Origin of the sequence: Roseateles sp. SL47, assembly GCF_026625885.1 — a bacterium.
In the GTDB taxonomy this organism is placed as follows: domain Bacteria; phylum Pseudomonadota; class Gammaproteobacteria; order Burkholderiales; family Burkholderiaceae_C; genus Roseateles.
In genome coordinates, this window is the sequence record NZ_CP113068.1 from 6,070,463 (window position 1) to 6,127,363 (window position 56,901).

At 65.4% G+C, this 56,901-nt stretch carries 52 protein-coding genes and 1 other RNA gene (2 of these 53 only partly in view); 9 read left to right on the forward strand and 44 right to left on the reverse strand.

Annotated elements, in window-relative coordinates:
* On the forward strand, positions 1 to 721 hold the 3' portion of the coding sequence (locus OU995_RS26260) for a coniferyl aldehyde dehydrogenase (protein WP_267833107.1). Its footprint begins 689 nt before the window's first position; only the last 721 of its 1,410 coding nucleotides appear in the window; its start codon lies beyond the left edge, outside the window; it ends in the stop codon at positions 719 to 721.
* A 10-nt stretch (positions 722 to 731) separates the two neighbouring features.
* On the opposite strand, the gene ruvC is transcribed toward OU995_RS26260, so the two are convergent.
* Genes ruvC through OU995_RS26275 form a run of 3 tightly spaced genes read right to left on the reverse strand, consistent with a single transcriptional unit; the run spans position 732 to position 2,893 of the window.
* Positions 732 to 1,280, reverse strand: coding sequence for a crossover junction endodeoxyribonuclease RuvC (gene ruvC, locus OU995_RS26265; RefSeq protein ID WP_267833108.1), 549 nt, complete (start codon positions 1,278 to 1,280; stop codon positions 732 to 734).
* Positions 1,281 to 1,286: 6 nt separating this feature from the next.
* A complete protein-coding gene (locus OU995_RS26270; RefSeq protein WP_267833109.1) occupies positions 1,287 to 2,267 on the reverse strand; it encodes a phosphatidate cytidylyltransferase in 981 nt (326 codons plus the stop codon).
* Entirely contained in the window at positions 2,264 to 2,893 is a 630-nt protein-coding gene (locus tag OU995_RS26275; RefSeq protein WP_267833110.1) for a lysophospholipid acyltransferase family protein, read from the reverse strand. The genes OU995_RS26270 and OU995_RS26275 overlap by 4 nt, the downstream gene beginning before the upstream one ends.
* Before the next feature lie 211 nt (positions 2,894 to 3,104).
* Between OU995_RS26275 and OU995_RS26280 the strand changes: the two genes are divergently transcribed.
* The 3 genes from OU995_RS26280 (at position 3,105) to OU995_RS26290 (ending at position 7,165) form a co-directional block, all read left to right on the forward strand.
* Positions 3,105 to 3,494: a hypothetical protein gene (locus tag OU995_RS26280; protein WP_267836391.1), complete on the forward strand. Its 390-nt coding sequence runs from the start codon at positions 3,105 to 3,107 to the stop codon at positions 3,492 to 3,494.
* Between the two features lie 148 nt (positions 3,495 to 3,642).
* The gene (locus OU995_RS26285; RefSeq protein WP_267833111.1) at positions 3,643 to 5,394 is read left to right on the forward strand and encodes an ABC transporter ATP-binding protein; all 1,752 of its coding nucleotides are present in this window, start codon (positions 3,643 to 3,645) and stop codon (positions 5,392 to 5,394) included.
* Complete coding sequence (locus OU995_RS26290; protein ID WP_267833112.1) at positions 5,381 to 7,165, forward strand: ABC transporter ATP-binding protein; 1,785 nt, start codon at positions 5,381 to 5,383, stop codon at positions 7,163 to 7,165. Before OU995_RS26285 ends, OU995_RS26290 begins: the two co-directional genes overlap by 14 nt.
* Positions 7,166 to 7,177: 12 nt before the next feature.
* Here the strand turns inward: OU995_RS26290 and OU995_RS26295 are convergent, their stop codons facing one another.
* The 20 genes from OU995_RS26295 to OU995_RS26390 form a co-directional block, all read right to left on the reverse strand.
* On the reverse strand, positions 7,178 to 7,426 hold the full coding sequence (locus OU995_RS26295; protein WP_267833113.1) for a hypothetical protein: 249 nt from the start codon (positions 7,424 to 7,426) through the stop codon (positions 7,178 to 7,180).
* A gap of 305 nt (positions 7,427 to 7,731) precedes the next feature.
* Entirely contained in the window at positions 7,732 to 7,917 is a 186-nt protein-coding gene (locus OU995_RS26300) for a hypothetical protein (RefSeq protein ID WP_267833114.1), read from the reverse strand.
* Between the two features lie 83 nt (positions 7,918 to 8,000).
* Positions 8,001 to 8,936: a UDP-3-O-acyl-N-acetylglucosamine deacetylase gene (gene lpxC, locus OU995_RS26305; RefSeq protein WP_267833115.1), complete on the reverse strand. Its 936-nt coding sequence runs from the start codon at positions 8,934 to 8,936 to the stop codon at positions 8,001 to 8,003.
* Positions 8,937 to 8,960: 24 nt separating this feature from the next.
* The gene (locus OU995_RS26310; protein ID WP_267836392.1) at positions 8,961 to 11,102 is read right to left on the reverse strand and encodes a sensor histidine kinase; all 2,142 of its coding nucleotides are present in this window, start codon (positions 11,100 to 11,102) and stop codon (positions 8,961 to 8,963) included.
* 379 nt (positions 11,103 to 11,481) lie between these two features.
* Positions 11,482 to 12,723, reverse strand: coding sequence for a cell division protein FtsZ (gene ftsZ, locus OU995_RS26315; protein ID WP_267833116.1), 1,242 nt, complete (start codon positions 12,721 to 12,723; stop codon positions 11,482 to 11,484).
* A gap of 119 nt (positions 12,724 to 12,842) precedes the next feature.
* Positions 12,843 to 14,072 carry a cell division protein FtsA gene (ftsA, locus tag OU995_RS26320; RefSeq protein WP_088454096.1) on the reverse strand — a complete coding sequence of 410 codons (1,230 nt, stop codon included), beginning with the start codon at positions 14,070 to 14,072 and terminating at the stop codon, positions 12,843 to 12,845.
* Positions 14,073 to 14,080: 8 nt separating this feature from the next.
* Complete coding sequence (locus OU995_RS26325) at positions 14,081 to 14,920, reverse strand: cell division protein FtsQ/DivIB (RefSeq protein ID WP_267833117.1); 840 nt, start codon at positions 14,918 to 14,920, stop codon at positions 14,081 to 14,083.
* A 22-nt stretch (positions 14,921 to 14,942) separates the two neighbouring features.
* Positions 14,943 to 15,929: a D-alanine--D-alanine ligase gene (locus tag OU995_RS26330; protein WP_267833118.1), complete on the reverse strand. Its 987-nt coding sequence runs from the start codon at positions 15,927 to 15,929 to the stop codon at positions 14,943 to 14,945.
* Positions 15,926 to 17,344 (reverse strand): UDP-N-acetylmuramate--L-alanine ligase, encoded by a 1,419-nt coding sequence (murC, locus tag OU995_RS26335; protein WP_267833119.1) that lies wholly within the window; start codon positions 17,342 to 17,344, stop codon positions 15,926 to 15,928. The genes OU995_RS26330 and murC overlap by 4 nt, the downstream gene beginning before the upstream one ends.
* Complete coding sequence (gene murG, locus OU995_RS26340; protein ID WP_267833120.1) at positions 17,341 to 18,432, reverse strand: undecaprenyldiphospho-muramoylpentapeptide beta-N-acetylglucosaminyltransferase; 1,092 nt, start codon at positions 18,430 to 18,432, stop codon at positions 17,341 to 17,343. Before murG ends, murC begins: the two co-directional genes overlap by 4 nt.
* Positions 18,429 to 19,721 carry a putative lipid II flippase FtsW gene (gene ftsW / locus OU995_RS26345; protein ID WP_267833121.1) on the reverse strand — a complete coding sequence of 431 codons (1,293 nt, stop codon included), beginning with the start codon at positions 19,719 to 19,721 and terminating at the stop codon, positions 18,429 to 18,431. The genes murG and ftsW overlap by 4 nt, the downstream gene beginning before the upstream one ends.
* Complete coding sequence (gene murD / locus OU995_RS26350) at positions 19,718 to 21,784, reverse strand: UDP-N-acetylmuramoyl-L-alanine--D-glutamate ligase (protein WP_267833122.1); 2,067 nt, start codon at positions 21,782 to 21,784, stop codon at positions 19,718 to 19,720. The genes ftsW and murD overlap by 4 nt, the downstream gene beginning before the upstream one ends.
* Before the next feature lie 20 nt (positions 21,785 to 21,804).
* Positions 21,805 to 22,983 carry a phospho-N-acetylmuramoyl-pentapeptide-transferase gene (gene mraY / locus OU995_RS26355; RefSeq protein WP_267833123.1) on the reverse strand — a complete coding sequence of 393 codons (1,179 nt, stop codon included), beginning with the start codon at positions 22,981 to 22,983 and terminating at the stop codon, positions 21,805 to 21,807.
* Positions 22,973 to 24,418, reverse strand: coding sequence for a UDP-N-acetylmuramoyl-tripeptide--D-alanyl-D-alanine ligase (locus OU995_RS26360; protein ID WP_267833124.1), 1,446 nt, complete (start codon positions 24,416 to 24,418; stop codon positions 22,973 to 22,975). Before OU995_RS26360 ends, mraY begins: the two co-directional genes overlap by 11 nt.
* On the reverse strand, positions 24,418 to 25,932 hold the full coding sequence (locus tag OU995_RS26365) for a UDP-N-acetylmuramoyl-L-alanyl-D-glutamate--2,6-diaminopimelate ligase (RefSeq protein WP_267833125.1): 1,515 nt from the start codon (positions 25,930 to 25,932) through the stop codon (positions 24,418 to 24,420). The genes OU995_RS26360 and OU995_RS26365 overlap by 1 nt, the downstream gene beginning before the upstream one ends.
* Before the next feature lie 12 nt (positions 25,933 to 25,944).
* On the reverse strand, positions 25,945 to 27,720 hold the full coding sequence (locus tag OU995_RS26370) for a peptidoglycan D,D-transpeptidase FtsI family protein (protein ID WP_267833126.1): 1,776 nt from the start codon (positions 27,718 to 27,720) through the stop codon (positions 25,945 to 25,947).
* Entirely contained in the window at positions 27,717 to 28,022 is a 306-nt protein-coding gene (gene ftsL / locus OU995_RS26375; RefSeq protein ID WP_267833127.1) for a cell division protein FtsL, read from the reverse strand. Before ftsL ends, OU995_RS26370 begins: the two co-directional genes overlap by 4 nt.
* A complete protein-coding gene (gene rsmH, locus OU995_RS26380) occupies positions 28,022 to 29,017 on the reverse strand; it encodes a 16S rRNA (cytosine(1402)-N(4))-methyltransferase RsmH (protein WP_267833128.1) in 996 nt (331 codons plus the stop codon). The genes ftsL and rsmH overlap by 1 nt, the downstream gene beginning before the upstream one ends.
* Positions 29,017 to 29,457, reverse strand: a complete 441-nt coding sequence (gene mraZ, locus OU995_RS26385; RefSeq protein ID WP_232310015.1) for a division/cell wall cluster transcriptional repressor MraZ — start codon at positions 29,455 to 29,457, stop codon at positions 29,017 to 29,019. The genes rsmH and mraZ overlap by 1 nt, the downstream gene beginning before the upstream one ends.
* 370 nt (positions 29,458 to 29,827) lie before the next feature.
* Entirely contained in the window at positions 29,828 to 30,865 is a 1,038-nt protein-coding gene (locus tag OU995_RS26390; RefSeq protein ID WP_420714906.1) for an MBL fold metallo-hydrolase, read from the reverse strand.
* A gap of 287 nt (positions 30,866 to 31,152) precedes the next feature.
* Here OU995_RS26390 and OU995_RS26395 point away from each other — a divergent pair, with 287 nt between their 5' ends.
* Entirely contained in the window at positions 31,153 to 31,854 is a 702-nt protein-coding gene (locus OU995_RS26395; RefSeq protein ID WP_267833130.1) for a TetR/AcrR family transcriptional regulator, read from the forward strand.
* 178 nt (positions 31,855 to 32,032) lie between these two features.
* Here the strand turns inward: OU995_RS26395 and OU995_RS26400 are convergent, their stop codons facing one another.
* Together OU995_RS26400 and OU995_RS26405 are read right to left on the reverse strand one after the other, a co-directional pair.
* Positions 32,033 to 33,013 carry a carbonic anhydrase gene (locus OU995_RS26400; protein ID WP_267833131.1) on the reverse strand — a complete coding sequence of 327 codons (981 nt, stop codon included), beginning with the start codon at positions 33,011 to 33,013 and terminating at the stop codon, positions 32,033 to 32,035.
* A 320-nt stretch (positions 33,014 to 33,333) separates the two neighbouring features.
* Positions 33,334 to 34,539 carry a multidrug effflux MFS transporter gene (locus tag OU995_RS26405; protein WP_267833132.1) on the reverse strand — a complete coding sequence of 402 codons (1,206 nt, stop codon included), beginning with the start codon at positions 34,537 to 34,539 and terminating at the stop codon, positions 33,334 to 33,336.
* Between the two features lie 188 nt (positions 34,540 to 34,727).
* Here OU995_RS26405 and OU995_RS26410 point away from each other — a divergent pair, with 188 nt between their 5' ends.
* The gene (locus OU995_RS26410; protein WP_267833133.1) at positions 34,728 to 35,687 is read left to right on the forward strand and encodes a Gfo/Idh/MocA family protein; all 960 of its coding nucleotides are present in this window, start codon (positions 34,728 to 34,730) and stop codon (positions 35,685 to 35,687) included.
* A gap of 24 nt (positions 35,688 to 35,711) precedes the next feature.
* Here OU995_RS26410 and OU995_RS26415 read toward each other — a convergent pair whose 3' ends face one another.
* The 5 genes from OU995_RS26415 to OU995_RS26435 form a co-directional block, all read right to left on the reverse strand.
* Positions 35,712 to 35,915, reverse strand: coding sequence for a hypothetical protein (locus OU995_RS26415; RefSeq protein WP_267833134.1), 204 nt, complete (start codon positions 35,913 to 35,915; stop codon positions 35,712 to 35,714).
* Between the two features lie 5 nt (positions 35,916 to 35,920).
* Positions 35,921 to 36,322, reverse strand: coding sequence for a hypothetical protein (locus tag OU995_RS26420; protein ID WP_267833135.1), 402 nt, complete (start codon positions 36,320 to 36,322; stop codon positions 35,921 to 35,923).
* A gap of 308 nt (positions 36,323 to 36,630) precedes the next feature.
* Positions 36,631 to 36,972 (reverse strand): hypothetical protein, encoded by a 342-nt coding sequence (locus OU995_RS26425; protein ID WP_267833136.1) that lies wholly within the window; start codon positions 36,970 to 36,972, stop codon positions 36,631 to 36,633.
* 167 nt (positions 36,973 to 37,139) lie between these two features.
* A complete protein-coding gene (cysK, locus tag OU995_RS26430; protein ID WP_267833137.1) occupies positions 37,140 to 38,060 on the reverse strand; it encodes a cysteine synthase A in 921 nt (306 codons plus the stop codon).
* 62 nt (positions 38,061 to 38,122) lie between these two features.
* Entirely contained in the window at positions 38,123 to 38,620 is a 498-nt protein-coding gene (locus OU995_RS26435) for a GNAT family N-acetyltransferase (protein WP_267833138.1), read from the reverse strand.
* A gap of 113 nt (positions 38,621 to 38,733) precedes the next feature.
* Here OU995_RS26435 and rnpB point away from each other — a divergent pair.
* An RNA gene (gene rnpB / locus OU995_RS26440) (RNase P RNA component class A) lies at positions 38,734 to 39,072 on the forward strand.
* 1 nt (position 39,073) lies between these two features.
* On the opposite strand, the gene OU995_RS26445 is transcribed toward rnpB, so the two are convergent.
* From OU995_RS26445 to OU995_RS26485, 9 genes are all read right to left on the reverse strand, one after another.
* Entirely contained in the window at positions 39,074 to 40,069 is a 996-nt protein-coding gene (locus tag OU995_RS26445) for an FHA domain-containing protein (RefSeq protein ID WP_267833139.1), read from the reverse strand.
* Positions 40,051 to 41,652 carry a S1 family peptidase gene (locus OU995_RS26450; protein WP_267833140.1) on the reverse strand — a complete coding sequence of 534 codons (1,602 nt, stop codon included), beginning with the start codon at positions 41,650 to 41,652 and terminating at the stop codon, positions 40,051 to 40,053. The genes OU995_RS26445 and OU995_RS26450 overlap by 19 nt, the downstream gene beginning before the upstream one ends.
* Before the next feature lie 12 nt (positions 41,653 to 41,664).
* A complete protein-coding gene (pyrC, locus tag OU995_RS26455; RefSeq protein ID WP_267833141.1) occupies positions 41,665 to 42,699 on the reverse strand; it encodes a dihydroorotase in 1,035 nt (344 codons plus the stop codon).
* Positions 42,700 to 42,834: 135 nt separating this feature from the next.
* Positions 42,835 to 43,569 (reverse strand): amino acid ABC transporter ATP-binding protein, encoded by a 735-nt coding sequence (locus OU995_RS26460; protein WP_267833142.1) that lies wholly within the window; start codon positions 43,567 to 43,569, stop codon positions 42,835 to 42,837.
* Positions 43,570 to 43,581: 12 nt separating this feature from the next.
* Positions 43,582 to 44,262, reverse strand: a complete 681-nt coding sequence (locus OU995_RS26465; protein ID WP_267833143.1) for an amino acid ABC transporter permease — start codon at positions 44,260 to 44,262, stop codon at positions 43,582 to 43,584.
* A gap of 1 nt (position 44,263) precedes the next feature.
* Entirely contained in the window at positions 44,264 to 45,001 is a 738-nt protein-coding gene (locus OU995_RS26470) for an amino acid ABC transporter permease (protein ID WP_267833144.1), read from the reverse strand.
* A gap of 161 nt (positions 45,002 to 45,162) precedes the next feature.
* Positions 45,163 to 46,056, reverse strand: coding sequence for an amino acid ABC transporter substrate-binding protein (locus tag OU995_RS26475; protein WP_267833145.1), 894 nt, complete (start codon positions 46,054 to 46,056; stop codon positions 45,163 to 45,165).
* A gap of 125 nt (positions 46,057 to 46,181) precedes the next feature.
* On the reverse strand, positions 46,182 to 47,111 hold the full coding sequence (locus OU995_RS26480; protein WP_267833146.1) for a LysR substrate-binding domain-containing protein: 930 nt from the start codon (positions 47,109 to 47,111) through the stop codon (positions 46,182 to 46,184).
* Between the two features lie 80 nt (positions 47,112 to 47,191).
* The gene (locus tag OU995_RS26485; RefSeq protein ID WP_267833147.1) at positions 47,192 to 49,027 is read right to left on the reverse strand and encodes an ABCB family ABC transporter ATP-binding protein/permease; all 1,836 of its coding nucleotides are present in this window, start codon (positions 49,025 to 49,027) and stop codon (positions 47,192 to 47,194) included.
* Positions 49,028 to 49,092: 65 nt separating this feature from the next.
* On the opposite strand from OU995_RS26485, the gene OU995_RS26490 reads away from it, so the two are divergent.
* Together OU995_RS26490 and OU995_RS26495 are read left to right on the forward strand one after the other, a co-directional pair.
* The gene (locus tag OU995_RS26490) at positions 49,093 to 49,521 is read left to right on the forward strand and encodes an acyl-CoA thioesterase (RefSeq protein WP_267833148.1); all 429 of its coding nucleotides are present in this window, start codon (positions 49,093 to 49,095) and stop codon (positions 49,519 to 49,521) included.
* A gap of 166 nt (positions 49,522 to 49,687) precedes the next feature.
* Positions 49,688 to 51,019 carry a dicarboxylate/amino acid:cation symporter gene (locus tag OU995_RS26495; protein ID WP_420714774.1) on the forward strand — a complete coding sequence of 444 codons (1,332 nt, stop codon included), beginning with the start codon at positions 49,688 to 49,690 and terminating at the stop codon, positions 51,017 to 51,019.
* A 191-nt stretch (positions 51,020 to 51,210) separates the two neighbouring features.
* Here the strand turns inward: OU995_RS26495 and OU995_RS26500 are convergent, their stop codons facing one another.
* The 5 genes from OU995_RS26500 to OU995_RS26520 all read right to left on the reverse strand — a co-directional run.
* Complete coding sequence (locus OU995_RS26500) at positions 51,211 to 51,972, reverse strand: enoyl-CoA hydratase (protein ID WP_267833149.1); 762 nt, start codon at positions 51,970 to 51,972, stop codon at positions 51,211 to 51,213.
* 488 nt (positions 51,973 to 52,460) lie between these two features.
* Positions 52,461 to 53,675 carry an acetyl-CoA C-acyltransferase gene (locus OU995_RS26505; RefSeq protein ID WP_267833150.1) on the reverse strand — a complete coding sequence of 405 codons (1,215 nt, stop codon included), beginning with the start codon at positions 53,673 to 53,675 and terminating at the stop codon, positions 52,461 to 52,463.
* 28 nt (positions 53,676 to 53,703) lie between these two features.
* Positions 53,704 to 56,100: a 3-hydroxyacyl-CoA dehydrogenase/enoyl-CoA hydratase family protein gene (locus tag OU995_RS26510; RefSeq protein WP_267833151.1), complete on the reverse strand. Its 2,397-nt coding sequence runs from the start codon at positions 56,098 to 56,100 to the stop codon at positions 53,704 to 53,706.
* 47 nt (positions 56,101 to 56,147) lie between these two features.
* Complete coding sequence (locus OU995_RS26515) at positions 56,148 to 56,600, reverse strand: DUF2147 domain-containing protein (RefSeq protein WP_267833152.1); 453 nt, start codon at positions 56,598 to 56,600, stop codon at positions 56,148 to 56,150.
* Positions 56,601 to 56,725: 125 nt separating this feature from the next.
* Positions 56,726 to 56,901: the final stretch of an acyl-CoA dehydrogenase C-terminal domain-containing protein gene (locus tag OU995_RS26520; RefSeq protein ID WP_267833153.1), read on the reverse strand. Its footprint extends 1,615 nt past the window's final position; the window shows 176 of its 1,791 coding nt (coding positions 1,616–1,791); the start codon falls outside the window, past its right edge — the gene reads right to left on this strand; the stop codon is at positions 56,726 to 56,728.

The window sequence follows — 56,901 nt, forward strand, 5'->3', positions numbered from 1 at the left end:
CATCGCCCAGGCCGCCGAACGCATCGCCTTCGGCAAGCTGCTCAATGCCGGCCAGACCTGCGTCGCGCCGGACTATGCGCTGGTGCCTCGTGAGCTGGTGGCACCGTTTGCTGACGCCCTGCTCGCAGCCATTCGCAAGCTGTATCCACGCATCGCAGGCAATCCGGACTACACCGCCATCGTCAGCCCGCGCCACCATGCGCGGCTGCTGGCGCTGGTGGAGCAGGCCCAGCAACAAGGCGCCACCATCCGCCGCAGCCATGACGAGCTGCCGACCGACCGCCGTATCGTGCCCACCCTGCTGCTGGACACCACCGCTGGCATGACGGTGATGCGCGAAGAGATCTTCGGCCCGCTGCTGCCCATCGTCCCCTATGACGCGCCGGCCGAGGCGGTGCGCCACATCAACGAGGGCGACCGCCCGCTGGCGCTGTATTGGTTCGGCAGCGATGACACCGCCCGCACCACCGTGCTGGAGCAGACCCATGCCGGCGGGGTGACCATCAACGACTGCCTCTGGCACCTGGGCCAGGAGGAGCAGCCCTTTGGCGGCGTGGGCGCATCCGGCATGGGCGCGTATCACGGCGTGTGGGGCTTCAACACCTTCAGCAAGCTCAAGCCGGTGTTCTATCAATCCGCGCTGGCAGGCACACGGCTCTTCTATCCGCCGTATGGGGCGACGTTTGATCGCCTGATGGCCCTGATGCGCAAGATCACCTGAGGGCCAGCGGTCAGTAGGTGCGCCCCTTGCGGAACTGCGCATGCTGGCGCCGTTCCAGCGTGGTGCTGCGGCTCATCGCCTCAAAAGACACCCGCGCATGCGCATGCATGATGGCCAGCCCCAGGGCATCGGCCGCATCCTTGCCGGGTTCACCTGGCAAGGACAGCAAACGCTGCACCATCAGCTGGATCTGCTCCTTCTTCGCATGGCCGTGGCCCACCACGGCCTTTTTCATCTGCAGCGCGGTGTATTCCGACACATGCAGATCGCAGGACACCAGCGCCGTCAGCGCCGCCCCGCGGGCCTGGCCCAGCAGCAGCGTGGATTGCGGATTCACGTTCACAAACACGATTTCCACCGCTGCACATTGCGGCTGGTAGCGGGACACCACCTCGCGCACCCCTTCATACAGGATCTTGATGCGCCCGGGCAGGTCGCCGGTGGCCACGCTGCTGGTCTTGATGGTGCCGCTGGCAACATAGGACAGGCGCGGCCCGTCCGCGTCGATGACGCCAAACCCTGTGGTCTGCAGGCCGGGGTCGATGCCGAGGATGCGCATGATGGGTCAGCTCAGGGTGCGGAAGTACCAGCGCACCGAATGGAAGAACACAGGCGCAGCAAAACACATCACGGCGATGCGGTCCAGCAGCCCGACCGCCCCGGTGATGGCGCTGCGGTTGCCCCAGGCGTTGATCCCCGCATCGCGCTTGAGCGCCTGCATCACGAACGAGCCGAAGCTGCCACAACCGGCCGCCACCAGCGCCGCGATGGCGGCCTGGCCGGCCTTGAACGGGGTGATCCAGTACAGCAGCGCCCCCACCAGCGCGGCGGTGAAGACACCGATCCACCAGGCCCGCATCGAAAACGACCGGCTGATGTGGCGTGCCACCGGCCGTGCCCGCATCTTGCCGGTGGCGACCTGCTGCGCAATCTGGCCGCAGGCCACCACCGCCACCAGGAAGAACAGCAGGAAGGCGCCTCGCCCTTCGTATTTCGGGATGTCCAGCAGCAGCAGCGCCGGTGCATGGGAGAGCCCATAGACGCACACCATGATGCCCCATTGGATCTTGGCATTGCGCTCCAGGAAACGCGCCGGGTCGTCCGCCAGCGCGCTGGCCACCGGAATCGCGAGGAACCCATAAACCGGGATCAGCACCGAGAACAGGTCGAAGTGACGGGTGCCGACCAGCACGTATTGCAGCGGCAGGATCACGAAGAAGGCGAGGATCAGCCCGCGATGGTCCGCGCGGCGGGTGTGCAAGAGCGTGATGAACTCGCGGAAGGCGAGGAAGGAGAACACGCCGAACAGCAGCGTCGCACCCACCGGACCGGACACCCAGGCGGCCCAGAACAGGCAGGCGCCCACCCACACCATGTTGAGCTCATGCCGGAACTTCGCCCGGCGCTGAAGCACGTCGTCCTGCTCCGGCCGTTCCCGCAGGGACCACAACAAGGAGCCGATGCTCACCAGGATCAGCATGCCAAACAGCACCACGAACAGCGCGGCCACCTGCTCGCTGGTGGTCAGCGTCTTGAGCCACCTCATTCCTTCCACCCTCCCGGCCGCTGGGCCATGATGGCGGTCCGCGCCCGCTCCAGAAAGGCGCGTTTGTCTTCACCGGGCTCCAGTTTCAAGGGGGCCCCGAAGGTCACCGTGCACAGGATGGGCACGGGCACCACTTCGCCCTTGGGCATGACGCGTTGCACGTTGTCAATCCAGGTGGGAATGAGTTCCACATCGGGGAACTGCTCGGCCAGATGGTAGAGACCCGCCTTGAACGGCTGCGGCGCTCCCTTGTTGGAGCGCGTGCCTTCAGGAAAGATCACCAGCGAGTCGCCGGATTGCAGCGCATCCACCAAGGGCTCCAGCGGATCTTCATCCGGCGTGGCGCGGGTGCGGCTCACATAGACGGCATTAAAAACGGCGGTGGTCAGCCAGGTGCGGAGCTTGCTGCCGGTCCAGTAGTCCCGGGCGGCAATCGGTCGGGTGCGAGCCCGCAGTTCCGATGGCAGCGAGGCCCAGATCAGCACCCAATCGAAGTGACTCTGGTGGTTGGCAAAGTAGATACGCTGGTCCGCAGTCGGCGGGCAGCCCTTCCAGTGGCCCTGGGCACCCGTGATCAGGCGCGCCAGCCAGGCCAGGAAGAGGCCGGTAATGTCGGCTAAGAACATGGGGGCATTATCGCCCGCCCGATCGACCTCACCCGGGGCCGGCATGCCGAATGCTGTACAGCTACCGAAAGGAAACCGATGGCTTGCCGCAGGCCCTCTCGCAGCGCGATGATCGGACCGCTTGTTCAGAAGTCCCCCCTTTCAGGTTGACTCGACCATCCAACAGGAGACAGACCCCATGAAAGCTTCCCGAACTTTGCACTCCGCGCCGATGTCCCGCATGCCCGGCGTTTGCAGCCTGCGGGCCGTGGCACTCGCCCTGGCCCTGGCGGGCGGGGCCGGCCTGGCTGCGGCCCAGCAGGCTCCGGCCATGGTGAAGGACGGTGTCCTGGTGGGACACAACGACATGACCCTCTACACCTTCGATAAGGACAGCGCCGGCAAAAGCGCCTGCAACGGCCCCTGCGCCAAGAACTGGCCCCCGCTGATGGCCAAGGCGGACGACATGACCGTCGGCGACTGGTCCATCATCACCCGCGACGATGGCGGCAAGCAGTGGGCCTACAAGGGCAAACCGCTGTATTTCTGGGCCAAGGACAGCAAGCCGGGCGAGCGCACCGGCGACGGCGTGAACCAGGTCTGGCACGCCGCCAAGCCCTGAGACCCGCGGGTCTCGCGCCGCAAGGCCCGCGGCCCGCGCCCCGTGCGTGGGCCTTGTTTCATTGGGGATGACTTTGCGGGGGTGATACGCACCGGGAGACAATGGACCGATACCGCCTCGCGGCGGTCCTCCTGCTTTCCCGCCCCGCATGACCCTCCAACAGTTGATCGGCGGCCACATGCGCCGCCACTGGCGGCCCTATGCCGCCAGTGCCCTGATGCTCAGCACCATCGCCGTGCTGACCGTGTGGATCCCCCGCCAGGTCGGCCATGTGGTGGACGAACTGGTGGCGCAGCGCCTCACCGGCTGGACCCTGGCCGCCGAGCTGGGGCTGCTGCTGCTGGCCGGCCTGTGCATCTATCTGCTGCGGGTGGGTTGGCGGCTGGCCCTGTTTGCCACCGCCTATGAGATGGGGCGCGGCCTGCGCCAGCGGCTGTACGACCAGATGACCCGCCAGGGCCCCGCCTTCTTCCATGCCCAGCGGACCGGCGACCTCATGGCACTGTCCACCAACGACATCGATGCCATCGAGATGGCGGCCGGCGAAGCGCTGCTCGCCGCCTTTGACGGCAGCCTGACTTTCATCTTGGTCGTCAGCATGATGACTTTGAGCGTGGACGCACGCCTGGGCCTGGCGGCACTCGCCCCTTTCCCGTTCATGGCCTATGCGTTCTGGCGGATTTCGGAGCGGGTGCATCAGGCGTGGTCGGATTCGCTCACCCGCTTCTCCGCCCTCAACCAGCAGGTGCAGGACAGTCTGGCGGGGGTGCGCACCGTGCGCGCCCTGGGCCTGATGAATCGCAGCCGCGCGCAGTTCAGCGCCCTGGCGCGCGAGGCGGGTGACGCCTCCTATCAAGCCCAGCGCTGGGAAGCCCTGTTTGAACCGGCCGTCGGTTTGTCGCTGTCGGCCGCCACGGTCATTGCCCTGGGCACGGGGGCGTGGCTGGTAGCGCGGGCAGAGATCACCATCGGCCAGTTGACCGCCTTCACCATGTACCTGGCCCAATTGATCTGGCCGATGTTCGCCGCTGGCTGGGTGCTGTCGCTGCTGGAGCGTGGCGGTGCCGGATGGGCCCGCCTGCAGCCGGTGCTGAATGCGCCCGATGGCCTGCAGGACACCGGCACGCAGGCCATGCCCGCCCATGCGGCAGTGCACTGGGACCACGTTGATTTCCAGTATCCCGGCATGACCGCACCCGCGCTCACCGGCATTGATCTGCAACTGATGCCGGGCCGCACCCTCGGCATCGTCGGTGCCACCGGCTCGGGCAAGTCCACCCTGCTGAAGCTGCTGCTGCGCCAATACGAACCTACGGGAGGTTGCCTGCGTGTGGGCGGCATCGAAGCGCCGCACATCCGCCTGGCGGCACTTCGTCAGGCCATTGCCTGGGTGCCGCAGGAGCCCTTCCTGTTCTCCGCCTCGATTGCCGACAACATCGCCCTGGCCCGTCCGCAAGCCACGCGTGAAGAGATCATGGCCGTGGCCGAGCTCGCCGCCGTGCATGCCGATGTCGCTACGCTGCCGCAGGGGTATGACACGCTGGTGGGGGAACGTGGTGTCACGCTCTCGGGTGGCCAGCGTCAGCGGGTGGCCATTGCACGCGCGCTGCTGGCCGGTGCGCCGCTGCTGCTGCTGGACGACGCGCTTTCCGCCGTGGACAGCGGCACCGAAACCGAAATCCTCCAGCACTGGCGTGAACTGCGTCAGCAGCATCCGGAGCGCAGCCTGGTGGTGGTCAGCCACCGTCTGTCAGCGGTGATGGACGCGGACGAGGTTGTGGTGCTGAAGCAGGGCCGCATCATCGAGCGCGGCACCCATGCCTCGCTGCTGGCCCTGGATGGCTGGTATGCCAGCCAATGGCGTTATCAACAACTGGAGGCCAGCCTTGACGCAGCCTGAGTCCAGCGGCAGCGCGGCAACGGACGGCCGCCCGGAACATTCCCCCCGCGAAGCGCTGGCGCTTCTGGCGCAGGCCGCCGCCCCGGAACGTCGGGGGCTGATCAAGGGCCTGGCATGGTTGGCGGTGGCCGCCGCCCTGGAAGCCATCGGCCCGATCCTGGGCAAGCACTTCATCGACAAGCACGTGCTGCCACGGCAGTTCGATCTCGGCTCGATGGCGCTGCTGCTGGGCGCCATGCTGCTGGCCGGCTGGACGGCCAGCCTGACGCGGTATGCGCAATTGCGCCGCATGGCGGCGGTGGCGCGGCGGTCGGTGCTGCGTCTGCGGGAGCAGGTCTATGCCCATGTGCTGGCGCAGCCCATGGCCTTTTTCGACCGCAGCATCACCGGCCAGTTGCTGAGCCGCATCACCAACGACACCGATGCGGTGAACAACCTCTACCGGCAAGTGCTGTTTGTGATGCTGGACTCCAGCATCGTGGTGCTGGGGGCTTTGGTGGCCATGGCGTGGCTGGACTGGCGGCTGATGCTGATCGTGCTGGCCCTGGTGCCCGCCAGCTCCGGCATCATCTGGCTCTATCAGCGTGCCAGCAGCGGCCCGGTGCAGCGGGCACGCGCGCTGCGGGCCGAGCTCAATGCGCAGATGGCCGAGAGCATGGCCGGCATGGCCATGCTGCAGTCCGCAGGCGCGACGGCCCGATTTGCGCAGCGATATGAGGCCGTCAACCAGGCCCAGCTGCAGGCGCGTGTGCAGGAACTTCGGGCCAATGCGTGGCTGCTGCGCCCGGCGCTGGACCTGCTGAATGTGCTGTTGATCGTCACGGTGATCTTCGGCTTCGGGCAGCGGAATCTGTCCGGGGTGGAAGTGGGGCTGCTGTATGCGTTTCTGGCCTATATCGCGCGGGTGGTGGAGCCGCTGATCCAGATCACCATGCAGTTCAGCCAATTGCAGCAAGCGCTGGTGGCCGCCTCACGCGTGCGAGCCTTGCTGCGCGAGCCGGTTCCCGCCCAGGCTCAGCAGCAGGCACTGACGGTGCCCCACGGCGCCATCCGCTTTGAACATCTGCAGTTCGGCTACAAGCCTGGCCAACGGGTGTTGCAGGATCTGGACCTGGACATCGCTGCAGGCAGCTTCGTCGGCATTGCCGGGCATACCGGCTCGGGCAAGTCAACGTTGCTGGCGTTGCTGCTGCGTTTTTATCTGCCGGAGAGTGGCCGTATTCTGGTGGACGGCCAGCCGCTGGAGCAGTTGCCGGATGAGGCCTTCCATCGGGCCGTTGGGCTGGTGCCGCAGGAGCCCTATCTCATTGCGGGCACCGTGCGCGAGAACATCCGCATGGGCCGCGACATCAGCGACGAGCGACTGGAAGCAGCCGCCCGGGCGGCACGGGCCGACGACTTCCTGTCAGCACTACCCCAGGGGTGGGACAGCCGTCTCGGTGATGGGGGCCTGGCCGTGTCCACCGGCCAGAAGCAATTGATTGCCCTGGCGCGGGCGCTCGCGGGAGACCCGCGCATCCTGTTGCTGGACGAAGCCACCGCCAACATCGACAGCGCCACCGAGATCCAGGTGAGCGAAGCGCTGAGGGCGCTGCGGGGGCAGGTGACGGTGGTGGCGATTGCGCACCGGCTGTCCACCATCCGCGATGCCGACCAGATCGTGGTACTCAACCACGGCCGGCTGGCCGAACGGGGCTCCCACGAGGCCTTGATGGCGATGGAGGGCGGGCTTTATCAGCGGCTGGTGCAGTTGCAGGCGCTGGAGGAGTGAGGCTCTTGGGTGTCAACGGGCGTCAGCCACCACTTCCTGGTAGGGGGCGCGGTACGACGCCTGCTCGATGAAGGCCTGCTCAAGGCGAGCCCGGTCCAGCGCAGGTGTTCGCGTGGAGGTTTCCAGCAGATGGAGACGGGCGATGCGGTCGCTTTTGGCACGGAATTCAGAAGGCCTGAGCACCTGGCTCAGCGGAATTGCGACGGCCAGGGCAGCCAGCAACAGCACAGCCACCAGATCCGGAACCTGTGGAGTCGACATGAAGCGCATTTCAAATCTCCTCCCGCCATCGGGCGGCTCCCGAGGTGACCTGAGCCCGCGCCCTCTTGGTGGGGCGCCGGTGAACGGGGCCCAGGCATTGCGTGGACCCTGAGATGCACTCTAGGCGTGAAGCGGGATGGGCGGAAGTCGGGAGCTTCCTGCAAGTGGTGTAAGTCGATTGCCTACATGCAGGCACTCAGGTGCCACCCGAGCGCCATTGAGGCCGGCCGCTCAGGGCCCTTCCCCAGCGCGACTGCGCCAGCTCATCCCCGCCGTCCCGACGGAAGAGGCGCGCCAGCGCGCGCTCAGAGCAGCTTGGCGACGGTCTCCAGCACCAGCACCGCAAAGGCGCCAATTCCTGCAATCACCGTCCACTTGATCAGGACCATGCCGCGCCAGCGCCAGATCGGCTGGCGAGTGCCCACATAGACCGCAAAACAGACCAGGCCGCCGGCCAGCAGCAGGCCAATGACCAGACGGATGATCATCATGGCCGAGTCACTCCAGACAGCCCCGAGCCTGACCGCCCATCAAACCGCACATCACACCGCCGATCCACGCACGCCACCGTCCGTCACCAGGCCGGTGCCAGTTCGGCAAACCCGGTCGGCGCTTCGCGCTCGTCCTCGAAAGTGACGATCTCGTACGCGTCCGCATCCTTCAGCAACTCGCGCAGCAGCAGGTTGTTGAGTGCATGCCCACCCTTGAACGAGGTGTAGGCCGCCAGCAGCGGATGGCCCACCACCTGCATGTCACCAATGGCGTCCAGGATCTTGTGCTTCACGAATTCATCGTCGTAGCGCAGGCCTTCCGCATTCAGCACGCGGTAGTCATCCACCACGATGGCGTTGTCCATGCTGCCGCCCAGCGTCAAGCCGCGCGAACGCATCAGCTCGATGTCCTTGGTCATGCCAAAGGTACGGGCCCGGGCAATCTCGCGCTTGTAGCCGCCGCTGCCCATGTCAAAGACATATTGCTGGCCGGTGGCCGCCACAGCGGGGTTGTCGAACTCGATCTCGAAAGTCAGCGTGTAGCCGTGGTGGGGCACCAGACGGGCCCACATCAGGCTCTTGCCCTCGCCCTTGCGCACTTCCACCGGCTTCTTCACCCGCAGGAACTGCTTCGGCGCGGACTGCAGCTCAATGCCGGCGGACTGCAGCAAAAACACATAACTGGCCGCCGAACCATCCAGCACCGGCACTTCGTCCGCGTTGATGTCGATCACCAGGTTGTCCAGCCCGAGGCCGGCACAGGCCGACAGCAGATGCTCGATGGTCTGTACTTTGGGCTGGCCGGGATCGCCCTCCGGGCTGATGGTGGTCGCCATCCGCGTGTCACAGACGTTGGTCGTGCGGACCGGAATATCCACCGGCTGGGCCAGATCAACACGGCGGAACACGATGCCGGTGCCAGGTGCCGCCGGACGCAGGGTGATTTCCACCTTCTGGCCGCTATGGATGCCCACGCCGACGGCGCGGGTCAGCGACTTGATGGTTCGTTGCTTCAGCATGAGGGCGATTGTCCCAAAACGGCTTCAACCCTGCTGGAGCGAAGGTTCCGGATCCGTGCGTTCTACCGGAAGACGCAGGGTGACAACGGTGCCATGACCCGGGCTGCTGTCCACCCGCAAGCTGCCGCCCAGTTGGCGGGCCCGGCGTTGCAGGCCCCGCAACCCGCGGCCGGCAGTGATAGTCGCCACATCAAAGCCCTCGCCGTCGTCTTCCACCCGGATTTCCACTTTGCGGCCCAGGTCCCGGGTCACCACCCGCACCCGGGTCGCCCGGGCATGCTTGAGCGCATTGGTCAGCGCCTCCTGCATCAGGCGCAGCACATGCAGCGCATCCGGTGGCTCCAGCCATTCCAGCACCGGCAGGTCGTGTACATCCCATTCCAGACGCAGGCCCCCCAGTTGCAGACGCTTGCCCAAACGGTAACGCATGGTGGCCAGCAGCGACACGAGATCGTGGCCGACCGGCTCCAGGGAGTCGATGACCAGCCGCAGGTCGTCCACACATTCCCGCAGCACGGTCACCACCTGATCCTGCGCCATGGAGCCCTGCTCCACCGCCACCATGGCCGACAGCAGCGAGGAACCGAGACCGTCGTGCATGTCCTGCATGATGCGCTGGCGCTCCAACAGCAATGCCTGCTGCCGTTCAACTTCGCGCAGCTTGTCGTGCTGCGAGCGGAGCTGGTCACTCTGTTCCGCCAGCCGCTGGGCCATGTCTTCATTGGCCCGTTCGATCCCCCGCAAGGCCTGGATGTAGCGGTACTGCACCGCATAGAGGAAGCTGGCCAGGATGACCAGCGTGGCGAACGGCATCAGATAAATGTGCTCCGGCCACCACCAGCCGGCCAGCAGGCCCAGGTCATGGATGGCCAGGGCGATGCCAATCACCAGCGAAGCCGCGATCAGGCGCAGTTCCCGGCTGCCCTGCCGCCAGGCGATGGTGGCCACAAAAGCGGTGCCGCCCAGCCCCACGACCGCATTGCAGATATGCAGCATCACCAGCGTGTCCATGCCACGTCCCCACAGCGGCAGCGAGACGATGCTGGCCACGAGGACAAAGGCCGTGACGGTGCGCTCGAAGCGGCTGAAGCGCTGGCGGGCAAATCGCAGGGCAAACAGGAAGGTCAGCAACATCACCCAGGACATCGAGGCATGGGTGATCCACCAGAACCAGTCGAGCGCATCGCGGGTGCGGGGCAGATCGAGGTGGTAGTGCAGATTGCGCACCAGCCAGGCCACGCTGGCCAGGGCAAACAGCAGATACGCCGGTTCGTCCCGACGCTTGATCCACAGCACCAGCGCGAACAGCCCCAGGGTGACCAGCGTCAAGCTCGTGGCCTGGGGCACGCCGATCTGGAGCACCCAGCGCCGGTCATGGCGCGGTTCCAGGTCTTCACGGGCGCCCAGCCAGACGCTGGAGACGGAGTAGTACAGGCCCTGCATCACCGGCACCGCGATGACCACCTCGATTTCGCGCTCATCCCGCAGTTCGGTCAGGGCGGCCGGCAGCACCACCCACAGCGGCCGGACCCATTGCTCACGGGCACCGGACTGGTTGTCAAAAACCGGGCGCCAGCCGTTGTCCGTGTTGACCAGCACCGCTGCCGCCTGCGCCACCAGACGAGGCATGTACAGCGCGACGCTGGTCGGCCAGCGGCTGTGCGGCGGTGCATAGCGGATGCGGTACCAGCGCATCTGGTAGCGGCGACTGGTGTCCAGGTCGCTGGTGGCTTCGCGCTGTCGGACATCGGGCAAGGTGACCGGATGCCAGGCCGTTGGGGTGGAGGGGGGCAGCAATTCGGCGGGAAGTTGTCCGGCGCCGCCATCCATGGAGCGCAGGGCGCTGCGCCAGGCCTGGAGTTGTTCCAGCGTCCAGTCGCTGGTGGCCACCAGCGCCTCCGTGGCGCGTTGCGCCCCGGGCCCTTCCACCACACCGGTTCGATCTGAACCCGAGGCAACACCATCGCTGGCGGCCTGTGTGCCTTCGGTGGCAAGCACGCCCAGCAGGCCCGGCCGGGTGTTGGCCCCCACGTCCAGGCTGGGGGAGGAGGCGGCCTGCACCGGCATCAGGTGCAGCGCCAGCAGGAGGCTCAGCAGCAGAGCGCGCAGCGCCAACACCCACGCAGCCTGCGGGACATTGATCAGGCATGGATAGACGGCCAGCATCCTGCGCAAGACGCTGCGCCATCCACCTGTGTCACTGCCTGAAGATCCCTGCACCATGCCGCGCTTTTATGTGTGTTGGGCCTCATTGCGCCAGAAACACCTGATGCATGCGGCGCGGCAACTATGCCGAAGTTCCCCGTCCGGCACGAGCCCGGAATTGCAACAAGACGGTCCCAGCGACCGTCCATCTGCGGGGGCAGCGCAGATAAAAAAAGGCCATGCCGAGCTGGGCATGGCCTTCAGTCGCTGATGGTGGCAGAAACAGGCCCTCAAGGCCCCCGAATAACAAGCAACGGCCCAGCCATCACCGGCTCATGCCCAGGACGTGAGCAAGCCGGGACCCTGAGCAGCCTCCGGGGCCGCAAAGGCCAGACCGGGATCAGTCGGCCTGCTTGCGCAGGAAGGCCGGGATCTCGATCTCGTCCATGCCATTGGACGACAGGGCTTCCACCTTGGCGGCGGCCGTACGGCCATGGCGCCAGACGCTGGGCACGTTCATGCCGCCGAAGTCCTGGGCGGTCATGGTGGCGGCCGGAGCGGCGGAAGCCGTTGCACCTGCGGCGGAACCGGGCATCACCACCGGCTGCGTCAGCACCGGCATGTTGTCGGTGCCAGTCCGCAGCGTGGCGGTCTGCTGCACCACTTGCAGCGGCTGCTGTGCACGCGCACGTTGGCTCAGGCCGGTGGCGATGACCGTCACGCGAAGCTGGTCACCCAGGCTTTCGTCGTAGGCCGTGCCGTAGATGATGTGTGCATCTTCAGCGGCATAACGCTTGATGGTGGTCATCGCGTTACGGCTTTCAGCCAGCTTGAAGTTGTTGCGGCTGGCCGCGATCAGCACCAGCACCCCACGGGCGCCGGACAGATCGATGCCTTCCAGCAGCGGGCACGCCACGGCCAGTTCTGCGGCCTTGGTGGCACGGTCCGGGCCGGCCGCCACGGCGGTCCCCATCATGGCTTTGCCCGGCTCGCTCATGACCGTCTTGACGTCTTCAAAGTCGACGTTCACCAGACCCGGCATGTGGATGATGTCCGAGATGCCGCCGACGGCGTTCTTCAGCACGTCGTTGGCGTGCGCAAACGCCTGGTCCTGCGTGACATCGTCACCCAGCACTTCCAGCAGTTTGTCGTTCAGCACCACGATGAGCGAATCCACGTTGGCTTCCAGCTCGGCCAGGCCGAGATCAGCAGCCTTGGCGCGGCGCGACCCTTCAAATTCAAACGGCTTGGTGACCACGCCGACGGTCAGGATGCCCATTTCGCGAGCGACGCGGGCAATGACCGGTGCAGCGCCGGTGCCGGTGCCACCGCCCATGCCGGCGGTGATGAACAGCATGTGGGCGCCCGCGATGGATTCGCGGATGCGCGCTTCAGCCTCTTCAGCCGCAGTGCGGCCGACTTCCGGCTTGGCGCCGGCACCCAGGCCGGTGTGGCCCAGTTGCAGGAGCTGATCAGCCTTGGAACGGTTCAAGGCCTGGGCATCGGTATTGGCAACGACGAATTCCACACCTTGCACGCCTTGCGCAATCATGTGTTCCACCGCGTTACCGCCGCCGCCGCCGACACCGATCACCTTGATCTGCGTGCCTTGATCAAACTCTTCGATCATTTCGATGGCCATATCAAACCTCCTGTCCATATTGTGCAACTACCATCAGCGAAATTGAAGTGGCTTCGCCACATTTTTGACACTCATTCCGGGGCCAAATCCCGATGGCCACCGCAATGAGTCAGGAAAACCTAGAAATTGCCGAGGAACCAGTCCTTGGCCCGTCCAAACAGCGTCTTGACCGACCCCGCCTGCTGGGCCGCTTTAAACCCCCGCGTGCGAGACAGCCGGGCTTCTTCCAGCAAACCCATCACCGTGGCCGATCGCGGATTGGCCACCATGTCGAACAGGGCGCCACTGTAGGTCGGGTTTCCCCGACGTACCGGTTTCAGAAAAATGTCTTCCGCCAGTTCGACCATTCCCGGCATGACCGACGACCCGCCGGACAACACGATGCCCGACGACAACAGTTCTTCGTAACCGGATTCCCGGATCACCTGGTGGACGAGTGAAAAAATTTCCTCCACTCGTGGCTCGATGACGCCGGCCAATGCCTGTTTTGACAACATTCGTGGCGCACGGTCACCCAAACCCGGCACTTCCACCTGATCCGCCGGGTCCGCCAGCAATTGCTTTGCCACCCCATGCTCGACCTTGATTTCTTCGGCGTCCTTGGTCGGCGTGCGCAGCGCCATGGCGATATCGCTGGTGATCAAATCGCCAGCGATTGGAATCACGGCGGTATGCCGGATGGAGCCCCCGGTAAAAATGGCCACGTCGGTGGTGCCAGCGCCGATGTCGACCAGCGCCACGCCCAGATCACGCTCATCCGAAGTTAGTGCTGCCAAACTGGAAGCACTCGGATTCAGCACGAGTTGCTCCACTTCCAGGCCGCAACGGCGCACGCACTTGACGATGTTCTCGGCGGCACTCTGGGCACCGGTCACGATATGGACCTTCACCTCCAGACGGCCGCCGCTCATCCCGATCGGCTCTTTCACCTCATGGCCGTCAATGACAAATTCCTGAGGTTCCACCAACAACAGGCGCTGATCATTGGGGATATTGATGGCCTTGGCGGTTTCCACCACCCGGGCCACATCCACCGGCGTCACTTCCTTATCCCGGACGATGACCATACCGGTGGAGTTCTGGCCACGAATATGGCTACCCGTGATACCGGTAAACACCCGCGAGATCCGGCAATCGGCCATCATTTCGGCCTCTTTCAGCGCCTGCTGAATGGACTGGACGGTGGCATCAATATTGACCACCACGCCGCGTTTCAGTCCATGGCTGGGTGCAACGCCAAGACCGGCAATGCGCAATTCCCCGTTGCCCATCACCTCGGCCACCACGGCCATGATCTTGGCCGTGCCAATGTCCAAACCAACGACCAAATCCTTGTATTCCTTGGCCATGCCAGTCCTCAATTCTTCTTGGTAGCGCCTTTGGGCGCATTGGAAACGGTGGTCACCCCCGCCAACCGTACGGCGTACCCCTGCTCATGTCGCAGGTCCGCAGAAATCATCGACGTGTGATACCTGCCGGTAATCCGTGGAATGCTGTCCATGAATTGGGAATACCGGGCCACCACGTCCGCCTCTGTGCCCCGGCCCAGTTCCACCACGGCGCCCTTTTCCAGGGTGACTTTCCAGGAACCGCGCCCGGACAAATCCAGCCGCTCCACGCCTTCATTCAATTTGCTGCGGCTCAGCGGGTCCAGCTTTTGCCACATGGCTAGCATGGCGGCGGCGGTTTTGGCCGGCCCGGAGAGCGTCGGCAGGTCGTCGTCTTCCACATCCCCGAGGTTGGCTTCGAACACCTCGCCAAAGGTGTTGACCAGGCGGGTGTCGACCACCGCGTCGCTGTCGGCGTCCGCGTTGTCGGCCTTGGTTTCCCAGTAGGCGGCGGGGTGGTGTTCCTCCAGCCGCACCAGCAGCTTGCGGGGCCAGACCCGTTGCACCGTGGCCCGCCGCACCCAGGGCACCGCCTCAAACGCCTGCCGCGCGTTTCGCAGATTCATGGTGACGAAGTTGCCGCGCAGGCGCGGCAGCGCATTCGCCCGCAGGGACGCCGTGCTGTTGCGGCTCACATCCCCTTCCACCGTGATGGCGCCGACGGCAAAGAAGGGTTGGCGCACCAGCCATTGAAAGGCCAGGCCCAGGCAGCCCACCGTCACCGCCAGGAACAGCAACGCCGCGACGCCGTTCATCAGACGGATGTCCGGCGGCACGGGTGGCGGGGTGTGGGTGAAGGTGGCGCCCATGATGGAAGGGTCGGTCGCGTCCTCAGGCCGCCGGGGTCAGCGGCGCGGGTTGGTCGAGCGTGGCCTGGGCCAGCAGCCACAGGCACAACTGCTCATAGCTGATGCCCACCGCTTTGGCGGCTTTGGGCACCAGGGAATGAGAGGTCATGCCCGGGGAGGTGTTCATCTCCAGCAGAAAAACCCGACCATCGCTCTTGCGCAGCATCAGGTCCGCCCGGCCCCAACCGCGGCATCCCAGCGACCGATAGGCCTGGAGCACCAGCGCCTGGATCTGCGCTTGCTGAGCCGCAGGCAGTTGTCCGATCAGGTATTGCGTGGTGTCGGTGAAATACTTGTTCTGGTAGTCGTAGTTGCCTTGCTCGGCACGGATCTCGATCACCGGCAGTGCCTGCGCTTCATCCCCTTCGCCCAGCACGGCGCAGGTCAGCTCCTGACCGTCGATGAATTCCTCACACAGCACTTCGGTGTCGTACTTCGCGGCCAGGGTGACGGCGTCCTGCATCTCGGAGTAGCCATTGACCTTGCTGGCGCCAACCGACGAGCCTTCATGCGGTGGTTTCACAAACAGCGGCAGACCCAGATCATCCGGCACGGTGCGCACACGTTCGCGCGTCAGACCATCGCCCTTGAGACTGACCCAGCGCGGAGTGGGCAGGCCTTCAGCCAGCCAGATGCGCTTGGTGGTGATCTTGTCCATGGCCATGGCGGAGGCCATCACACCGGAGCCGGTGTAGGGAATGCGCAGCAATTCCAGCGCCCCCTGCACCGTGCCGTCCTCACCGTGGCGGCCATGCAGAGCGATGAAGGCGCGCTGAAAACCGTCGGCCTTGAGCGCCAGCAAGGAGCGCTCGGAGGGGTCGAACGGATGGGCGTCCACGCCGCTGGCGCGCAGCGCGCCCAGCACGCCCGCGCCCGACATCAACGACACCTCGCGTTCAGCGGAATCGCCCCCTTGCAGCACGGCCACCTTGCCGAGCGCCTTCACATCGATGTTGAGGTCCAGTTTCATGGCCGGCCCTTCCCTTGCGTCATCAGTTCCACGGTACGGGCCGGAACGGCAGCAATCGAGCCGGCCCCCATCACGATCAATACATCACCGGCCTGCGCGTGCGCGGCCAGGGCCTGCGGCAAGTGCTGCCAGTCGCCGACATAAGCGGCCGAGGTGCCTTTGGCGTTGACCGCCTGGGCAAGACTGTCCCCACTGATGCCTGGCAGCGGTGCTTCACTCGCGGCATAGATGTCGGTCAGCAGGACGGCGTCGGCCTGGGCCAGGACGTCGGCGAATTCGGTGAAGCAGTCACGCGTGCGGGTGTAGCGGTGCGGCTGGAAGGCCAGCACCAGCCGACGGCCGGGGTAGGCACCCCGGGCGGCGTTCAACACGGCTTGCATTTCCACCGGGTGATGACCGTAGTCATCGATCAGCAGCGCACTCCCCTCACCCACCGGCACCTCGCCGTAGGACTGGAAGCGCCGGCCCACGCCGCCAAAACCGGCCAGGCCCCGCAGCACGGCGTCGTCGGGGACATCCAGCTCCATGGCCATGGCGATCACCGCCAGCGCATTGAGCACGTTGTGCCGACCCGCCAGCCGCAGGTGCACCGCCAGGGGCGCACGCTCGCGGCCCTGGCGGTCACGCCGCAAGGCGGTGAAGCGCATCTGACCGCCGACATCCGCCTGGATATCGATGGCGCGCACATCATGGGCCGGGTCCAGGCCATAGAGAATCACCGGACGCGACAGCATGGGGACGATGCTGCGCACGCCAGCGTCGTCCCCGCACAGGACCCCAGCGCCCCAGAACGGCATGCGGTGGAGGAAGTCCACAAAGGCCTGGCGCAACCGGGCCATGTCGTGGCCGTAGGTGTCCATGTGGTCCGCGTCGATGTTGGTGACGATCGCCAGTTGCGGAAGCAGGTGCAGGAAGGAAGCGTCCGACTCGTCCGCTTCCACCACCATGAGCGGGCCGCCGCCCAGGGCCGCATTGGCACCGCTGGCCAGCAGCTGTCCGCCAATGGCATAGGTGGGGTCAAGCCCGGCCTGCAGCAAGACGGTGGTGAGCAGCGAGGTCGTGGTGGTTTTTCCATGCGTGCCCGCCACGGCAATGCCCATGCGCGGCCGCATCAATTCGGCCAGCATCTGGGCGCGCAGCAGCACTGGAATATGCTGCTGATGGGCGGCCATCAGCTCCGGGTTGTCTGCCTTGATGGCGCTGGACTTCACCAGCACCTGCGCCTGGCCCACATGCGAGGCCGCATGGCCGATGTGCACGGTGACCCCCAGCGCGCGCAGGCGGCGCGTGGTCTCTCCCTCGCCCTGGTCGGACCCGCTGACGCCATAGCCCTGGGCCACCAGCAATTCGGCAATGCCGCTCATGCCGGCGCCACCGATGCCGGTGAAGTGAATGCGTTGCAGGGCGTGCTTCATGCGCGAGCCTCCCGCAGCTTCACCAGCGCTTCGATTTCATCGGCCACTCGCGCGGCAGCCTGCGGACGGGCCAGCGTGCGGGCCTTGCTGGCCAGACGCAGCCATTGCTCGCGCGGTGCTTGCAGCAACTCGTGCAACTTCTGAGGTGTCAGTTCCGACTGCGGCAAATGCACGCCGGCCTCGTGTTGCGCCATGTATTGCGCGTTGTCCCGCTGATGCGACGTGGTGCTGACCACCAGCGGCACCAGGATGCTGGCCACACCGGCGGCGCAGAGCTCGGACACAGTCACCGCACCGGCGCGGCAGATCACCACATCGGCCTCGGCCAGGCGCTGGGCCATGTCGTGGATGAAGGGCACCACCTCGGCCTGCACACCCGCCTTGGCATAAGCGGCCTGCACCAGCGGGAAGTTGGCCTCCCCGGTCTGATGGGTGACGTGCGGGCGCTGATCTTCCGGCCACAGGGCCAGGGCTTGCGGCAGCACGTCATTGATGGCGCGGGCGCCCAAGGATCCGCCCACCACCAGCACCTTCAGCGGCCCATTGCGGCCGGTAAAGCGCAGTTCGGGAGCGGGCAGGTCTTCAATTTCGGCGCGCACCGGATTGCCGGTCACCACGCTCTTGCGTTGCTGCGCGGCGGCCAGGCCGTCGAAGCCAAAGGCGATCTTGCGGGCCACAGGGGCCAACGCCTTGTTGGACAGCAGCAGCGCCGCATCCGCATTCACCAGCAGCAACGGGCGACGCATCAGCCAGGCCATGAAACCGCCGGGCAGGCACACATATCCGCCCATGCCCAGCACGGCATCGGCACGGCGCTCGCCCAGCACATGGGCACTCTGGGCCAGTGCGCGGAACAAGCGTCCGATGCCCAGCACCGCATGGCGCAGGCCCTTGCCACGCAGGCCTGCAAACGCCAGACGGTCGATCGGCAGGCCCGACGGCGGGACCAGCTTGTTCTCCATGCCGGCTTCGGTGCCCAGCCAGGACACGGTCCATCCGCGGCGCTGCATTTCAGCGGCCACCGCCAACCCGGGGATCACATGGCCCCCGGTGCCTGCGGCCATCACAACGAGGTGGCGCGTGCTCATGCCCGCCCTCCCCGCATCAACTGCCGGTTTTCAATATCAATTCGCAAAACGATCGCCAATGCCACACAGTTCAAAACAGTTGCGGAGCCCCCATAGCTCATCAGCGGCAGGGTGAGGCCCTTGGTCGGCAGCGCGCCCAGGTTCACACCCATGTTGATGAAGGCCTGTCCGCCCATCCAGATGCCAATGCCCTGGGCATAAAGACCGGCGAAGACGCGGTCCAGCGCCACCGCCTGCCGGCCGATATGGAACAGCCGGCGCGACAGCCAGAAAAAGGCAAAGATCACCAGCGCCACGCCGATGAAGCCCAGTTCCTCGCCGATCACGGCGAGCAGGAAGTCGGTGTGGGCTTCGGGCAGGTAATGCAGCTTTTCCAGGCTGGAGCCCAGCCCCTGGCCGAAGAACTCACCCCGACCAAAGGCAATCAGCGAATGCGTCAGCTGATAGGCCTTGCCCTGCGCGTACTTCTCATCCCACGGGTTGAGGTAGGCAAAGATGCGCTCACGCCGGAAATCGCTGAAGGTGATCATCAGCACAAAGGCGCCGATCAGCACCGCCACGCTGAGGAAGAACATCCGCCCGTTCACACCGCCCAGGAACAGGATGCCCATCGCAATGGCCGCAATCACCATGAAGGCGCCCATGTCGGGCTCCGCCAGCAGCAGCACCCCAACAAACGCCAGGGCGCAGGCCATCGGCCAGACGGCATGGAAGAAGTTTTCCTTCACCTCCATCTTGCGGACCATGTAGTTGGCCGCATACATGGCGATGCCCAGCTTCGCCAGCTCCGACGGCTGGAAGTTCATCACGCCCAGGGGCAGCCAGCGGCGGGCGCCGTTGACGCCCTTGCCCACATGCGGCACCAGCACGATGACCAGCAGCACCAAGGCCAGCACGAACAGCTTGGGCGCATGACGCTCCCAGACGTTCACGGGCACCATCACCGTGATCCAGCCGGCCAGCAGGCCCAGCAGAATGAAGAAGCTCTGCCGCGCAAAGAAGTGCATGGGCGAGTACTTCGCGAACCGGGGACTGTCCGGCAGCGCGATGGACGCGGAATAGACCATCAGCAGGCCCAGGCTCAGCAGGCACAGCACCACAAACACAAGCGTCAGGTCAAAGCCGAGGATGCGAGTGGGCTGGCCGGCGGAGGTGGAAACCCAGTCCCGCACCGGCACGTCGACGCTGCCGGCGGCCCCGGTGGCGGCGCGTTGGCGGCGGGCCACCGAGCCCAGCAGACCACGCAAGCGGTCCCCCAGGCCGGACAGGGTGCTGGTCACGGCGGTCATCCGATCAGCCCCTCGTCCTGCGCCAGTTCACGCACGGTGGCAATGAACACCTCCGCGCGATGGGCATAGTTGCGGAACATGTCCAGGCTGGCGCAGGCCGGGCTCAGCAGCACGCTGTCGCCGGCCTCAGCCTCGGCCAGCGCCCAATGGGTGGCCGCCTCCAGCGAATCATGGCGGTGCATCGGCACACCGGTGCCTTGCAGTGCCGCTTCGATCTGGGCGGCATCCCGGCCGATCAGTGCAACCGCACGGGCATGCACCGCCATCGGCGTGGCCAGTGGCGAAAAGTCCTGTCCCTTGCCATCGCCCCCCAGGATCATCACCAGCTTGGCCGGGGCGCGATCCACGCCCAGGCCCAGGATGGCGGCCACGGTGGCGCCAACGTTGGTGCCCTTGCTGTCGTCGTAGAAGTCCACTCCCTTGACCGAGGTGACGAATTCCACGCGATGAGGCTCGCCACGATATTCACGCAGGCCGTGCAGCATGGGCGCCAGCGGGCAGTCGATGGCGCTGGCCAGGGCCAGGGCGGCAAGGGCATTGGCGGCGTTGTGACGCCCCCGCACGCGCAGCGCGTCGGCGGGCATGAGGCGCTGCAGCGAGAGCGGCTCTTCTTCTTCGCCCTTGCGCCGCTTGATGCCTTCTTCCAGCTCGCGCGCGCGGACCAGCCAGGCCATGCCGTTTTCCACGACCAGGCCGAAATCCCCCGGGCGGCGGGGCGCATCCAGGCCAAAACGGACCACATGGCGCTCCACCAGCTTGCTGGGGCGCCCACGGCCTTGCTTGACCTGCACCGGGGCCGGCACCAGGGCTTCGACCTCGGCGTCGTCGCGGTTGATGACCATCACGGCCTGCTCACCGAAGATGCGGCCCTTGGCACGCGCGTAGGACGGCATGTCGCCATGCCAGTCGAGGTGGTCCTGGGTGATGTTGAGCACAGCAGCGGCGGAGGGCTCAAAGCCCTGGACGTCGTCGAGCTGGAAGCTGGACAGTTCCAGCACCCAGACTTGCGGCAGCACGTCGAATTCCGGGGGACGCGGTGGCGGTGGCTTGATGGGCAGCGGCGCTTCGTCGAGCAACTCTGCCACGGTGTCGAGCACATTGCGGTCGTCGGGTTCGGGGGCGGCGGCGGCGGCAATGGCGGTGGATACGGCTGAGGCCGCCATGGCGGTGGATGCAGCTGAGGCTTCAATGTCGGCGCCTGTGGCTGCGGCTGCAAGGTCGGTAGGCGTCGCCGAGGATGCGAGGTCGGCGCCTGCATCATTTTCAGCGCCAGCGCCCACGTGGGGGGCCCCAGCAACGTCAGTGGCGCTAGCGTCGGCGTCGGCGTCCGGGTCGGCACCAGCACCAGCACCAACATCCGCTCCAGCAGCATCAGCCCCTGCCCCGGTGGCCCCACCTAGAGCAAAGTCCGCAGTTGCAGCAACGTCCGCACTTGCCACAACGTCTGCCCCTGCAGCAACGTCCGCACCTGCGCCCCCATCCGTTACCGCCTCGGGCGTGGACGCCGACGTCTCATCGGTCGGTTGCGGCTCACGGTCCAGCGCATCTGCCAGCGTGCCCAGCAGTGTGGGCCCGATGTTGCCGGCCATGGCCACACGCCGACCCGCCCGTTCGGCCAGCAGGGCCGTCATGCTGGTGGTGGTGGTCTTGCCGTTGGTCCCGGTGATCGCCAGCACGCCCGGTGCGTAGCGATAAAGCGTCTTGAGCTGCTCCAGCGCCTGGGCAAACAGTTCCAGCTCTCCCTGCACCCGCAGCCCCAGCGCGCCAGCGACGGCATACACCGCCTTCAGGCGTTCATCCAGCGGCGACAGCCCGGGGCTCTTCAGCACCAGGGCCGTGGCATTCAGCAGGCCGTCCAGTTGCTCCGCCGACAGCGGCCCATGGAGGAACTGCGCGTCCGGCAAGCGCTCACGCAACGTGGTGAGCTGAGGCGGCTGTTCTCGGCTGTCCCACACCGTCACGCGCGCACCCAGGCGCGCCGCCCAGGCCGCCATGGCCAGACCGGAGTCGCCCAGACCCAGCACCAAGGCGGGTCGATCCTGGAAGAGCGCGGGGAAGTCCATCGTGTTCCGTCCCGTTCCGCTCAGCGCAGCTTGAGGCTGGCCAGACCGACCAGGCACAGCAGCATGGTGATGATCCAGAACCGGACCACCACCTGGGTCTCTTTCCAGCCGGACTTTTCGAAGTGATGGTGCAGCGGCGCCATCTTGAAGATGCGCCGGCCCTCCCCATACTTCTTCTTGGTGTATTTGAACCAGCTCACCTGCAGCATCACCGACAGGACTTCCGCCACAAACACACCGCCCATGATGCCCAGCACGATCTCCTGGCGCGTGATCACCGCCAGCGTGCCCAGGCCGCCGCCCAGCGCCAGAGCGCCGACGTCGCCCATGAACACCTGAGCCGGATGGGTGTTGAACCACAGGAAGGCCAGGCCCGCACCCGCCAGCGCGGCGCAGAAGATCAGCAACTCACCGGCGCCCGGGATGTAAGGGAACAGCAGGTAGCGGCTGTAGACCGACGACCCGGTGACATAGGCAAACACGCCCAACGCCGAACCAACCATCACCACCGGCATGATGGCCAGGCCATCCAGACCGTCGGTGAAGTTCACCGCATTGCTGGTGCCCACGATCACCAGATAGGACAAGCCGATGAAACCGAAGACGCCCAGCGGATAGCTGATCGACTTGAAGAACGGCAGCATCAGGTCGGCCTTGGGCGGCAGCTCGGTGGAGAAGCCACTGGAGACCCATCGGAAGAACAGCTCCACCACGTTGTAGAAGCTCGTTTCCGACACGCTGAAGGCCAGATAGATGGCGGCGATCAGGCCGATGATCGACTGCCAGAAGAATTTCTCGCGGCTGCGCATGCCCTCCGGGTCCTTGTTGACCACCTTGCGGTAGTCATCCACCCAGCCGATGGCACCAAAGCCCATGGTGACCAGCATCACCACCCAGACGAAGCGGTTGGACCAGTCGAACCACAGCAGCGTCGAGACGCCGATCCCGATCAGGATCAGCACCCCGCCCATGGTGGGCGTGCCACTCTTGGACAGATGCTGCTGCACCCCATATTCTCGAATGGGCTGGCCGATCTTCAGTTCGGTCAGCCGGCGGATCACCCACGGGCCAAAGGCCAGGCCGATCAGCAGCGCGGTCAGCGCCGCCATCACCGCGCGGAAGGTGATGTAGTTGAAAACGCGCAGGAAACCCAGTTCAGGGAAATAGGTCTGCAGCCATTGGGCCAGACTAAGCAGCATGGGTTTCTCCTCGTCCGCCGGACTGCAAGGCGGCCACGATCTGTTCCATCTTCATGAAGCGCGAGCCCTTGACCAGAATGTTCTGGACCTGGGGCGCTTCGTCCAAGGCCTGGATCAGTTGATCCACGGTGTCGAAGGCGCGTGCGCCAGCGCCGTAAGCGGCGGCGGCATCACGGGCCGCAGTGCCAGCGGTCCACAGGGCCGCCAGGCCCTGGTCGGCCGCATGGGTGCCCACTTCGCGGTGGAAGGCCGGGCCCTGTTCGCCCACCTCGCCCATGTCCCCCAGCACCAGCCAGGAGCTGCCCGGCAGTTCGGCCAGCACGTCGATGGCGGCACGGACGCTGTCCGGGTTGGCGTTGTAGCTGTCGTCGATCAGGGTGATGCGGCGGCCCTGCCACACCGCCGTCTGCAGGGCTGAACGGCCCTTGACCGGCTTGAAGCGCTCCAGGCCCTCGCGGATGGCGTCCAGCGGTGCGCCGGCAGCCAATGTGCAGGCCGCAGCGGCCAATGCATTGCGCAAGTTGTGCTGGCCGGCCATGGCCAGCGCCACCGGCACGGTGCCAGCGGGGGTGAGGATGTCCAGGGCCCAATGTCCGGCCCCGGCGTCCGCAGCCGCGTCGGGCGTGGTGTCCGACGGCGACACCCATTGCGCGCGTCCCATCACATCCGCCTGGCCCTGCAGCGCGAAGGTCAGCATGCCGCGACCGGCCGCCAGTTCATGCCACACCGGGGCGCAGGCATCTTCCGCCGGGAAGACGGCCACACCGGCCGGGCCCAGGGCTCGGATGACTTCGCCGTTCTCACGCGCCACGGCCTCCACGGTGTGCATGAACTCCTGATGTTCCCGCTGGGCGTTGTTGACCAGCGCGACCGTCGGCTGTGCCATGGTGGCCAGCGGCGCGATCTCGCCGGGATGATTCATGCCCAGCTCCACCACGGCGGCGCGGTGCCAGGCCGTGGGGTCCTGGCGCAGGCGCAGCAGGGTGAGCGGCACACCGATCTCGTTGTTGAAGTTGCCCTCGGTGGCCAGCATGGCGGCGTCGCCCAGCCAGGCGCGGAGGATGGACGCAATCATCTGCGTCACCGTCGTCTTGCCGTTGCTGCCGGTGACGGCGATCACGGGGAGGTGCTTGCTGGCGCGCCAGGCCTGGGACAGCAGCCCCAGTGCCAACTTCGCATCCGGCACCAGCAGGCCGGGCAGGCCGGCTTCCACCAGGCCACGCTCCGCCACGGCGGCCACCGCGCCGGCTGCGCGGGCCTGCGGCAGAAACTCATGCGCATCAAAGCGCTCACCGCGCAGGGCCACAAAGAGATCGCCCTCACGCAGCTGACGCGTGTCGGTGCTCACCCGGCTCAGCGGGGTGGCGGCATCGCCCACCAATTGCACCTGCGGCAGCAGCGGCTGCAGCAGGGCATGGGCCTGACCGAGCGTCATCACAGGCCGGCCCTTTCAATCAACGCGGCACGAGCGGCCTGCACATCCGAGAACGGACGGCGTTCGCTGCGGATCTCCTGATAGTCCTCATGGCCCTTGCCCGCAATCAGCACCACATCCCGGGCACCCGCGTCACGCACCGCATGGGCGATGGCGTCGGCCCGGTCGGTGATGACCTGGCGCGGGGCCGTCGTCGGCAGGCCGGCTTCGATATGGGCCAGGATGGTGGCCGGATCTTCATCACGCGGGTTGTCGCTGGTGAGCACCACCTGCTGGGCCAGACGAGCCGCGATGGCGCCCATGAGCGGACGTTTGCCCGGGTCCCGGTTGCCACCGCAGCCAAACACCACCCGCAACGCGCCCCCACGTGCGGCGGCCAGCGGCTGCAGCGCCAGCAGCGCCTTTTCCAGGGCGTCAGGCGTGTGGGCGTAGTCGACGACCAGTTGGGGAAGTTCGCGGCCATTGCCCACGCGCTGCATGCGGCCAGGCACCGGGGTGACCCGCGCGGCCACACCGGCGATGTCGGCCAAGGAATGACCCAGCGCACGCAAACCCGCGATCACACCGAGCAGGTTGGAGACGTTGTAGTCACCAATCAAACCGGTCTGCACCGTCACGGCGTCCGCGCTCCCCTGTTCGCGAAGCGTGAACGCCAGGCCCTGCGCCTCATGCCGCAGCTCTTCGGCCCACAGGCGTGCGTCGCTGCGGTTCAGGCCGTAGGTCCACAGGTCCAGGCCCGAGGCAGCACCTTCAGTGGCCAGCTCGCCCCCCTTCGCGTCGTCCAGATTCAGCACGGCCGCCTGCAGCCCGGGCCAGCTGAACAGCCGGCGCTTGGCGGCCCAATAGGCCTCCATGCCGCCGTGATAGTCCAGATGGTCCTGGGTGAAGTTGGTGAACAGCGCCACCTTGATGCGGGTCCCGGTGAGGCGGTGTTCTTCGATGCCGATGGACGAGGCTTCGATGGCGCAGGCGCCAAAGCCGTCATCAGCCATCCGGCGGAAGGCTTCCTGCAAACGCACCGGGTCCGGCGTGGTCAGGCCGGTCGCTTCGATGGAGGTCTGTGTGGCCGCACCCGGCACCGGGGGCTGGCCAACACCCAGCGTACCGATGACCCCGCAGCGCGATCCGAGCAGGGTCAGCGCCTGGGCAATCCACCAGGCGCTGGACGTCTTGCCATTGGTGCCGGTCACGGCCAGCACGTCCAGGCGGCTGCTGGGCTCGCCGTAGAAGGCCGACGCGATCTGGCCGCAGCGGGCCTTGAGGTCCGGCAACGAGGCAATGCGGGCATCCACAAAGCCATAGTCCGCCACGCCCTGATCTTCGACCAGGCAGGTGGCCGCGCCGGCCGCCAGAGCACCAGCCACAAACTGGCGGGCGTCCTTGGCATAACCGGGCCAGGCAATGAACGCATCACCGGCGCCAACAAGACGGCTGTCGGTGCGCAGTTGGCCGCTGGGGGTCCATTCCTGCAGCCAGCGGGCGGCTGCTTCGGGAGATTTGAGGTGCATCAACATGGGGCTGCCCGCTTAAAAACTTTCATCCACGGCCTGGAGCTTCTGGGCCGCGACGATCTGTGGCTTGACTTCCAGGTCCGGCGGCTCGCCCAGCAGGCGCAGCGTTTGGGCCACCACCTGGCTGAACACCGGGCCGGCTACGGCACCGCCGAAATACTGGCCGTTTTTCGGCTCGTCCACCATCACCGCCACGATGATGCGCGGCTTGGAAATGGGGGCGATGCCCACGAACCAGGAACGGTATTTGTTGCTCGCATAGCCCTTGCCTTCCTGCTTGTGGGCCGTGCCGGACTTCCCGCCCACGCTGTAGCCGGGCACCATGGCCTGCGGAGCCGTGCCGCCGGGGCCGGCCGCCATCTGCAGCATTTCGCGGATCTGGGCTGCGGTCTTGGGCGAGAACACCTTGATGCCGGTCACCGGCTCGTCCGGTGACCGCTTGGTCATGGTGACGGGAATGATGTCGCCCTCGCGCGCAAAGACGGTGTAGGCGCGGGCCAGTTGCAGCAGCGAGGCGGACAGGCCATAGCCGTAGCTCATGGTGGCCTGCTCGATCGGCCGCCAGCTCTTGTAGGGACGCAACTTGCCGGTCACCGCGCCGGGGAAATTGATCTGCGGGCGCTGGCCCAGGCCGATCGCGGTGAACATGTCGTACATCTCGCGCGGCTGCATCATCAGGGCCATGCGGGCGGCGCCGATGTTGCTGGACTTCTGGATCACCTGCTGAACGGTCAGATCCCCGTGCGGATGTGAATCCGTCGGGGACCAGCCGGCAATCACCACGCTGCGGGGACCGGTGCTCAGCACCGTGTCCGGCCTCACGCGACCGGTTTCCAGCGCCAGGCCGGTGGTGAACGGCTTCATCGTGGAGCCGGGCTCGAAAACGTCGGTCAGCGCGCGGTTGCGCAGTTGCTCGCCGGAGAGATTGGTGCGGCGGCCGGGATCGTAGCTCGGATAGTTGGCCAGGGCCAGGACCTCGCCCGTGTGCACATCCAGCACCACCACCGAACCGGCCCGGGCGTTGTTCTCCGCCACCGCATCGCGCACCCGTTGATAAGCGAAGAACTGGACCTTGGCGTCGATGGAGAGCTCGATGTCCTTGCCGTTCAGCGCCGGCACCTGCTCACCGATGTCTTCCACCACCCGGCCCAGGCGGTCACGCACCACCGAGCGCGAGCCGTCGCGGCCCTGCAGGTCCTTCTGGAAGGCGAGTTCCACGCCCTCCTGGCCCTTCTCCTCGAGATTGGTGAAGCCGACGATGTGTGCAGCGGCTTCGCCTTCGGGATATTGGCGCTTGTATTCGCGGTCCTGGAAGATGCCCTTCAGACCCAGTTCCTTGATCTTGGCGGCGGTCTGGTCATCGGCCTGACGGCGCAGGTAGACAAAGCGGTTGGATGGGTCCAGCCGCTTCTCCAGCTCGGCGTAGGAGATGCCCAGAATCTTGGCCAGTTGGCGGCGCTTGTCCGGGTCGTTGTCCACGTCCTTGGGGAAGGCCCAGATGGACGGCACGGCCACGCTGGCGGCCAGCACCTGGCCGCTGCGGTCGCTGATCTTGCCGCGGCTGGCGGGCACTTCCATCTTGTGGGCGTAGCGTGCTTCACCCTGGCGCTGGAAGAAGTCTTCGCCAATCAGTTGAATGTAGGCGGCACGCCCCAGCAACCCGACGAAACCCAGGCCCACCAGGGCCACCAGGAAACGCGAACGCCACGGCGGCGTCTTGGACGCCAGCAGCGGGCTGCTGGAGTAACTGACACTGCGCGTGGCGGGGTTGGAGCGCTTGCGGCCGATCATGGCGACGCTCCGGCCGTCCGGGGTGCGCTGGCGCCTTGCGCCGGGGCCTCCGGGTTGAAGGTGATGGCCGGCGTGATGGGGCGCATCTTCAGCCGCTCACGCGCCACCTGCTCCACCCGGAGATTGGTGGCCTGGGCCTGACGGTCGGCCAGCAGCTTCTGATAATCCGCATCCAGCCGGCGGGCTTCGGTTTGCGACCGGTCCAGCTCGGTGAACAGACGGCGCGCTTCATAGGCGCTGCGCACCATGTAGATGCCGGACGCCAGCACAGCCGCCATCAGGATCAGGTTCAGACGCGTCATCAGCGCCGCCCTCCCCGCCGCTGCTTGCCGGTGGATTCAGGGGCCGGTGGCGGCAGCGGGGCATCGGTACGTTCCGCCACCCGCAAAATGGCCGAGCGTGAACGCGGATTGGCCCGCACCTCACCCTCCGAGGGCTTGATGCGGGCAATGGCCGTCAGCGCCAGCGGCTTGGGGGCCGCAAACGGCGCACGGCGATCGACTTCATCCTTGCTGTGGGCGGTGATGAAGTTCTTGACGATGCGGTCTTCCAGCGAATGGAAGCTGATGATAGCCAGCCGCCCCCCCGGCACCAGCCGGGCCAGTGCGGCATTCAACCCCTGCTGCAGCTCCTCAAGCTCGGCGTTGACGAATATCCGTAAAGCCTGAAATGTGCGCGTTGCAGGATCCTGGCCCGGTTCGCGGGTTTTGACCGCACCAGCCACGACTTGGGAAAGCTCGGCGGTGCTTCGTACAGCACGCCCGCTTTCCCGGCGAGCAACAAGCGCCTTTGCAATCGGCAGAGCAAACCGTTCTTCCCCATAGTCGCGAATCACCGTGGCGAGTTGAGTGACATCCGCCCGCGCCAGGAACTCGGCGGCACTTTCGCCGCGCGTGGTGTCCATGCGCATGTCCAGCGGGCCATCGAAGCGGAAGCTGAAGCCCCGCTCCGGGTTGTCGATCTGTGGACTGGAAACACCCAGGTCCAGCATGACGCCGTGCACCTGGTTGACGTGAAGAGCATCCAGCTGCGCCGCCATGTCGGCAAACGGGGCGTGGCAGATGGAGAAACGCGGGTCATCGACCCGCGTCTGACCGGACGTGGCGGCCGCGACCGCTTCCGGGTCGCGGTCGATGGCAATCAACCGCCCCGGGTCGGACAACCGTGAAAGCAGCAGACGTGAGTGGCCCCCGCGGCCGAAAGTTCCGTCCACATAGATGCCGGCGGGATCGTTCAGGACGCCATCAACCGTTTCCTGCAGCAGGACGGTGGTGTGGGTGAAAGGGGTGGCGCTCATCAGAAGCTGAAATCCTTGAGCGCATCCGGCAGTTCGGACTGCATGACGGCGGCTTCGTGGGCGGCATAGGCTTGCGCGTCCCACAGTTCAAAGTGGCTGCCCATCCCGAGCAGCATGACGTCTTTCTGGAGGCCTGCGGCCGCGCGGAGCTCGGGGGCGACGAGCACGCGGGCGGCGGAGTCGATCTCGACATCCTGCGCATTGCCCAGAAACACACGCTTCCAGCCGGCGGCGGACATGGGCAGTGCGGCCACACGATCGCGGAATTGCTCCCAGGCTGGACGGGGGAAGACCATGAGGCAGCCTTCCGGGTGCTTGGTGAGCGTGAGCTCACCGTTGCACAGTGCTTGCAGGACTTCGCGGTGCCGTGCAGGGACGGTCAAGCGCCCCTTGGCGTCCAACGCCAAGGCACTCGCCCCTTGAAACACGACATTCGCCACTTTGCCCCACCAAATTGCACTTTCTCCCACTTTAATGGCGGCCAGTGCTCCGGTCAAGAAAATCCGGCGTTTTTCCCAATCAAATCAACTACTTAGCTTCGGTTCTGAAGCGATCCACAAAAACAAAAGTCCTTCAAAATGAAGGACTTAAATAGGGCTGTGCAAGTGATGGATCAACTAAAACTCAGGATGTACCAACAAGAAACAATCGCCGAGTCGGGCAACCGCGACCCAGCGATGGTCAACCTTGCGGATCACTGCCCCTACTTCACACCGTCTCATGACAAGTTCGGGCAATTGACGGCAAAAGGGGGACAAACTGACATTTTTGTCAACTCGGTGTCGCCCCTGAGGTCCGACAGAGGGCCGCTCAGACGGGCGCCTGCCACCATGCGTCCGTGGCGGCCGGCTGATGGATGTCCACAGGGGCGCCCATGATGGGCGTCACCAGTTCCACCGACCGCAGCCGCGCCAGCGCCTGGATACGCTCGAACGGGTCCTGCCAGCGGTGCATGGCCAGGTCGAAGGTGCCGTTGTGGATGGGCATCAGGCGGCGGCCACGCAGATCCAGGTGGGCTTGCAGCGTCTGCTCCGGCTGCATGTGGACATAGGGCCAGCGGGCGTCGTAGGCGCCGGTTTCCATCAACGTCAGGTCGAAACCGCCGAAGCGCTCGCCGATGGCCTTGAAGCCGTCGAAATAGCCGGTGTCCCCGCTGAAGAAAATACGCAGGCCGGCGTCTTCAATGACCCACGAGGCCCACAACGTGCTGTTGCGGTCCCACAGGCTGCGGCCGGAGAAATGCTGAGCCGGGGTGGCGGTCAGGGTCACACCGGAGACGGTCGTGGCCTGCCACCAGTCCAGTTGCTGCACCTTCTCGGCCGGCACACCCCAGTCGATCAAGCGCTGGCCCACCCCCAACGGCGTCAGGAAATGCCGCACCTTGGGCGCCAGCGCCTTGACGGTGGCTTCGTCCAGATGGTCGTAGTGGTCATGGGACAGGATCACCGCCTCCAGTTCCGGCAGGTCCGACAGCGCCATCGGTGGTGCATGGAAGCGCTTGGGGCCAGCGAAGGAGAACGGCGAAGCCCGCTCGGAGAACACCGGATCCGTCAGCCAGAAGCGGCCTTGCAGCTTCAGCAGCACGGTGGAATGACCCAGGCGAAACAGCGTGCGGTCCGGCGCGGCCAGCAACTGGGCCTGGGTGATGGGCTGGACCGGGACCGCCTGCCCGGTGGTGGGCATGGTGCCAGCGGGCTTGCGGAACATCACATCCCAGAACAGCCCCAGGGTCTTCCAGAAGCCCTGCTTGGGCTCGACGGCAGCGTTGTGGAACTTGCCATCGGCGTCGCGGCGGTAACCGGCTGACGAAGCGCTGGCCGACGCTCCAACGACCACTGATGCGCCCATCGACGCGCCCGGCCGTGCAGCCGATGACAAGTCGCCACTGGACCCAGGGGCCGCGTCCACAGGGGCGACGCTGGGGTGCCGGGGGGCAGAGAGAGAAACAGTCACAGCAACAACTCCCACAAAACAGATCAGGGCCGCCGACGCACGGCGGATGGCAGAACGGGACATCGGCACTCCGGACGACTGGCCTTGACACTTGCCCAAACAAGTGCACTACACAGTGTAGTTTCGGATGCAGTGTAGGCAGGGCCACCCAAAAAGTAAACTCCCGCGTGTAACATAGGCCCATGTGCCCCGACCTGCCCCTGTCCGCTTCCAACACCGCCCCCGCCCCCGCCTCCGCCTCCGGCTCTGCGGCCGGGGACGCGAGCCCGCTTCGCCTGACCGACCGCAAGCGGCAAGCCATCGTGGACGCGGCCATTGCCGAGTTCCGGGAATACGGCTTTGAGGTGGCCAACATGGACCGGATCGCGGCCCGGGCGCAGGTCTCCAAGCGCACCGTCTACAACCACTTCTCCGGCAAGGACGCTCTGTTCGAAGCCATCGTGGAGCGGCTCTGGTCTTCCACCAAGGACGATGTGGAAGTGCCCTATCAACCCACGCAGCCGCTCCGGCCGCAGTTGATGGCGCTGATCCAGAAAAAGCTGGGGATGATGAATGACGAGCAGTTCATCAACCTCGCGCGGGTGCTGATTGCGGAGGCCATCCACACCCCGGAGCGGGCGCGCGAGATGCTGGCCCGGCTGGGCAGCCGGGAAGAAGGGGTCACCGTCTGGGTGCGGGCTGCCGTCGAGGATGGGCGCTTGAATGCGCCCGATCCGGTCTTTGCGTCCGCCCAACTTCAGGCGCTGGTAAAGGGCTTTGCCTTCTGGCCGCAGATCACCATGGGGCAGCCGCATCTGACTGAAGCGGAGCAGCAACGGGTGGCGGCCTCCACCGCCGACCTGTTCCTGCGCAGCTACGCGGCGGCGCGCGAGACCAGCCCGTGAGGCGCGCAGGCGCCCCGGCGCGGTCCGCTCTCGAAGCAAACACACGGCATCACCCTGAGCCCAACGGATCCGTGCCGGACGGGCAACACGCCGCTGCTTGCCGCACGTGCGCCTGATTCACGGCCAGGGCCGCCGAAGGGCGCCGAGGGCCGCCGAGGGCCGCCGAGGGCCGCGAGCTTCAGTTGGACTCTTTGATCAACCGGCCGGACCCCGCCTGCAACGGGCGGGCATTCATCGGATAGAGCCGCGAGAAGATGGAAATCTGTTGGGTGGAGAGTTGCACCGGTTGGCGAAGCACCATCCACAACACGCCTTCGCTGCAGGGCGGCACGGTCAATGAGCCCATGTAGGTGAAGTAGGCCTTGTCCTTGGGCAGCAGTTGGCCCAGGTCGATGGTGACGGGTGCGTCGTAGCTCTCGCCGCGCTCCAGCGGCAGATAGTTCCAGATGGTCTGGATCAGCGGCTGGTCCTGCCCCCGCTCCAGCAGCACGGCGATCACGGCCAGCCGGCCGTCGGCGTCCTTGTGCACCAGGTGGGCCACCATGTCGTATTGACGGCCGTTGATGCGTTCTTCGCTGGGGCGGTGGAAGTGGAACTGCTGCAGTTCAAAGCGACGCCCCATGATCTCGATGAAGTTGCCGGACGACACGTTGACTTGGATGGTGTGCCCGTTGTCCACCACGGAGAACCGGCTGGCGTGATAGTCGAACCGGATGGCTTCCTGGTCCACCCGGATGGTGTCGCGGATGTCGATCGGGCTTTGCCGGGTCCCAATGGCGCATTGACGCCATTCAGGCAACAGCTGGCCCCAGCGGTCCGGGCCATTCTCACCGGTGTAGGACCAATGCGGCTCCGGCCGAGCGGCCGAGGCGGCCACGGCGACGGACGGCAGCGTGGTGGACTTGCCAGCGCCGCGACGCGGGCGGTCGTCCTTGTCCTTGGTCTCCTTGCCGTCCTTGGCACCCTTGGCGCCTGCACCCTGCTTGGTGCTGCTGCTGATGTCCTCTTTCAGACGCTCGGCGAGCCGTTGGCGGAGTTGCTCCGGCGATTCTTCCGCCTGGGCATGCGCACGGGGCAGCGCGCCCATCGCCAGGGGTAGCGCTGTGCAGACAGCAATCAGGGCAGACAGCCAGCGACGGCCACCAGCAATGGACAACATGGCAAGACTCCGGACGGCGAGCGGCTCCTGTTGGGGAACAGGGCCCAAAGGGCGACAAGTTGACGCCGCATTCCTTATTGTCGGCAACGCGGCTGGCGACTTGAGTGGGTTGAGTTCGCAGAACGGCACAACCAGTGCACGGCGCGGCTCCAAGTGGGCATCACCACGGACTTCCTGAACCCGCAGCGAGTCCAATGATCGGGATGATCGGGATGACCCGGATTGGCCAGATGACCTGGATCCCCCGAAGCGCTCGGAGCGCTCGAAGCGCCTGAAGCGTAGGAAGCCTCCGAAGCGTGCGACGCCATCAACGCGCCTGCTCAGAGCATCTCGCGCCGGATCCAGACCCAGGCGCCCAGCCCGATGCACAACAAGCCGGTGGAGGCCAGCGCCAGCACCAGCGTGGAATGCATCACCAACGGCACCAGCACACCGGCCACCAGCCCGTTCGCCGCGCTGCCCACACACGCCTGCAGCGACGACGCCATGCCGCGCCGTTCCGGCGCCTGGTCCAGCACCATCAAGGTCACCACCGGCACCATCAGCGCCCAGCCGAAGGCGAAGCCGCCGATCAGCGGAAAACTCCACCAGGCACTCAGCGGCAACAGCAGGTTGCCCGCAATGTTGAGCAGCGAGGTGGACACCATCACCAGAAAGCCATGGCGGATCTGACGGCTGGGGGGAATGCGTCCCGCCAGCCGTCCGCTGAGCCAGGCCCCACCCATGATGCCGCCGATGGTGAAGAGGAAGAAGATGAAGAACTGCGTCGGCGCCAGGCCCAGATGCTCACCGAGGAACACCGGTGCCGCCAGCACATAGAGGAACATGCCATTAAACGGAATGCCGCTGGCCAGCGTGAGAAGCAGGAAGCGCCGGCTGCTGAACAAGCTGGCATAACCCCGCATCAGCGCCCGCACGTTGAACGGCTGCTTGTGATCCTTGTGCAGGGTTTCCGGCAGCAGCCGCCAGTTGGAGACGAACAGCAGCGCACCCACCAGGCTGAGGAACCAGAAGATGGCGTGCCAGTCGGCATGTGCAAACAAGAAACCACCGATCATCGGTGCGATGGCGGGCGCGAGGCCGAAGAAGATCGTCACCTGGGACATGACACGCTGCGCCTCGGAAGGCGGGAACATGTCACGGATGATGGCGCGAGACACCACCACCCCTGCGCCGGCCGACAGGCCCTGCACCACCCGCCAGAACACCAACTGGCCGATGCTGCCCGCCAGCGCGCAACCCACCGATGCAAGCGTGAACACCGCCATGCCGGCCAGCACCACCGGGCGGCGCCCGAAGCTGTCGGACAGCGCGCCGTGGAACAGGTTCATCACCGCAAAGCCAAGCAGATAACCGGACAGCGTCTGCTGCATTTCCACCGGTGTTGCATCCAGGGCATGCGCAATGCCGGAGAAGGCAGGCAGGAAGGTATCGATGGAAAACGGCCCCACGGTGGCCAATGCCGCCAGAAGGATGGAAAGCGCCCAGCGGGGGGCGCGCCAAAGTTGGCTGGCTTGTGGATTCATGCGGGGATGACCTGCAACATGGGGGTCATAGGCCGACAGCCGCACAAGAAGTGCGCATGTCGCCCATGCAATCAAATGGGGAGTCAGATGGCGGATAAGCGGCGCACGGCAGTGTAGCGGCCGCCCCTACACTGCGACGGTTTTGGGGGCGAGGAGCAACAGGCGTGCCGGGCGTTTTGAGCATTGGGGTGATTGGACTTGGCGTGATGGGTCAGCGGATGCTGGCGCGTCTGGCCGGTCACGGCCGTCTGCGGGTGACCCGTGTCTGGGACGAGAACCCGGAGGTGATGGCACAGGCCCTGGGGCATTACCCGCTGTTGCGGGCCGCGAGCAGTGCGCAGGCGCTGATGCAGGAGCCGGGGCTGCATGGGGTGTACATCGCCACGCCGCCCGACTCCCACATGCCGCTGACGGCGCAGGCATTTGATGCTGGGCTGGCGGTGCTGTGCGAGAAGCCGTTGACCACGGATTTCGAGGCGGCCAAAGCCGCGATTTCGCGCATCCAGCGCGAGCAGCAGCGGGCTGCGGTGAACTATTCATTGGCGTCCTCCACTGGGCTGGCGGCATTGCAGCTGGCGTTTGGTGTGGGGGCTCGCCGCACGCTGGGCACGCTGCAGGAAGTGCGGATCGAAGCCCGGTTTTCCACCTGGCCGCGCCCCTGGCAGAGTGGCGCAGGCCGTTGGCTGGCGCAGCGAGGGGAAGGCGGGTTCACACGTGAGGTGTTGTCTCACTTCGTGTTTGTGCTGCAGCGGGTGCTGGGCCCGGCGGAGGTGATCGCCAGCCGGGTGACCTGGCCGGACGATGGCGTGAGCGCCGAGACAGGCCTGGAAGCCGAATTGGTGGCCGCCGGAGTGCCGGTGACCATCCGCGCCGGCATCGGCGGCGAGAAGGTCGACGACAACCGCATGTGGTGGCGCGCCACCGAAGGCGAAGTGGAACTGAAGGACTGGTTCGGCGTGACGCAGCAGCGGCAGGGCGAACGTGTGCAAAGCCTGGGCGATGCGGACATGCTGCGCATGACCGGCATGAATGATCAGCTCAACCATTGGTCGGCGATGCTGGAAGGCCGCTCACACAGCCTGCCAGGGTTTGCGGAAGCGCTGGCCGTGCAGCGGACGATCGAGCGCTTGTTGCTGGGCGTGGGCTGAAGGCTGCACCGATTTCGCATCCCCTCAGGGGGCAAACAGTGAGGCCCGTGTTCCTGGCAAAGCGGCAAGAAGGCGCTTCAACATCTCTGGATCATCGGCGAACACGGTCATCCAGACACTCCAGAAACCTTTGGCTTCTGCGGAATCGACGATTTGCTCCCGCATTTCATCGCAAGGACATCGGGCCAAGCGCTCCTTCGCGCGTTTGGCTCGGTCCCAGGCTTCCATTCGATTCAACCATCGACGGTCGGAGGCTTCAGCCGTATCAGCTTGCCGGCTCCTCCTTGGGCTGGCGCGATGACCCCAGACCGGCTGCCAGGCGCTCCATTTCCAGAAAGGCGTGATAGGCGATATGCGTCCAACTGAGACGTTGGGCGATCACTCTCCACATTGTCGTGGAGCGTCCAAAGTCGCCCCGCGCCGTAATACAGCAACAGCGGCAGATCGGGACTTTCTCCGGACTTCAATCGAGTTCGATCATTGACACCCAACTGAACGAATTTCTTGGCTTTTCCGCCGCGGTCGCCCATCTCTCGGCGCCATGTCAATGCAGTCGAACCAATATCGACCGTGGCTTCCAGCGCCACGTCGTCCATCTGCTCCCTGAATACCTGACCCTGCTTCTGGGTAAACACCGCTCGCGCATCCGCTGCCTTGATGGTTCCCCCACCCGTCGGCAGCCTGGCCCCTTGAAATAGGTATTCAGCAGCATGGCGGCAGCATCGAGCACTGTGGTCTTGCCCTTGCCGTTATTGCCAATCAAGACGGTGAATTGAGGATGGAACTAAAACCTTGCCTGCTCGTAGCGGCGAAAGTTGGTCAGCGCAATCTGTTGAATCTTCATGGGTGGAACGCGACGTGAGATCGGGCCGTTGTGCTGGGCTCAGGACCCGGACAAGGGAGAAGAGCGTCGAAGACCTCGAAGCGCCGTCCGATGATCTCTTCAGTGGCCCACGCCCACTGTGGCCGCTCGCCCGCGACCGGCCTCACGCTCCTCACGAGTGCGGCGCGATCGGCCCATCAGCCACATGAACACAAGCGCCGTGAGCAGCATGCCGCTTGCGCCAGCCTGCCAGAAGATCACGCTCCACACCACGTCCGGCTGATTCAACAGTCGCCAGGTGGTCTGCACGATCACCACGCCGTCCGCACCGAACACCCAGTGCAGCACCCCGGCCCAGAGGCTCAGGCCCAGCAGCAGGCTCAGCGCAAAGAACAGGACCAGACGGCCGAGGAACAGGCGGGCGCAATAGGCCCAGGGATCGTCGTAAGGGCGGAGACTCATGGGGGGCTTCACGAGGGCGGTCTTGGGACATTCTGGCGACGGTCTGGCAGCGAGCGGTCGCGCACCACACCGTCGGCAGCAGAGGCTCGAGTCAGTTCGAGCGCCTGCTCAGTGGTTCCAGTGGCACAAAGGTGCGGTCCGGCCCATACGACAGCCCCCTCCCCCGCTCACGTCGGCAGGAAGCCTTCCACCGACAGGTAGCGCTCACCCGTGTCGTAATTGAAGCCCAGCACCCGGGGCTTGTCGCCCAGCTCCGGCAGCTTCTTGGCGATCGCCGCCAAGGTGGCACCACTGGAGATGCCCACCAGCACCCCTTCTTCACGTGCGCTGCGGCGAGCGAATTCCCGGGCCTCTTCGGCTTCCACCTGGATCACTCCGTCCAGCAGTTCGGTGTCCAGGTTCTTCGGGATGAAGCCGGCGCCAATGCCCTGGATCGGATGCGGGCTCGGTGCGCCACCACTGATGACGGGAGACGCCGCTGGTTCAACGGCAAACACCTTGAGCTGGGGCCAGGCCTTTTTCAGCACCCGCGCACACCCGGTGATGTGGCCGCCCGTCCCCACGCCGGTGATCAGCACGTCCAGGCCCTCGGGGAAATCTTCCAGAATCTCCTGGGCCGTGGTGCGCACATGCACATCGACATTGGCACCGTTTTCGAATTGCTGCGGGATCCAGGCGCCAGGCGTCTGGGCGGCCAGCTCTTCTGCCCGCGCAATCGCGCCCTTCATGCCCTTCTCACGCGGGGTCAGGTCAAAACTGGCGCCATAGGCCAGCATCAGCCGGCGGCGTTCGACGGACATGCTGTCCGGCATCACCAGCACCAACTGGTAGCCCTTCACCGCCGCCACCATGGCCAGACCCACGCCGGTATTGCCAGAGGTCGGCTCGATGATGGTGCCGCCAGCCTTGAGCAGGCCGCGTGCTTCCGCGTCTTCCACCATCGCCAGTGCGATGCGGTCCTTGATGGAACCGCCGGGGTTGCTGCGCTCGGATTTGATCCAGACCTCCGCAGAACGATCAGCAAAAAGGCGCTGGAGGCGGATGTGGGGCGTGCGGCCGATGGTGGCCAGGACGTTGTCTGCTTTCATGGGAGCTTCCTGCAATGAGGCCCCCATGCTAGGGCCTATTGGCACGACGACAAGGGGTCGCGTCAGCTGGTCAACCGCTTTTCCATGAAGACCACCCCCGGATCGGTGGCATGTGGCCCGAACGGCTCGCGCCGGTCATAGCCCATGCGTTCATACAGCGCCAGCGCTTCGGCCTGGTGCGCGCCGGCCTCCAGCCGCACCAGCGGGATGCCTTTGGCACGCAAATGCGCTTCGAGCTGTTCCATCAGCGCCTTGGACAAACCCCGCCCCCGGAACTGCGGATGGACAAACATCCGCTTGATCTCCCCATAGGGTTCGGACGGGTCGTCCTTCACCACCTGCACAGCGCCACAACCGGCCAGCCATTCCGCCAGCCAGACACCCAGGAAAAGCTCCTGGGCAGGCGCTGATGCAGGCGAAGGGGATGGAGGCGCCTGAGACCCCGGCAATGAGCCCAAACGCTCACCTTCCCGCTGGGAAGACGACACCATCGAGGCATCGAACTGCGCCAGCAGGGATTGGGCCGCCTGGCTGCGGGGGTCAAGGGCTACGATCTGCATGGCCTTCATTGGCAATTTCCGTTCCCACCGCATACGCGGGCTCAGGCCCGGATCTGCCAGCCAACTCATGCCCGGCCAGGCAGACACCTGGCGTCCCCTACAATCCCCCCTGTGAAGCAAGCCAGACCGCCGCTGGTGAAATCGTGGAAACACGGCACTGGAGGAAGGTCCGGACTGCATAGAGCGGCGTAGCAGCTAACGGCTGCCCGGCGTAAGCCGAGGATCAGAGCAACAGAGACGAGTCGGACGGGGCCTGCCCCGTCCGGGTGAAACGGGCAATCTCTACGCGCAGCAACACCAAGTAGGCCAGCGTTGATGCGGCTCGCAGAGCTGGCGGGTAGGTGGCACCGAGCCGTGGCAGTGATGCCCGGCCCAGAGGAATGGCGGTCACACAGGCAGGCCCGCAAAGGCCCGCCTGTGCACAGAATCCGGCCTATCGGCTTGCTTCACACTTTATTCATCATCGCCGGACAGCTGTTCCTGGTCATTGCGCTTGCGAGCCTGCTGCTGCAGCGGGGCTTCCAACCGCTCCAGCGATTCGACGAAGCTGTCCACCGGCTTGGGCGACACCATCCGCACGGCCGGCGGCGGCAAGGCGCTCAGGTAGCTGGGGCCGAGCCAATACTGCTGCTCGGTCCGCCGCCCGACGGTCAACGCCAGGCCCACCACCGCGAGCGCCCCGATGGCCACGGCCAGCCGACGACGGGGCCGGGGCCACACCACCGAGGCATGCCACCACAGCAGCACCGCGCCACCGATGGACAGGGTCAAGGGCTCCAGCGCCATCAAGCGCGACCAGGAGAAGGCATAGGCCAGCAGTGGCAAGGCCACATCCACCACCTGCAGCACCAGACTCACCACCAGCGCCCGCCAGAGGTGGGCACCGAAGGCAAACCAGTGCCGGAAGACTTGCGTCACCAAGGCCCAGGCAGCCGCCCACGCCAGAGCCAGGCCCAGGGGCACCAGCACGCCACTGACCGTGTCCACCCAGCTGGGGGTGCCGTCCGTGAGCGACCAGTTGGTCAGCCACAGCAGCAACAGCCAGACCGCCAGCATCACCGGCAGCGCCCACGCCGGACGCGCATCCCGACGCTGCGGCTCCTCCGAGCGGGTCAGCGGACGTTCTTCGGGCAGCGGGTCCAGCGCGGTCCGCAGCCGCAGGCGGGTGCTGCCCAGCTGCACGGTGGATGCCGACGTCCAGTTCGCCGTGGCCCCTGGGGCCAGACGTTGGCCATCCACCCAGCCGCCGTTGCGGCTGTCCAGCAGTTCAAGACGGGCGCCCTCGTCCGCCCAGTGCAGGCGCGCATGGGCGCCGGCCAGATGCGGGTCCGACAACACCAGGTCGGCGGACGGCGCCCGGCCAATGGTCAGCGGCCACTGGCGAACCTTGTGAATCTCCCGGCAGTGACCCTCGCGGTCCAGGATCTCGATTACCGCGGCGTGGTCCATGCGAATCCTTGCAGATAGTGGCGCGTCAGCCGGGTGGCATTGGCAAAGCTGACGCCGCGGGCGTCAAAGCGGCCCAGGGCGCCTTCGGTGGCGGCATCCACGTTGGTCACCAGCACCGACACGTCATACAGCCCTTCCAGCTTGCGGTAAGCCCGCATGCAGGCCACGGCCCGCAGCGGCGGCCCCTCCTTCTGCTGAACAAAGTCTTCGGTGCAGTAGGGGGCGGTGCGGTCGCGGTCGGCGCCGCCGAGGCGTTCGTTCTGGAAGCTGGCTGAGAACTGGCGGGAGAAACGCAAGGCGCCGAGCGTGCTGCCGTCATAGGCTTCTTCGGTGACGCTCAGATAGCCGGTCTGCAGCGCTTCACTGATGAACAGCGCCTGCTCCATCCGGCATTGGGTGCGCTGCATCTGCAGGCCTTGTGCATCGGCCGGCGATGCACTGCCCCAGCAGCGCATGTACTGCTCTTGCGGAATCGGCAGGCGGTAGCGCGGGTGGTCCATGCTGCGCCAGGGCTGAGCCAGGAAGTTGCGCACCAGTTCGTCCTGGTAGGCCATCACCTGCTCCCGCAGCCGCGGCCAGGCCGGGCCCTTGAGCGGCGCCGACGTGCGGCTGCGTGCCAGCAGTGCCGCCGCGTGGCCGCCCGGCACCAGGAAGCTCATCTGCTGGGAGAAGAACATGGTGGAGACATTCACCCCCACCACTTCGCCCTCTTCATCCAGCACTGGGCCGCCGCTCATGCCGGGATTGATGGAGCCGGAGTAGTAGATGAGCGGGTCGAAGCTGCGCTCCACCAGCCCGTTGTAGGTGCCCTCCACCACCGCAAAGGCCACATCATGCGGATTGCCCATCGAATAGATGCGCTCTCCCTTGTCCAACGGCCGGTCTGCCGGCCGGAAGGGCAAGGCGGCAGCGGTCATGCGACGGATCAGCTCCGGCTGGCCGACCAGCCGCAGCAGCGCCAGGTCGCGGCGCACATCCACATCCAGCAGTTCCAGGTCTCCGCTTTCTCCATCCGGCGTGGAGAACTGCAGGTGATAGCGCTCCGGCTCCAGCGCATGCTGGCTCACGACGTGATAGTTGGTGATGACCAGGCCGTCGGCGGTCACCACAAAACCGGACCCGACCGAGGCCTGGCTGCCGTTGAGCAGCGTGCGGACCTGCAGCAACTGGGCGCGGGCCCGGTCGTACAGCCGGCGGGCGCTGGCGGAGAACTGGGCGGGGTGCTTGTCCGGCGAGAGCGCCTTGGCGCCCGATGCAGGACCGCCTGATGCAGGCGCACCAGACGCAGGAGCACCCGACGCGGGAATGCCCGAAGCAGGTATGCCGGCGGGAAGTTTGGCACCAGCAGCGGCACCAGCAGCGGCACCAGCAGTGACACCAGCGGCCCCACCACGGCCATCACTGGCCGAAGGTGCCACGGGCGACGCCGCCTGCAGGCTGCCACTCAGGCACAGGCCGATCAGCAGCCATCGCACTGATCGCTCCAGACGGGCGTGGCCTGCCATCCGGGCATTCCCGGCCATCCGGGTCATCCGGGTCATCCGGGTCATCCGGGTCATCCGGGTCATCAAGGCAGTGAACATGGGAGACCCCCTTCAGTCCATCCGCCAGTGCATCACTTCACCGCCACGCAGCGGTTTGAGCTGGGCGGCTTCACCAAACGGGACGGCCTCGGGCAGCGTCCAGTCGGTCTTGCGCAGGGTCACCCGGGTGGTGTTGCGGGGCAGGTGGTAGAAGTCGGGGCCGTGGAAGCTGGCAAAGGCTTCCAGCTTGTCCAGCGCGCCTGCGGCTTCAAAGGCTTCGGCATACAACTCCAGCGCCGACAGCGCGGTGAAGCAGCCTGCGCCGCAGACCGAGTTTTCTTTCATCACCGAGGCATGCGGCGCACTGTCGGTGCCGAGGAAGAACTTCGGGCTGCCGGAGGTGGCCGCCTGGACCAGGGCCAGGCGGTGCTCTTCCCGCTTCAGTACCGGCAGGCAATAGTAGTGAGGACGCAAGCCGCCCATGAAGATGGCGTTGCGGTTGTAGAGCAGATGCTGCGGCGTGATGGTGGCACCGGTGAAACGGTCCGCCTCCGTCACATAATGAGCGGCTTCCTTGGTGGTGATGTGTTCAAACACCACCTTCAGCTCCGGGAAGTCCTTGCGCAGCGGGCGCATGATGCGGTCCACGAAGACGGCTTCGCGGTCGAACACATCGACCTCGGGGTCGGTCACCTCTCCATGCACCAGCAGCAGCAGGCCGGCCTTCTGCATGGCTTCCAAGGTGGCGTAGGTCTTGCGGATGTCTGTGACGCCGTGGTCGCTGTTGGTGGTGGCACCCGCCGGATACAGCTTGAGCGCCACCACACCGGCGGCCTGAGCCGCAGCGATGTCGTCGGGTGTGGTGCGGTCGGTGAGATACAGCGTCATGAGCGGCGTGAAGTCCACGCCGGCCGGCACGGCCGCCAGGATGCGCTCCCGGTACGCCTGGGCCTGAGCCGCCGTGGTGATGGGCGGCTTCAGGTTGGGCATCGCAATCGCACGGGCGAATTGGCGGGCGGTGTAGGGGACCACACTCTGCAGGGCCGCGCCATCGCGCAGGTGCACGTGCCAGTCGTCCGGACGGATCAGGGAAAGGGTGTCGCTCATGGCGGAAGATTGTCGCACTGCCCACTGGAGCGCGTGGCTGCAAGCAACAAAGTGCCGGCACCTTCCGGTACGGGCACTTTGAAACGCCCTGCCACGCTGGGGTGGTGGGCGCTGCACGATTCAGTGCTTCAACCCTCAGTGCTGCAGGATCTTGTTCAGGAAGTCCTTGGCGCGCGGCGAGCGTGCGTCCGGATTGCCAAAGAACTCTTCCTTGGTGCAGTCCTCGATGATCTTGCCGGCGTCCATGAAGATGACGCGGTTGCTCACCTTGCGGGCAAAGCCCATTTCGTGCGTCACGCACATCATGGTCATGCCTTCATTGGCCAGTTGCACCATCACGTCCAGCACTTCGCCGACCATTTCCGGGTCCAGCGCCGAGGTCGGTTCGTCAAACAGCATGACGATCGGGTCCATCGACAGCGCACGGGCAATGGCCACGCGCTGCTGCTGGCCACCGGACAACTGACCGGGGAACTTGTCCTTGTGGGCCATCAGGCCCACGCGGTCCAGCATCTTCAGGCCACGCACCTTGGCGTCGTCCTTGCTGCGGCCCAGCACCTTGATCTGCGCCAGCGTCAGGTTGTCGGTCACCGACAGATGGGGAAACAGCTCGAAGTGCTGGAACACCATGCCCACGCGCGAGCGCAGTTTGGGCAGGTTGGTCTTGGGGTGGGTCAGGCTGGTGCCGTCCACCACGATGTCGCCGGCCTGGATCGGTTCCAGCGCATTCACCGTCTTGATCAGCGTGGACTTGCCCGAACCGGACGGTCCACACACCACCACAACCTCGCCCTTCTGGATCTTGGTCGTGCAATCGGTCAGCACCTGGAAGGGGCCGTACCACTTGGAGACATTCTTGATTTCAATCATGGCGCAAGGACCTCAGCGAATGATGGCGATCTTCTTCTGCAGCCGGCGGACCAGCATGGACAGGCTGAAGCAGATGACGAAATAAACGGCGGCAACGGCCAGATAGGTTTCGACCGGACGGTTGAAGTTCTTGCCAGCCACCTCAAAGCCCTTGAGCAGGTCGTAGGCGCCAATGGCATACACCAGCGACGTGTCCTGGAACAGCACAATGGTCTGGGTGAGCAGCACCGGCAGCATGTTGCGGAAGGCTTGCGGCAGCACCACCAGGCTCATCGTCTGGCGGTAGTTCATGCCCATGGCATAACCGGCAAACACCTGGCCCTTGGGCACCGACTGGATGCCGGCCCGCATGATCTCGGAGTAGTAGGTCGCCTCGAACAGCGTGAAGGTGATCAGCGCGGTGGTTTCCGGCGCGAAGTTGCTCCAGCCCAGCGCCGCCGTGGCGAAGGGAAGCAGCAAATACACCCACAGGATCACCATCACCAGCGGAATCGAGCGCAGGGTGTCGACATAGATGGCGGCAGGCGCCTCCAGCCACTTGCGGCCGGACAGGCGCATCATCGCCAGCAGCGTCCCGAGCAGGATGCCGCCGATCATGGCCATCAGCGTCAGCTGGAAGGAGAAGATGAGGCCCTTGGAGACAAAGGCCCTCAGCACATCCCAGGTGAGGAAGGAAAAATCCAGTTGGGTCATGTCACTTGGCCCCCAGGATGCCAGGCACCCGCACATAGGCCTCGATCAGCTTGGCCACCCGGTTGATCACATAGGCCGACACGAAATAGAGCAAGGTCACCGGCAGGAAGATCTGCACAAAGCTTGACTGCTCCGACGACTGCAGCGCGAACTGCGTCAGGTCCGGGATGCTCACCGCAAACGCCACGGCCGAGTTCTTGACGATGTTCATGCTTTCGCTGGTGACCGGCGGGATCACGATGCGGAAGGCCATCGGCAGCAGCACATATCGGTAGGTCTGCGGCAGTGTCAGGCCGAGGGCCTGGCCCGCGTAGCGTTGGCCCTTGGGCAGGGTCAGAATGCCGGCCTTGACCTGCTCCGCAATCCGGGAGGAGGTGAACAGGCCGATGGCGCAGACCATCAGCACCGACGGCGGCACGGCCTGCAGCGGCGAAAAGATCTGCGGCAGCACGTGATACCAGATGAACAGCTGGACGATCAGCGGGATGTTGCGGAAGAGCTCCGTCCAGGCCTCCCCGAACAGCGCAAGTTTTCGGTTCGGCACCGTGCGCAAAATGCCAATCAGTGCACCGGCCACCAAGGCCACCAGCAGACCCAGGACCGAGATGGTCATGGTCCACCCCCAGGCGTGCACCATGGCATCCAGGTAGGTTTCGTAACCCTTCGCGCCGAAACACTTCGGCGCGAGCTCTTCGGTCACCATGTCTGTGCAGTACAGCTGCCAATCCCAACTCGGCATGGCTTGCTCCCATCCATCCATACAAAAAGGGCCACCCTTCAACGCGGCCCCATCAACGGCCCCCTCGACGCTTGCGACAAGGCGCCCCGCAGGGCGCCTTGAGGTTCAGCCGAAGGGGCTTACTTCTTCGCGATTACTTCCTGGCGCTCACTTCCTGGCGCTCACTTCTTGGCATATTCCTCGACCGGCTTGTCATTCGGGTTCGTCCAGGCCGCCTTCGTGGCTTCGGAAGCCGGCATGTTCAGCTTGGCATTGGCCGGGGGGATCGGCTGCACGAACCACTTGTCGTACAGCTTGGCGATGTCGCCGGACTTCATCAGGCCCTTGATGCTGTCGTCCACCGCCTTCTTGAAGGCAGGGTCGTCCTTGCGGATCATGATGGCGATCGGCTCGACCGACAGGGTTTCACCCACGATCTTGTAGTCCGCCGGAGCCTTGGACTTGGCGATGTTGCCGGCCAGGATCTGGCCGTCCATCACAAAGGCGTCCGCCCGGCCGGATTCCAGCAGCAGGAAGCTGTCGGCGTGATCCTTGCCCAGCACTTCCTTGAAGTCCACCCCCGTGGCGCGCTCATGCTTGCGCAGCAGCTGCACCGAGGTGGTACCGGTGGTGGTGGCCACGGTCTTGCCGTTGAGTTGAGCGATGGAGGTGATGCCGGAATTGGCCTTCACCGCGATGCGCACTTCCTCGACGTAGGTGGTGACCGCAAAGGCCACGTCCTTGGCGCGGGTGGCGTTGTTGGTGGTGGAGCCGCATTCGATGTCCACAGTCCCGTTTTGCACCAGGGGCACGCGGTTCTGCGAGGTCACCGGCAGGTACTTGATGTCCAGCTTGGCCAGGCCCAGCTGCTTTTGTACATCAGCCAGCACGCGCTGGCAGATTTCAACGTGGTAGCCCACGTACTTGCCATCGCCCAGGGTGTAGGACAGTGCGCCGGAGGACTCGCGCACACCCATCGTGACGCTGCCCGAGTCCTTGATCTTCTTCAGCGTATCGGCCTGGGCCACACCGGCCAGTGCGGCGCCAAGGGCCAGGACAAGCATTGCCTTTTTCATAAGTGCTCCTGCAAATTCGGAATCGAATTGTGTCTGTGAACGGGCGAAGCAGACCACGCGGGCGCCGTCTGCTGGATAGGGAGTATTACGCATCTGCAACCCCTGCGGCGAGAGACATGCAGGATTCATGCCGCAGAGTCTCTTGCCTGGGTGAGGAACGACCACAGGGCCTGAGCCACGGGCTTGACACGACGCGTGGTGGCCTGACGTTCGCGGTACATGCGCAGTTCCATATTCAATTCATAGTGGCCGGGCTCCGCCGCCCGGACCAGCCGGCGCGCCTTGACTTCCTTCTTCACCGAGCTGGCCGGAAGGAAGGCCAGCCCGTGGCCTTCCAGCGCCATCGCCTTGAGGCTTTCGGCCATGTCCGTCTCAAAGACGGATTCCAGGTTCAGCGGCAGCGCGGCGTCCTTGACGATCAACTCCACCAGGCGCCCGAGGTAGGCACCGGAGGCGTAGCTCAAAAATGGGATTTTCTGCCCGGGATGGCCGGTGATGCGGAACATCGGCGCCCCCGCCGCGTCCGCCTTCGCATAGGCGGACAGGGTTTCGTGTCCGAGGGAGACGGACTCGTAACGCTCCGGATCCAGTTGCAGCGGCTGGCTGGGGTGGTGATAGACCACCAGCAGGTCGCAATTGCCTTCGCTAAGTTGCAAGGTAGCGTCGTGCACATTCAAAGCGTTGAGCCGGCACTTGACCTCGCCAAACCGCTGGCGCAGCTCCATCAACCAGTGAGGGAAGAAGCTGAAGGACAAGGAGTGGGGAACGGCAAACTCGATCATGTCCTGACCGGCCGACTGGTGGCTGCGCAGCATGTTGCGCGTGGCTTGCAGGTTGCCCAGCAGGTCCACCGCCTGGCCGAGCAGGGTCTCGCCGGCCGCGGTGAGGCGGGTCGGGTAGGACGAACGGTCTACCAGATCCACGCCCGCCCAGGCCTCCAACGCCTGGATGCGCCGCGAGAACGCGGGCTGCGTCACATGCCTCAATTGAGCCGAGCGGGAGAAGCTGCGCGTCTCCGCCAAACTCACAAAATCTTCAAGCCACTTGGTTTCCACGAGGCGGGATTATGCCCGGGGGCCAGAGGGTCTGCAGGCACCGATGGCCGCACACACGGCTGGCCATCGGCGCTGGCGGTTCAGGCGGTGGTGGGGGCCTGGTTGTCCTGCTGCATGGACCACATCTGGGCATAACGCCCCTGTTGGGCCAGCAAGCGGGCGTGGGTGCCGCGCTCCACGATCTGTCCGTGTTCCATCACCAGGATGTCGTGGGCATCCACGATGGTGGACAGGCGGTGGGCGATCACCAGCACCGTCTTGTTCTGGGCCGCTGCTTCCAGTTCGGCCTGGATGGCCCGCTCGTTGCGGGAGTCCAGGGCGGAGGTGGCTTCGTCGAAGATCAGGATAGGCGGGTTCTTCAACAGGGTGCGGGCAATCGCCACCCGCTGCTTTTCCCCACCGGACAGCTTCAGGCCGCGTTCGCCCACCATCGTCTGATAGCCCTGCGGCAGGCTGCTGATGAAGCTGTGGATGTGAGCGGCCCGGGCGGCCGCTTCCACCTCCTCCATGCTGGCTTGCGGCCGACCATAGGCGATGTTGTAGGCGATGGTGTCGTTGAACAGCACGGTGTCCTGCGGCACGATGCCGATGGCACGGCGCAGGCTCTGCTGCGTCACCTCGCCCAGCGGCTGCCCGTCGATGGTGATGCGGCCGCCGTCCACGTCATAGAAGCGGTAGAGCAGCCGTGCAAGCGTGCTTTTGCCGGAGCCGCTCGGGCCCACCACCGCCACCTTGCGACCGGCCGGAATCTCGAAGGACACGCCCTTGAGAATCGGACGGTCCGGCTCATACGAAAACACCACATCCTCGAACCGCACCGCCGCCCCCTGCACCTGCAGCGGCCGGGCCTGCGGCGAATCCGCCACTTCCCGCTCCTTGGCCAGCAGCGCAAACATCTTGTCCAGGTCGGTCAGGCTCTGCTTGATCTCGCGGTAGATCACGCCCAGGAAATTGAGCGGGATGTAGAGCTGGATCATGAAGGCATTGATCATCACCAGGTCGCCCAGGCTCATGTGGCCTGCCACCACGCCCTGGGTGGCCCGCCAGAGCATGGCCACCAGCGCCGCCGCGATGATCACCTGCTGGCCACTGTTCAGCAATGACAGTGTGGTCTGGGACTTGAGCTGCGCTCGGCGCAGTTGCTCCAGGCTCTGGTCATAGCGGGCGGCTTCGAAGTCCTCGTTGTTGAAGTACTTCACCGTCTCATAGTTCAGCAGCGAATCGATGGCCTTGCTGTGGGCCACCGAGTCCAGCTCGTTGAGCCGGCGCCGGAATTGCGTCCGCCACTCGGTGATCATCACGGTGAAGCCGATATAGAACACCAGGGCCGCCCCGGTGATCCAGGCAAACAACGCATCGAATTTCACCGCCAGCAGGCTCAGCACCAGCACCACCTCCACCAGCGTCGGGAAGATGCTGTAGAGCGAATAGGAGATGAGCGAGTGCACCGCGCGGGTGCCGCGTTCGATGTCCCGCGTCATGCCGCCGGTCTGGCGCTCCAGATGGAAGCGCAGGCTCAGGTCATGCAGATGGCGGAACACCTGCAGCGAAATGCTGCGGGAGGCGCCTTCGGTGGCCTTGGCGAAGATCAGCTCGCGGGCCTCGGTGAACAAGGAGGTGCACAGGCGCAGCAGCCCATACGCCACCAGCAGGCCCACCGGCACCACCAACAGGGCCTGGGCGCCGCCGGGCTGGACGTCCAGGCTGTCCACCAGCCGCTTGAGCAGCAGCGGCACACTCACATTGGCGAATTTCGCCCCGATCATGAATGCCAGCGCCAGGCCCACCCGCCAGCGATAGCGCCAGAAATAGGGCAGCAGCCGGCCAATCGTCCGCCAATCGCCCCGAGGTGATGGATTGGCGTCGCTTCTGGGCGAAGAGGGAACAGGGTTGGGCAATGAAGAAGACCGGCGCATGGGTTGGGTCGTGTGCTCTGGCGCGTGCTGGACGACAATGGCGCCCATTCTCACCGTTGCCGACCATGAGCACCTCCACACCCACGCAAAACGACCAACTGCCATCGGCAGACGCCCTGGGCCCGCGCGAGCTGGTGATGCGGGTCATGCCCATGCCGGCCGACGCCAACGGCAATGGCGACATCTTTGGCGGCTGGATCATGGCCCAGGTGGACCTGGCCGGGTCGGTGCTGCCGCTGCGCATTTCGCGCGGTCGGGTGGCCACGGTGGCGGTCAATGAATTCATCTTCAAGCAGCCGGTGTCGATCGGAGACCTGCTGAGCTTCTATGCCGAGGTCAAACGCATCGGCCGCACCTCCATCACGGTGCATGTGGAGGTGTTTGCCGAGCGCAACCCGGCCAACCCCCATGTGGTGAAGGTCACGGAAGCCAACCTCACCTATGTGGCGATCGACCGGGAAGGCAAGCCGCGGGCGTTTGCCGTGCAGGCATGAGCCTTGTGAGGCTGTGGTGATCGAGGGATCTCGCTGATTTCCAACTGATTTTGTATCCGGACCAAGGGGCAGGTATCCAGGGCCTCCCTTTGGGACATTCACTCCCCCAGGCGGCCCTGCAGTATGAAAAGCCGCCACCTGAAAGATTTGCCAGGAGACTCCACCGATGCAGCCTATCCCCGCATCATCCGCTTCCACCGGTGCGCCGACCGCGCCGGTGCCGTTCTACAAACAGCTGTACGTCCAGGTGCTGGCAGCCATCGCCATTGGTGTGCTGCTCGGCCACTTTGAACCGCAGTACGCCGTCACGCTGAAACCGCTGGGGGATGCCTTCATCAAGCTGGTGAAGATGATCATCGCGCCGGTGATCTTCCTCACCATCGTCACCGGCATTGCCAGCATGACCCACCTCAAGGCGGTGGGCCGGGTGTTCGGCAAGGCCATGGTGTACTTCATCTTCTTCTCCACGCTGGCGCTGGTCGTCGGCATGTTGGTCGCCCACTTCGTGCAGCCGGGTGCCGGCATGAATGTGAATGTGGCGGACCTGGATCAGAAGGAAGTGCGGGGCTACGTGGACAAGACCCACGAGCTGACCATCACCGGCTTCCTGATGGACATCATTCCGAAGTCGCTGCTGGGGTCGCTCTCGGACGGCAACATCCTGCAGACGCTGTTTGTGGCGGTGCTGTTCGGTGTGTCCCTGTCGCTCTCGGGTGAGCGCGGCAGGCCCGTGCTGAACTTCATGGAGTCACTGACCGTGCCCATCTTCCGCCTGGTGCACATCCTCATGCGCGCGGCTCCCATCGGTGCGCTGGGTGCCATGGCGTTCACCATCGGCAAGTACGGCTTGGCGGTGCTGGTCAACCTGGCCTGGCTGGTGGGCAGTTTCTACATCACCGCCCTGCTCTTCGTGCTGGTCATCCTGGGCCTGGTGGCGCGGCTGTGCGGTTTCTCGGTCATCAAGCTGATCCGCTACCTCAAGGCTGAGCTGCTGCTGGTGCTGGGCACGTCCTCGTCGGAGTCGGCGCTGCCGTCGCTGATGGAGAAGATGGAAAAGGCCGGTTGCGAAAAGACGGTGGTGGGCCTGGTGGTTCCGACCGGCTACTCGTTCAACCTCGACGGCACCAACATCTACATGACGCTGGCTGCGCTGTTCATTGCCCAGGCCACCAACACGGAGCTGACGCTGGGCCACCAGATCTCGCTGCTGCTGGTGGCGATGCTGAGCTCCAAGGGCGCAGCGGGTGTGACGGGTGCGGGCTTCATCACCCTGGCGGCGACGCTGTCGGTGGTGCCGGAAGTGCCGGTGGCGGGCATGGCGCTGATTCTGGGCGTGGACCGTTTCATGTCCGAATGCCGTTCGCTGACCAACTTCATCGGCAATGCCGTGGCCACCATCGTGGTGTCGAAGTGGGAAGGTGCGCTGGACCACGACAAGCTGGACCGTGCGCTGAATGCCAAGGTGGACCCGGACGACCTGCCGATCGCGTCGTCCTGATCACCGCAGGAGCGTGCCTGGCTTCACAGGCCGCTCCCTGAACACAACGCCCCCGGCGTCATGCCAGACACCGGGGCAGAGGCGAAACAGCAGGCGCTCGGAGAGATCGATGGCCAAAGCTCGGCCAGATCGACGGTCGTAGCGTCCCGAGGCCGAAGCGCCCCGGGATCGGGGCTCTCCGGGATCGAAGCTCAGAACTTCGAGAAGTCTGGCTGGCGCTTCTGGAAGAAGGCCTGGAAGGCCTCGATCGCTTCGGGGCTGCGCAGGCGGGCGCCGAAGATCTCGGCCTCCACCTGGATCGCTTCGAGCAGTTCTTCTTCGGTGCCGCGACGCATCAACTTCTTGCTCTCGCGCACGGCGGTGGGAGGCAGGTTGTTGAAGCGTTCGGCCACGCGGCGTGCGTAGTTCACCACTTCACCGGCCGGCAGCACCGCATTGGCGATTCCATACTCCACGGCTTGCTCGCCGGTGAACGGGTCGCCCAGCAGCAGCTTCTCTGCGGCACGGCGCTGGCCCATCAGACGGGGCACCAGCAGGCTGGAGCCGAACTCCGGCACCAGACCCAGGCTCACGAACGGCATGGCCAGGCGTGCGTCGTCGGCCACGTACACAAAATCGCAGTGCAGCAGCAACGTGGTGCCGATGCCGATGGCGGCGCCGTTCACGGCGGCCACCACCGGTTTGTTGCAGCCGATCAGGGCGTGCATGAACTGGAACACCGGGGCTTCTTCGTCCCGGGGCGGGCTGCTCATGAAGTCCTCGATGTCATTGCCCGAGGTGAAGATGGACGGCTGGCCCTGGATCATCACGGCACGCACCGTGTTGTCCTCGTTGGCGGCCTTCAGCGCGTCGGCCATCTCCTGGTACATCGCGCGCGTCAGCGCATTCTTCTTTTCCGGACGTGCGATCTCGATGGTCAACACACCGTTGACGATGGCGGTCTTGATGCTCATGGAGCGACTCCTCTTAAAACGAATTGCATCATGCTACCCACGATCTGCCTTGTCACTCACCCCCGCAGTGCCAGGGCCGACCCGCCCGAACACCGGTCTTGACGAGGTGCTGCCTCGCCAATACCCGATGGCCTCGGTGCCAGATGAGCTCGGTATCAGATTGGCTCGGTGACTGGCAGGAGGGGACTGGGCCCCTGTTTTCGGAAGTCAAGGAAGGAATGGGCGGCGGAGCCGACCAGGAGGGACATGGAGAAAACAGGGGCCCAGTCTCCTCCTGGTGCTCGGTGCAACGAAGTCCTCCCGGGACGGCTGTTTCGGGAGCGGCACCTTCGACCGCGCCACCTTCGACCGCGCCACCTTCGATCGCGCCACCTTCGACCGCGCCATTTACACAGCCCAGCCGCTAAGCCCCCCGCAGAACTTGAAGGGGAGTGCAACGTGGCCCATCACCCCGGCCCCGTCGACACTACCCCTTCCAGCCACCCGGACTACAGCCGCTCGATGATGCCTGCCGCGCCCTGCCCCGCGCCCACGCACATCGTCACCATCCCGTACTTCGCACCGGTGCGACGCAGACCGTGGATCACCGACGCCGCACGGATGGCGCCCGTGGCGCCCAGCGGGTGGCCCAGCGCAATCGCGCCGCCGTTCGGATTCACCTTGCTGCGGTCCAGCACGATGCCCTTGCTGTCCAGATCGTTCAGCACGGCCAGCGATTGGGCGGCGAACGCTTCGTTCAGCTCCACCCAGCCCAGATCTTCAGCCTTGATGCCGGCCAGCTTCAACGCAGCCGGAATGGCTTCGATCGGCCCGATCCCCATGATTTCCGGCGGCACACCGCGCACGGCGAACGACACAAAGCGCGCCAGCGGCGTCAGACCGAAGCGCTTCACAGCCGCTTCCGACGCCACAATCAGCGCCCCCGCACCGTCCGACGTCTGCGAGCTATTGCCCGCCGTGACGCTGCCCTTGGCGGCAAACACCGGCTTCAGCTTGGCCAGGCCCTCCATCGACGTGTCCTTGCGCGGACCTTCGTCGATCTCCACCGTGCGCGACTTCACCACCACGCCATCACCGTTCAGATCCGGCTGACGGTCCTTCACCTCGAACGGCGTGATCTCGTCCTTGAAGAACCCACCTTCGATGGCGGCCAGCGCCCGACGATGCGACTCCAGCGCGAACTCATCCTGCGCTTCGCGGCTGACCTTCCACTTCTCGGCCACCTTCTCCGCCGTCAGCCCCATCCCGTAGGCCAGACCGATGTTCTCGTCGCGCTCGAAAATCGCCGGCGGGAACGACGGCTTGTTGCCGCCCATCGGCACCATCGACATCGACTCCACGCCACCGGCAATCATCACCTCCGACTCACCCACGCGGATCCGGTCCGCCGCCATCGCCAGCGCCGTGATGCCCGATGCGCAATACCGGTTGACCGTCACGCCCCCCACCGTATTGGGCAAGCCCGACAGCACCGCCGCAACGCGGGCGATGTTCATGCCCTGCTCGCCTTCCGGGAACGAGCAGCCGATGATCGCGTCCTCGATCACCGACGGGTCCAGGCCCGGGGCCTGGGCCAGCGCGGCCTGGATCACGCGGGACAGCATCTCGTCCGGGCGGGTGTTCTTGAAATAGCCCCGGCCCGACTTGCCGATGGGCAGACGGGTAGCGGCGCAGATGTAGGCGTCTTGAACTTGTTTGCTCATTTCTGATCCTTTCAACGATCAGCAAAAATCAGTTGCGCACCGGCTTGCCGGTCTGCAGCATGCCCATGATCCGCTCCTGGGTCTTCGGATGCTCCAACAGCGAGCAGAAGTGCTTGCGCTCCAGCGCCATCAGGTACTCCTCGGTCACCTGCGCACCGGCTTCCACTTCACCCCCGCACACCACATCGGCAATCAGCGAAGCCAGATGGAAATCGTGCTGGCTGATGAAGCCGCCGTCACGCATGTTGGCCAGTTGGGCCTTCACCGTGGCAATGCCGGAGCGGCCCGCCACCGGGAAGGTGGCCTTCAGCGGCGGACGGTAGCCGGAGTCGGCCATCGCCTTGGCCTGGGCCGAGGCGACGAACAGCAGCTCGTCCTTGTTGGGCACGATCACATCGCTGTCCAGCAGATAACCCAGCTTGCGGGCTTCCAGCGCCGACGTGGCCACCTTGGCGGTCGCGGCATTGGTGAAGCCGTCCTTCAGGAACGCAAAGATGTCGGCGTTGGCATTGCCGGCTGCCGCCATGTCTGCGGCACGACGTGCGATGTAGGTCAGGCCACCGCCCCCGGGGATCAGGCCCACGCCCACTTCCACCAGGCCGACATACGACTCCATGTGCGCCACGCGACGGGCGCAATGCACCGCCAGCTCGCAGCCACCGCCCAGGGCCAGACCGCGCATCGCGGCCACCACCGGCACGTTGGCATAACGGATGCGCAGCATCATGTCCTGCAGCTTCTTCTCTTCCGGGGCAATGCCCTTGGCGCCCTTGGTCATGAAGACCGGCATCAGCGCTTCCAGGTTCGCACCGGCGGAGAACACATCATCCGGCGACCAGATCACCAGGCCCTTGTACTTGGCCTCGGCGATCTCGACGGCCTTCAGCAGGCCCTCGGTCACGGTCGGGCTGATCAGGTGCAGCTTGCAGTGGATCGAAGCGATCAGCACTTCGCCGTCCAGCGACCACACGCGGACTTCGTCGTTCTTGAACTCTTCGGTACCCGCCTTCAGCGGCTCCACCGCGCCCTCGCCCACCAGGGACTCGGGGAAGGCCTGGCGCTCATACACCGGCAGCTTGGCGCGCGGCTTGAACCTGCCTTCGGCAGCGCTCCAGGAGCCGTCCTTGCTGTGCACGCCGCCGTTGTCGGCCACCGGGCCTTCAAACACCCAGGCAGGCAGCGGCGCGGACGACAGCGTCTTGCCAGCGTCGATATCGGCCTTCACCCACTCGGCCACCTGCTTCCAGCCAGCGGCTTGCCACAGCTCGAACGGGCCCTGCTGCGAGCCAAAGCCCCAGCGCATGGCGAAGTCGATTTCACGGGCGGTGTCAGCCACGGTGTCCAGGTGCACAGCCACGTACTGGAAGCTATCACGCAGGATGGACCACAGGAACTGCGCCTGCGGATTGGTCGATTCACGCAGCAGCTTGATGCGATCGGGCGCCGGCTTCTTCAGCATGCGCGCCACGATCTCATCGGCCTTCTTGCCGCCGGCCACATAGTCGCCGGTGGCGAAGTCCAGCCGCTGGATGTCCTTGCCCACCTTCTTGTAGAAGCCCGCACCGGCCTTCTGGCCCAGCGCGCCCTTCTCGATCAGGCCGGCCAGCACCTTCGGTGTGGCGTAGGTGGAATAGAAGGGGTCGTCCTTCAGGTTGTCCTGCATCGTCTTGACGACGTGCGCCATCGTGTCCAGGCCCACCACATCGGCAGTGCGGAACGTACCCGACGACGCCCGGCCCAGCTTCTTGCCGGTCAGGTCATCCACCACATCCACGCTCAGGCCGAACTTCTCGGCCTCGATCATGGTGGCCATCATGCCGGCGATGCCCACACGGTTGGCGACGAAGTTCGGCGTGTCATTGGCGCGCACCACGCCCTTGCCCACGGCGGTGGTGACAAAGCTCTCCAGCTGGTCGATCACTTCCGGACGGGTCGTCGGCGTGTTGATCAGCTCCACCAGATACATGTAGCGCGGCGGGTTGAAGAAGTGGATGCCGCAGAAACGCGGCTTGATCTCTTCCGGCAGCACTTCGCTCAGCTTGGTGATCGACAGGCCCGAGGTGTTGGATGCCACGATGGCATGCGGGGCCACGAATGGAGCGATCTTCGTGTAGAGATCCAGCTTCCAGTCCATGCGCTCGGCAATCGCCTCGATGATCAGGTCGCAGTCCTTGAGCAGCGCCAGGTGCTCTTCATAGTTGGCCTGCTGGATCAACGCCGCGTTGTCGGGCACACCCAGCGGCGCCGGCTTGAGCTTCTTCAGCCCTTCCACCGCCTTGGTCACGATCCCGTTCTTGGGGCCTTCCTTGGCCGGCAGGTCGAACAGCACGACCGGCACTTTCACATTGACCAGATGGGCGGCGATCTGCGCGCCCATCACGCCGGCGCCGAGCACGGCCACCTTGCGAACTTGGAATCGACTCATGGTTTCTCCAATGAACATCACTCGGATGTATGAAATTGTCGGGGGGCTCAGTCAGCCCGCACCCAGGTCTGTGTACGACCCAGCAATGGCATGCCGATGAAACCGCGCACCTCCAGCTTGCGGCCACCTTCCACCGGGCGCAGACGCACCTTGTAGACCTTGCCGTTGGACGGATCGAGGATGTCGCCCCCGTCCCACAGCTGCACATCGCCGGCATTCTTCTTGACGTTGCGGATAATGGTCATGCCCAGGATGGGCTGCCCCTTGCGGTCGTCGCTGCATTCGTCGCAGAGCGCGGCCTGCTTGGATGGATCGGAAATCTTCTCGATCTTGCCGACCAGCACCCCGCCCACCTCGCTGATGCGTACGGTGGAACGTTCCTGCTTGGTCTCGTCGTCAATCGTCTTCCAGACGCCCACGGGCGAGCTGGTCTGGGCCAGGGCCACGTTGACGGACATGCTCAGGCCCAGGGCCATGGCGGTCGCGATCAGCGGTTTCATTGTGTCTCTCTCCTTGTTCTTCGCTGCGATGTTGAGCAGACGGCGCCGGGGCGTCAAAACCCCGGCGGCGCCCAGGGGCATCACGCATCGGATGCCCCAGGGGACGTGCTGAGCGGTGCGGGCGATCAGAACAGCGCTTCGTCCATCTCCATCAGCGGGGCCAGGCCGGCACGGCAGCTGCGGATCAGGCCGGCCGTCTCGGGCAGCAGCTTGGCGAAGTAGAAGCGGGCGGTGCTGAGCTTGGCGGTGTAGAACGGATCGCCGCTGTCCTTCTTGTCCAGCGCCAGGCGCGCCATGCGGG

Coding starts and splice junctions, on each gene's coding strand:
- ruvC (WP_267833108.1), bottom strand. CDS start 1,280: ATGCGCATCCTCGGCATCGACCCCGGCCTGCAGACCACAGGGTTTGGC.
- OU995_RS26270 (WP_267833109.1), bottom strand. CDS start 2,267: ATGAGGTGGCTCAAGACGCTGACCACCAGCGAGCAGGTGGCCGCGCTG.
- OU995_RS26275 (WP_267833110.1), bottom strand. CDS start 2,893: ATGTTCTTAGCCGACATTACCGGCCTCTTCCTGGCCTGGCTGGCGCGC.
- OU995_RS26280 (WP_267836391.1), top strand. CDS start 3,105: ATGTCCCGCATGCCCGGCGTTTGCAGCCTGCGGGCCGTGGCACTCGCC.
- OU995_RS26285 (WP_267833111.1), top strand. CDS start 3,643: ATGACCCTCCAACAGTTGATCGGCGGCCACATGCGCCGCCACTGGCGG.
- OU995_RS26295 (WP_267833113.1), bottom strand. CDS start 7,426: ATGTCGACTCCACAGGTTCCGGATCTGGTGGCTGTGCTGTTGCTGGCT.
- OU995_RS26300 (WP_267833114.1), bottom strand. CDS start 7,917: ATGATGATCATCCGTCTGGTCATTGGCCTGCTGCTGGCCGGCGGCCTG.
- lpxC (WP_267833115.1), bottom strand. CDS start 8,936: ATGCTGAAGCAACGAACCATCAAGTCGCTGACCCGCGCCGTCGGCGTG.
- OU995_RS26310 (WP_267836392.1), bottom strand. CDS start 11,102: ATGCTGGCCGTCTATCCATGCCTGATCAATGTCCCGCAGGCTGCGTGG.
- ftsZ (WP_267833116.1), bottom strand. CDS start 12,723: ATGGCCATCGAAATGATCGAAGAGTTTGATCAAGGCACGCAGATCAAG.
- ftsA (WP_088454096.1), bottom strand. CDS start 14,072: ATGGCCAAGGAATACAAGGATTTGGTCGTTGGTTTGGACATTGGCACG.
- OU995_RS26325 (WP_267833117.1), bottom strand. CDS start 14,920: ATGGGCGCCACCTTCACCCACACCCCGCCACCCGTGCCGCCGGACATC.
- OU995_RS26330 (WP_267833118.1), bottom strand. CDS start 15,929: ATGAAACTGGACCTCAACATCGATGTGAAGGCGCTCGGCAAGGTGGCC.
- murC (WP_267833119.1), bottom strand. CDS start 17,344: ATGAAGCACGCCCTGCAACGCATTCACTTCACCGGCATCGGTGGCGCC.
- murG (WP_267833120.1), bottom strand. CDS start 18,432: ATGAGCACGCGCCACCTCGTTGTGATGGCCGCAGGCACCGGGGGCCAT.
- ftsW (WP_267833121.1), bottom strand. CDS start 19,721: ATGACCGCCGTGACCAGCACCCTGTCCGGCCTGGGGGACCGCTTGCGT.
- murD (WP_267833122.1), bottom strand. CDS start 21,784: ATGGACTTCCCCGCGCTCTTCCAGGATCGACCCGCCTTGGTGCTGGGT.
- mraY (WP_267833123.1), bottom strand. CDS start 22,983: ATGCTGCTTAGTCTGGCCCAATGGCTGCAGACCTATTTCCCTGAACTG.
- OU995_RS26360 (WP_267833124.1), bottom strand. CDS start 24,418: ATGACGCTCGGTCAGGCCCATGCCCTGCTGCAGCCGCTGCTGCCGCAG.
- OU995_RS26365 (WP_267833125.1), bottom strand. CDS start 25,932: ATGTTGATGCACCTCAAATCTCCCGAAGCAGCCGCCCGCTGGCTGCAG.
- OU995_RS26370 (WP_267833126.1), bottom strand. CDS start 27,720: ATGATCGGCCGCAAGCGCTCCAACCCCGCCACGCGCAGTGTCAGTTAC.
- ftsL (WP_267833127.1), bottom strand. CDS start 28,022: ATGACGCGTCTGAACCTGATCCTGATGGCGGCTGTGCTGGCGTCCGGC.
- rsmH (WP_267833128.1), bottom strand. CDS start 29,017: ATGAGCGCCACCCCTTTCACCCACACCACCGTCCTGCTGCAGGAAACG.
- OU995_RS26390 (WP_420714906.1), bottom strand. CDS start 30,865: ATGGGCGCATCAGTGGTCGTTGGAGCGTCGGCCAGCGCTTCGTCAGCC.
- OU995_RS26395 (WP_267833130.1), top strand. CDS start 31,153: ATGTGCCCCGACCTGCCCCTGTCCGCTTCCAACACCGCCCCCGCCCCC.
- OU995_RS26400 (WP_267833131.1), bottom strand. CDS start 33,013: ATGTTGTCCATTGCTGGTGGCCGTCGCTGGCTGTCTGCCCTGATTGCT.
- OU995_RS26405 (WP_267833132.1), bottom strand. CDS start 34,539: ATGAATCCACAAGCCAGCCAACTTTGGCGCGCCCCCCGCTGGGCGCTT.
- OU995_RS26415 (WP_267833134.1), bottom strand. CDS start 35,915: ATGGAAGCCTGGGACCGAGCCAAACGCGCGAAGGAGCGCTTGGCCCGA.
- OU995_RS26425 (WP_267833136.1), bottom strand. CDS start 36,972: ATGAGTCTCCGCCCTTACGACGATCCCTGGGCCTATTGCGCCCGCCTG.
- cysK (WP_267833137.1), bottom strand. CDS start 38,060: ATGAAAGCAGACAACGTCCTGGCCACCATCGGCCGCACGCCCCACATC.
- OU995_RS26435 (WP_267833138.1), bottom strand. CDS start 38,620: ATGCAGATCGTAGCCCTTGACCCCCGCAGCCAGGCGGCCCAATCCCTG.
- OU995_RS26445 (WP_267833139.1), bottom strand. CDS start 40,069: ATGGACCACGCCGCGGTAATCGAGATCCTGGACCGCGAGGGTCACTGC.
- OU995_RS26450 (WP_267833140.1), bottom strand. CDS start 41,652: ATGTTCACTGCCTTGATGACCCGGATGACCCGGATGACCCGGATGACC.
- pyrC (WP_267833141.1), bottom strand. CDS start 42,699: ATGAGCGACACCCTTTCCCTGATCCGTCCGGACGACTGGCACGTGCAC.
- OU995_RS26460 (WP_267833142.1), bottom strand. CDS start 43,569: ATGATTGAAATCAAGAATGTCTCCAAGTGGTACGGCCCCTTCCAGGTG.
- OU995_RS26465 (WP_267833143.1), bottom strand. CDS start 44,262: ATGACCCAACTGGATTTTTCCTTCCTCACCTGGGATGTGCTGAGGGCC.
- OU995_RS26470 (WP_267833144.1), bottom strand. CDS start 45,001: ATGCCGAGTTGGGATTGGCAGCTGTACTGCACAGACATGGTGACCGAA.
- OU995_RS26475 (WP_267833145.1), bottom strand. CDS start 46,056: ATGAAAAAGGCAATGCTTGTCCTGGCCCTTGGCGCCGCACTGGCCGGT.
- OU995_RS26485 (WP_267833147.1), bottom strand. CDS start 49,027: ATGCGCCGGTCTTCTTCATTGCCCAACCCTGTTCCCTCTTCGCCCAGA.
- OU995_RS26490 (WP_267833148.1), top strand. CDS start 49,093: ATGAGCACCTCCACACCCACGCAAAACGACCAACTGCCATCGGCAGAC.
- OU995_RS26495 (WP_420714774.1), top strand. CDS start 49,688: ATGCAGCCTATCCCCGCATCATCCGCTTCCACCGGTGCGCCGACCGCG.
- OU995_RS26500 (WP_267833149.1), bottom strand. CDS start 51,972: ATGAGCATCAAGACCGCCATCGTCAACGGTGTGTTGACCATCGAGATC.
- OU995_RS26505 (WP_267833150.1), bottom strand. CDS start 53,675: ATGAGCAAACAAGTTCAAGACGCCTACATCTGCGCCGCTACCCGTCTG.
- OU995_RS26510 (WP_267833151.1), bottom strand. CDS start 56,100: ATGAGTCGATTCCAAGTTCGCAAGGTGGCCGTGCTCGGCGCCGGCGTG.
- OU995_RS26515 (WP_267833152.1), bottom strand. CDS start 56,600: ATGAAACCGCTGATCGCGACCGCCATGGCCCTGGGCCTGAGCATGTCC.